Genomic DNA, 57152 nt, shown 5'->3' on the forward strand with positions numbered 1-57152 from the left:
ATCGCGTCCGGGCCCATCGTCGGGTAATAGCGGTTCTACAGCGCCTTCAGTTCCTCGATAACCGAACCGACCGACTTCTTGGCGTCGCCGAATAGCATCGACGTCCCGTCCGCGAAGAACAGCGGATTCTCAATACCCGCGTAGCCCGAACTCATCGACCGCTTGAGCACGATCGTCGAGCGCGCCTGATCCACATTGAGGATCGGCATGCCGTGGATGGGCGAACTCGGATCGTTGCGGGCCGCCGGGTTGGTGACGTCGTTGGCGCCGATGACGATGGCGACGTCGGTGCGGCCGAATTCGCCGTTGATGTCGTCCATCTCTTTCATCGCGTCATACTCCACATCCGCCTCGGCGAGCAGCACGTTCATATGCCCGGGCATCCGACCGGCGACCGGGTGGATCGCGTACTTCACTTCGACACCCTTGGCCTCGAGCAGAGCTGCCATCTCCTTGACCGCATGCTGCGCCTGCGCGACGGCCAGGCCGTAACCCGGCACGACGATGACCTGATTGGCATAGGCCATCTGGATCGCCGCATCGGCAGCCGACGTCGCCTTGACCGTGCCGCCGGTGGCGCCCGGAGCGCCGGCAGCGCCGTCGTCGCCGCCACCGAACGAGCCGAAGATGATTGCCGGGATAGACCGGTTCATCGCCTTGGCCATCAGGTTGGTCAGGATCGAACCGGACGCGCCGACGATCATTCCGGCGACGATCATCGCCTGGTTATTCAACGCCAATCCAGCGGCCGCGGCTGACAAACCAGTCATGGCGTTGAGCAGCGAGATGACCACCGGCATATCCGCGCCGCCGATCGGGAACACCACGAACAGGCCCATCAGACCCGCTGCCACCAGCAGTCCGACGATCCAGAACCACGGGGTCGGGCCATCACCGGCGCCGGCCTTGATGCCGATGTAGATAGCGATGCCGATCGCGACCAGTGCCAGCACGATATTGGCCAGCTGGAATGCTTTAGCGCCCGCGACGAGCTTCTTCTCGAGATTCTTGTTCAGCAGTTCCTGCAGCTTGGCGAATGCGACCAGCGAACCCCAGAAGGACACCGAACCGATGATCGCGGCGAACAGCGACCCGACAATCACATGGACATCCGGAGTGTCCGGAACCGTGGTGAAGCCGCGGTATTCGATATATTCGGCCCACGCGATCAACGCGACGGTTCCACCACCGACACCGTTGAACAATGCCACCAACTGCGGCATCGCGGTCATCTTCGTCTTCAACGCCGGCGGAATACCTAGCACAACACCGACGAGAAGACCCGCGACGATGAGTATCCAGTTGATACCCGGCACACCGGCGTCGCCGGCCGAGTTGTACACACCGAGCAGGGTCGCGACGATTGCAATCCCCATGCCGACCGCTGCGATCCAGTTGCCGCGCACCGCGGTCTTCGGGCCGGTCAAGCCCATCAAGCCGTAGATGAATAGCGAGAAGGCGACGATGTACAGAACTGTCACGCCGTAACCGAGAGCTTCGGAGACCACGGCGCCTTCGCTCGCACTTAGGACAGAGGAGCTCATTTGGCGGCCTCCTTCTTACCCTTGAACATGCCGAGCATGCGGTCGGTGACCGCGAAGCCGCCGACCACGTTCAGAGTGCCGAAGACCAGCGCGACGAAGGCGATGATCCGCACACCCCAGTTGGCGTCGGCGGGCAGTTTGCCCAGCACCACGAGCGCGCCCAGCACGACGATGCCGTGAATGGCGTTGGTACCCGACATCAATGGCGTATGCAGTGTGTTCGGGACCTTGGAGATGACCGCGAAACCTACGAATCCGGCTAGCACCAGAATCGCGATATTCGATAGAAGTTCGGTGTACATCAGACCTTCGCCTCCTCAGAGACATCGCGTGTCACACATGCGGCAGCGATGACTTCGTCATCGAAATCCGGTGCGATCGCGCCGTTGTCGTCGAGCATCAACTCGATCAGGGCCAGTAGATTCTTGGCGTACAGCTCGCTGGAATGCTCAGGCATAGTGGCCGGCAGATTCAGCGGCGAGGTGATCGTGACGTCATGTTTGACGACAGTCTCACCGGGCTCGGTCAGCTCACAGTTACCACCGGTTTCACCGGCCAGATCGACGACTACGCTGCCGGGCTTCATCCCCTCGACAGCGGCGGCGGTAACCAATCTTGGCGCCGGGCGGCCGGGCACCAACGCGGTCGTGATGACCACGTCGAAGCCCTTAATCGCGTCTTCGAGTGCCTGCTGCTGCTTCTCGCGTTCCTCCGCGGTCAGCTCGCGGGCGTAGCCGCCTTCGCCGGCGGCGTCGATGCCGAGATCGAGCCACTGCGCACCGACCGAGAGTACTTGCTCGGCAACTTCGGGCCGCACGTCGTAGCCGGTGGTCCGCGCGCCCAGACGTTTAGCCGTAGCCAGTGCCTGCAGTCCGGCGACGCCGACGCCCAGCACCAGCACCGTGGCCGGTTTGACCGTGCCCGCGGCGGTGGTCAGCATCGGGAAGAACCGGGTCGACAGATCTGCCGCGACGATCACCGACTTGTAGCCCGACACATTGCCCTGCGACGACAACGCGTCCATCACCTGCGCGCGGGAAATACGCGGAATCGCTTCCACCGCATAGGCTTCCACGCCAGCAGCCGACAGGGCACCGATCTTGTTGTCCGCATTACGCGGCGCGAGAAAACCGATCAGTTTCTGCCCGCTGCGCAGCTTGCCGATTTCGTCGTCGGACGGAGCCGCGACCCGTACCACGACGTCGGCTCCATAGGGATCGCCAATCGTGGCACCCGCAGCGGTAAACAACTCGTCGGGGATCAGTGCCCCCAACCCGGCACCCGATTCGACGACGACCGGGACACCCTTCTTGACTAGCGCTTCAACCACCTTCGGTACCAACGCCACACGACGTTCTCCCGATGCGGTCTCGCGCACGACACCGACGCTCATAACCTAATCACCTTTTCGGTGCGCGTCGCGCGAAGATCGTGCTGCACAACAGTACTGGCGCGCAGTACTGCGGTGCGGCCCTCAAGCGACTGCGACACGCGGTAGTGCAACCAGTTGGCTGCCACCTTGATCAAAAATGTGCGATGAACATAGCACGGCCTTATCATCCGGTCGTGGCCGGTGTGGTCACAGTCACAGGGCTACCGGCCATTAACACGCCGCTGGGTCACATCGCCATCACATCTCCCTGCCTCGGTAAACCTCGCCATGTCGACCTGTCGGGGGCAGAATGCTCTCGGTAGCCCAGTTTGGCGCGGTTTTCGCGAGTAGCTGTGGCGGGCCACCGGCTTCACCCGGCGCTGCGCCCCAATCTGGTCCGGATCGGTCACCGGCAACTGCCAACCGAATCGCCGGTACAGCTCTTTCTGCAACATGCGCGGCGTGGGAACCTGCTGCCGGTGACGAGTAGCCGCGACGCCGGGCATCGGCACTCGGACCGCCCGCGACACCGCGTCGTCGAACCGTTTGTCAACGGGAACTCCCATGTCGCGCAACATGATTCCGACCGGATTGCCGCCGTCATAGACGTGATATTCGGTGTCACCGTCGCGCCAGGTCTTCACCTGCCGATAACTCCCGACCTTGGGGTACATAAAGGCATGCACGTAATAGCCCGGCGCGAAGTAGAAGGCGGCAGCGATAGGATCGGCCATCGGGTTGGCAAGCCCGCACATAGAGTCACCGCGGATGCAGTACGAAACCACCCGCACCCCAGTCATATCCGACGGCTCGCGCGGACCATCCGTCGTGACCCCGGGCACCATGCTCGGGGCAAGCGCCTCCACGCCGGTGTTGGGAAAACGCGGATCGGCGCCAAGTACGACGGTGAGGTTTCGCGGTGTGATCGCGCCACTTCGCACCAGACGATGGGCGGCGTTCATCGCGATATTCGCCCCTTGCGAGAACCCATTGATAATCACCGGTCGCCCCGCCGCAGCAGCAGCCTTCGCGACTCGAGTCGCGGCGCGCGTACCGATAGCCTCGGAGTCGTCGAAGGTCCCATTTCCGATAAGACCCAACACAATTGGGCCGACTCGAATTCCGAATGCCGCCGGGTAGGGGACAATCGTCACGCGTTGATGCTCCCACCACGCGTCGGTGCGCCCGACCTGATCGCTGCCGGTCGGATCACCGGTCCCCGGGACGAGTATTACCCGCGCCCGCGAGCCACCGAGTTCGGCGACAAACCCGGGCACCGGCCCCGGCTCAGTTTGTCGGCTACCAGCCTGCGCGGCGCCCGCAAGCGCGCTCGACACCACGATTGCGATAGTCAAAGCGATCCCTGCGAACCGACCCATAGGTCATAACGTTAGGCATCCTCACTACCTCCCCGGGTCGGATCGGCTGAGCCAATCGAACAAATTCACCGGATCGAGCTACAACCGTTAGATCGACGCAACCAGAGCGCCAGCGAACCTACTCGACGTCGGCGCCAACTCGCTCCGACGCCGCGGCCAACCGCGCCGCTTCGCGCCCCGCCCGCCGACCGAAATACGATCCTTCGCCGAGTTGAGTGCCGCTCGCGTACCCTTTGCCGTCCTGCGCCAAGTTGGCGGCGCACGCGCCCGCCGCGAAGAGCCCGACAATCGGCTGCGACTGGGCGTCGAGGACTTCGCCGTCGACCGTCGTAGCCAATCCACCAACGGTGAAGCCTGAGTACATTGCTTTCCCAAGGCTCATGTCGAACGCGGCCCATGGTCCATTCGCTTGCGGCGCAAGGAATTCCGCACTCTTATGGAAGTCCGGGTCCTCTCCGACGGCTGCATGGGTGTTGTAGTCGTCGAGTGTCGTCGCCAGGTTTCCGGCCGGAATCCCGAGGTCGGATTCCATCTCCTCGACGGTCTCCCACCCATCGATGAACGGTGCCAACGGGAAGGCCGGCCGCTCCATGTGTTCTTCGTCGACGATGAGGTACGCCCGTTTGTCCGGCTGATCCATCACAAAGCCGGCCGTGCGGGAGTGATAGCTATCTTCGGCGACGAACCGCCGGCCCTCGCTGTTGACGATGATGCCGGTAAGCAATATCGACGGCGGGTAGACGGGCGCGGTGATGAAAGCCTGATCCATATGTTTAACCGCGGCACCGGCCGACTGCCCTAGCCGGATACCCAGGCCGTCGTCGTATGTGGTGCCGAGCGTGTACGACTGGTTGGCCAACTGCGGGACATACTCGTTGACCATGTCCTCGTTGAGGACATAACCGCCTGCCGCGATAACCACGCCCGAGGCCCGAATGAATCCTTCGGCTCCGGGCCGTCGCCATTTCACGCCGACGACGCTGCCGGAGTTGTCGACGATAAGGTTGCGCGCGCCGGTATCAGTCCGCACTTCGACGCCGAGTCGTTCCAGCTCAGCCATCAAGAGATCGATGACCATCGACGCCCCACCGGTATCGCCGGGCACAGGCACTTTGTGTCCGCGGGGCGCTGGCACAGCCATGTTCTTATAGGGCCACACCTTTTCGTTCCCGGTGTACATCAGCCCCTGGGTGCCTGGCTGGATAACGGCTTTTTCCGGGTAGTAGCTGCGCTCGAAGTTCAGCCCCAGCGCCTCGAGCCAGTTGAAATGCTCGACGCTGTCGGTGCAATACGCGTGAATCTTGGCTGGCTCGGGCTCTAGCGAGACGGCGGTGAGGTACTTCTCCATCTCTTCGGCACTGTCGGGCTGCCCGGCTGCCTCTTGCACCGCGGTTCCGCCCCCGAGGTAGAAGTGACCACCGGCCAGCCGCGTGGTACCGCCTGTCTCGGCGGCGCGCTCGATCAGCAACACCTTTGCTCCAGCCCGGGCTGCTTCGACCGCGGCGCATCCACCCGAAATTCCCGATCCGACGACCAGTACATCCACGTCATCGGTGAACGCGCCGACATCACTCAGGCCGATCAGCGGCGGGAACTCGGTATTACTGCTGGCCACAGGCTGGTCGTCACTGCTCATCGGAACAGCGTATCGCAGCACATAGAACATGTTCTAGTTTTGTCGTGCGAAGTGCTATCGCCACATCCAGAAGTTCACCTGGCGGGCATTGTTCAAGAACCCGTAGCCAATCCAGATACCGTTGGGCAACCGGCGCATTTCGTCGTGTCCAAACCCGAGCCCGCTGCGCGCGTAGTCAATCCGCATCACGGCGCGCCCGTCGAGAATCGACCGCGCGTAGAAGACGCTCGCCGGTAGCAGATCGCCACCGAACAGTTGATTGGTAAGCCACCCACCGTGGAAGTTCTTACCGGTCCAGACCGCATGCATAGCGGCGGTGGCAGCGGCGTTGGGCGGGCCGATCGGACGAGCCATTCCACGCAATGGCACATTCCGCGGCAACGGCGCGACCTTCAGTCGGGCGAACAACGCGTCGAACTGGCCTTGACTACACGAATCACGCAGCGCGACAACCGAAGACGATATCGACATTCGAGTGTCAGGTGTCGGACATCGCGGCGCCGCCGCCGCCGGGTTTGGTACCACCATCGCTCCCAATAGAGCAGCCGCGGCTACGACGATCGTCGTATGTCGCCAATCCCACCGAGGTTTCGCCATCCCACTCATCGCCACTCCTCACCTAGAGTTGCCGACCCACTTCTCGGCTTACTCCACTTGGGGAGCCACGACAAGAGCTTTAACGCACGAGCTGATAGCCCGCCTCGGTGACCGCGTTCGCGACCTCGTCGTCATCGAGGGCCGAGGCGCTGGAAATTTCCACCGCGCCCGTCTGGACGTCGACTTCGACGCCGGTCACGCCGTCGATCTCGGCGATCTCTTCACGCACCGACGACGCGCAGTGGCCGCAAGTCATTCCGGTCACCAGGTAGTTCGAAACGGTCATCTTGCGTTCCTTTCGGTTCGGTTGGTGCTACGACTTCACAAGTCGCGCAATGGCTTCCATCGCCTCGTCGATCTTGTCGCGGCCGGCGTCGTCGCCTTCGCGAGCGGCGTCGATGACGCAGTGATTCATATGGTCTTCAAGGAGCCCGAGACTCACTGCCTGCAACGCCTTCGTCATCGCACTCACCTGGGTGAGAATGTCGATGCAATAGGCCTCTTCTTCGACCATGCGTTGCAGTCCGCGCGCCTGACCTTCGATCCGACGTAGCCGACGCAGGTACGCATCCTTTTCGCCCATGTATCCGTGATGCTGGTGTTCAGCCACGATGTCTCCTTGAGTCCGATATACCCCCTACAGGTATACACGACTCAGCCGAAGATTACTACCCCCTGGGGGTATGCTACCCACGCGCACTGATCACCGTGCTATCAAATTCCCGTGCCACAACTGGTGCAACAGCTTCCTCACAGCCATCACACGCAAACCGGATCGACCACGGATCGCACAGCCAGACCGTCGAAGCTAAACACTCGCGATGAGGGCACGGAGTCTGTGTCCGGGAAATCCACCCGCGAATGACATCCGCGCGACTCTGTCCGTGCCAGAGCAGCTGCCACCACCGCGCGGGCAGTGAGCGTTAACGCGGCGTCTTCGAGGTCACCGACCGAGATCATCGCGCGACTCGGGGCCGCGTCCAGGGCAGCGGCGGCCTCTGCCAGTCCGTCGGCCGAGCGAGCAAGCGCGACCCGACCAGACATCAGGTCTTGCAAGGCTTTTCGATCCATCGCTGGACGCGGAACGATGTGGGGCGGGGCAACGTCGTTGACCGAACGTCCACGTCGTTCGATCGCCGCCGCAGCGGCCTTGCGCCCCATGACAAGTCCTTCGAGGAGGCTGTTCGACGCGAGCCGGTTGGCGCCGTGCAGCCCGGTCCGCGCGACCTCCCCAGCAACGTAAAGGCCCGTCATCGACGTCTGCCCCGACGCCGATGCCAACACCCCGCCGCAGAGATAGTGCGCGCCGGGAACAACTGGAATACGTTGCGGCACAGTCCCATCGGCCAGGCCAGCCGCACGCAGCCCTGCGGTGACTGTCGGGAAGCGCCGCTCAAAATCGTCAACGTCGGAGATGTCGAGATAAACGCAATCGTCACCCGTGCGCGCGAGTGTCGCTTGCACCGCTCGGGATACGACATCGCGCGGTGCGAGGTCGCCCATCGGGTGCACGCCGGCGGTGACCGACTCACCACGCTTATCTACCAAACGTCCGCCCTCGCCGCGCACCGCCTCACTGATCAGCGTCCGCCGCCCGCGGGCGCCCGGCAGGTACAACATCGTCGGGTGGAATTGGATGAACTCTAGGTCGGCGACCTGTGCCCCCGCCCGCAATGCCAGCGCGATTCCATCGGCGGTTGCCCCGGCCGGGTTGGTGGTAGCGGCATATAGATGCCCCGCGCCACCGGTCGCGAGTAGCACGGTCGGCGCGTAAACGGCGCGCACATCGGGACTGTCGGGCGTGCGATACGCCGCACCGACGACCGCACCGTCGTCGATGAGCAGGTCGGTGACCACGGCGTCGTCGACACAGGTCAACCGGGGATTCGAGGTGTTCGTGACCGCTTGCCCCAACGCACGCTGTACTTGTGCGCCGGTCGCGTCGCCGCCGGCGTGAATGATGCGACGCACGCTATGGCCGCCCTCACGAGTGCGGCGGAATGAGCCATCGACGTCACGGTCGAAGTCCGCGCCCCGCGCGACCAACTGGGTGATCGCCGACCAGCCATCGGCAATGATCGGTCGAGTCGCGTGCGCGTCGGTTAGGCCCGCCCCGGCGGCAATCGTGTCGGATACATGCAGGTCAATCGAGTCTTCCGGGTTGTCCGGCTCGACAACCGCGATGCCACCTTGAGCGTAGAACGTAGACGTCGACTGCTCGTCTCGATCGGCACGCCACTTCGGCCCCTTGTTCAATACGACGACGCGCAAACCCTCGGCCGCTGCCGACAACGCCGCCGTCAATCCAGCTATCCCCGCCCCGACCACGACCAGGTCAGCATCCTCACGGTCGTGCATGCTAACCACCTCCCGTAGTTTTCGACTATCAATCGAAAACTATGTCAGAGTCGGTAAGCCCGCATCAACCCCTTGGCGATGATCGTCTTCTGAATCTCACTGGTGCCTTCACCGATCAGCAAGAACGGCGCATCGCGCATCAGTCGCTCGATCTCGTATTCCTTCGAGTACCCGTAGCCGCCGTGGATGCGGAAACTCTCCTGAGTGACCTCCGCGCAATACTCGCTGGCCAAATACTTGGCCATACCCGCGGCAACGTCGTTACGTTCACCGGAATCCTTCTGCCTAGCGGCGTTGACCATCATCAAATGTGCGGCCTCCACCTTGGTCGCCATCTCGGCGAGTTTGAACGCGATGGCCTGGTGCTCCGCGATGGGTTTGCCGAAGGTCGACCGTTGCTGCGCGTAGCGGATCGCCAGCTCGAAAGCACGCTGGGCGATACCGCAGGCACGTGCGGACACGTTCACGCGGCCTACCTCGACGCCGTCCATCATCTGCGCGAAACCGCGCCCGGGGACGCCGCCGAGGATGTCTTCCGCTCGGGCGCTATAGCCGTCGAAGATGAGTTCGGTTGTATCGATGCCCTTGTACCCGAGTTTGTCGATCTTGCCGGGGATCGTCAGACCCGGCTTAACCTCGCCGAAGCCAGCCGGCTTCTCGATGAGAAAGGCAGTGAGATTCTTGTGCGGCTTCTCGGCGCCTTCGTCGGTATGGACAAGTGCCGCAACCAAAGTGGAACTACCGCCGTTGGTCAGCCACATCTTCTGGCCGTCGATTCGGTAGTCACCGTCAGATTCGCGACGAGCGCGCGTGCGGATCGCGGCCACGTCGGAGCCCAGCTCAGGCTCAGACATCGAGAATGCCCCGCGCAGCTCTCCGGTTGCCATGCGCGGCAACAGGTTTGCCTTCTGTTCGGCGGTCCCATGCTGCCGAATCATGTAGGCGACGATGAAGTGCGTGTTGATCACACCGGAAATGCTCATCCAGCCGCGCGCCAATTCTTCGACGCACAGAGCGTAGGTGAGCAGCGACTCCCCCGCGCCGCCGTACTCCTCGGGAATCATCAATCCGAACAGGCCCATCTGCTTCATCTGTTCGACGATCACGGTCGGGTACTCGTCGACGTGCTCGAGTCGTTGTGCGTTCGGGATGATCTGCTTGTCGACGAATCCGCGGACGGCGGCGACGATGTCGGTCTGCACATCGGTCAGACCCGGGGTCTGCGCGAGCCGAAGGTTCGATGAGTTCACGGTAGGTGTCCCTCTCTGAGTTCGCCCTTTGAGTAGTACCACTCGGGCGATGACCTCCCTCACCGAGCGCCCCCGACCACTCGGACGCTCCCACGGCGCCAACGACCCCGCCGTCGGGAATTTCGTCCGAATAGTGCTGGTGTAGGGGCAATATGCCCTTGCATCCGCACTATTCGGACGATTTCCCGGCCCGGCCTACAAACGCGCGCGGCGCAACAACTGTGCGTTTGCGGCGACGATGACCGTCGACGCCGACATCAGGATGGCGCCGACCGCCATCGGTAGCACAAAGCCGATCGGAGCGAGCAATCCGGCCGCGAGCGGCACCGATACGATGTTGTACCCGGCCGCCCACCACAGGTTCTGCTTCATCTTGCGGTACGCCGCCTTCGACAGATTGATCGCCGAGACCACCGCCCGCGGATCATCACCCGCCAGAATTACCCCGGCCGATCCGATGGCGACGTCGGTACCCGCGCCGATCGCCACGCCGACGTCGGCGCGCGCCAACGCGGGTGCGTCGTTGACGCCGTCGCCGACCATGACGACAGTCGCACCTTCAGCCTGGAGTTCGGCGACTTTGGATTCCTTGTCCTCCGGTCGCACCCCGGCGTACACGCGTTCGATGCCAAGCTCGGCGGCGACGCGATATGCCACCGGCGCGGCATCGCCAGTGATCATCACCGGCTCAATTCCGTTGGCCCGCAGCGCATCGACCGCCTCCGCGGACTCCCGCCGAATTTCATCGGCGAGCGCCAGCGCTCCAACGACCTGCCCGTCCACGACGACATGCAGCACGGTGTTTCCGTCGTCAGCCCAACGTCGACTGCCTGGCAGAGCCGAAAGGCCCTCGTGGTCAAGTAGTTTCGGTCCGCCGACCGCGACGTCGCGGCCATCGACCTCGGCACGCACACCAACCGCGGCGCTGGCGACGAATCCAGTCGCCGTCGGTCGGGCCAGCTCTCGGGCATCAGCGGCGCCGACGATGGCACGCGCCAGCGGGTGTTCACTATCCCGTTCGGCCGCCGCCGCGATCGCCAGCACCTCGTCGTCGGTCCAGCCCGCCGCCGGAACCACCGCGACGACGCCGGGCTCTCCCTTAGTCAGGGTGCCGGTCTTATCGAACAACACCGTCGTCGCGTTGCGCAACGTCTCCAGCGCCACCCGATCTTTCACCAGAACACCCATTTTCGCCGCACGTTCGGTCGCTATCGCGACGACCAGCGGAATCGCGAGGCCGAGCGCGTGCGGGCAGGCGATGACGAGGACGGTGATCGTCCGGATGATCGCGTTGTCTGGTTCGGCCAGCGCGGACCAGATGATTGCTGTCAACGCAGCCGAGGCCAGCGCGAACCAGAACAGCCAACCGGCTGCCTTGTCGGCCAGCCGCTGAGCGTGCGACGACGAGTTCTGCGCCTGGGCGACCAAGCGCGCGATGCCGGCGAGCGCGGTATCGTCGCCGACCGCGTTGATCCGTACCCGAATCGCCGTGTCAGCGGTGACAGTACCGGCGACCACCTGATCACCGACGTTGCGCCGCACCAACTTTGACTCGCCGGTGATCATCGACTCGTCGAGATCGGCTGTGCCATCGATGATCTCACCGTCAGCGGGCACCCGCGCACCGGGGCGCACGATGACGAGATCGCCGGTCCGGAGGTCGGTCGGGGCAACCAGCACCACCTGGTCACCCTCGATTCGCTCGGCCTCGTCGGGCAAAAGAGCTGCGAGGGAATCAAGCGCCGACGTGGTCATCGCCAGCGAACGCATCTCGATCCAGTGGCCGGCGAGCATGATCACGATCAGCAGAGCCAGCTCCCACCAGAAGTCGAGATCATGGGCGACGACGTGGAGTGCGGCCAGCCAGGATGCGATGAACGCGACAGTGATCGCCAGCGCGATGAGGGTCATCATCCCGGGCTTACGTCCGCGCAACTCACCGACCGCCCCGGTCAGGAATGGTTTGCCGCCCCAGGCGAACATCACCGTTCCTACCGCTGGCGACACCCATTCGAGCCACGACCAGTCGGGAAGCTGGTAGCCGATGATCGACGCGAACATTCCGCTCGCCAGCACCGTCGGCACGGCGAGCACCGCCATTATCGCGAACAGACGTCCGAATGCAGCCGCGTGGCCCGCATGTCCGCCATGTTCGGCGTGTTCATGCGAAGCTGCCGATCCATGCTGATCATGTGCCATGTGATTGAGTGGTCGAAGTATTCACACCACCGTTGTATACCCCCTAGGGGTATTGGTCAAGTGTCGTCGACCACTGCATCGAGCGAACCGAAGTGAGACCTACCCTCGCGACAGAAATGTCGCGGCCAATTCACCCCAGCGTTCGTGCTCCTGCGGCGTCGATGCCACGACCAACTCCGCGTTGGGAAGCGCGCTAGCCAACGCCTCCGCCGACGACACCGGATGGGACGGATCTCCGGTCCACGACAGAATCAGCGTCGGCTTATCAAGGGATTCAAGCGCTTTCGCCGCCGGCAAATCAGTTTGGGCCGAACCCCGCAGCACTGCCGCGTACTGCGCGGCACGCACCCGAACCGGCGTCACGTAGCGTCGCGCGCCGACGAGCGCGGGCGAAGCCGGTTGATCGGCATTGAGTGCTTGCAATGCCGCGAGTCCCTTGTCTTCCAACAACTTCGCCGATGCGAGGCGTGCCAGATTGGCTCCCGGCCGGGTGTCCCAGATCGTGGGAGGCGTGGTCAGCACGAGTCGTCGGAACCGATCGGGTTGTGCGAGTGCGGCATACACGATCGATGCGGTGCCCATCGAAGTGCCGACGGCGTCGACTTGTCCCGAACCGGCGACGACGTCGAGTAATGCCAGCAAATCCGCGCCCAGCTCGGGCCAGGTGTATTCGGTCGGCGTCAGCCCGCCGGAGGAATGGCCATGCCCACGGGCGTCGTAGCGAATAAGCCTGTGCCGCTTGCTAATCGGCCGCCAGTCAAAATGTCCGGCGGCTTCTTGTGTTGTCGCTGCCGACCCGATGCCGTGGGCCCATACCACCGGCGAGCCACTACCCGTGGAATTCCAGGCCAGCCGGGCACCACGAACGTCGGCGTACTGATATCTGGCGGTCACTACCCGAGGGTCGCGGCATCGATGACGAATCGGTAGCGCACATCGCTCGCGATGACCCGCTCATATGCCTCGTTGATCTGATCGGCGGCGATCACCTCGATCTCCGATCCGACGCCGTGTTCGGCGCAGAAGTCGAGCATTTCCTGCGTTTGCGCGATACCGCCGATCATCGATCCGGCGAAGCTGCGTCGATTGCGAGTCAACGAGCCCGCTTGCACCTCAATAGGCTGCTCGGGCAAGCCCAACTCGACCAGGGTGCCGTCAATCGCAAGCAGTCCAAGGTATTTCGACATATCCAGATTCGCCGACACGGTATTGAGGATCAGATCGAATGAGTTGCGCAGGGTCGTAAAGGTTTCCGGATCACTTGTCGCGTAATAGTGGTCGGCGCCCAGGCGCAGGCCGTCCTCCAGCTTCTTCAGAGACTGCGAGAGGACGGTAACTTCGGCACCCATCGCATGTGCGAGCTTCACGCCCATGTGGCCGAGCCCACCCAACCCGATGACCGCGACCCGCTTGCCCGGTCCGGCGTTCCAGTGCCGCAGTGGGGAGAACAGCGTGATACCCGCGCACAACAACGGCGCCGCGACGTCGAGCCCGATACCCGCCGGAATTGAGCACACGTAGTTCTCATCGACGACGATCCCCGCGGAGTATCCACCGTCGGTTAGCCGACCGTCGCGCCCACGTGCCGCGTAGGTTCCGACCATGCCGCGTTCGCAATACTGTTCCTCGCCAGCACGACACGCGTCGCATTCGCGACAGGAATCGACCATGCAGCCGACGCCGACCCGATCGCCGACGGCGAATTTCGTGACGCCGGGCCCCACCGCTTCCACCACTCCGGCGATCTCGTGGCCGGGCACGACCGGGTAGGGCGTCGGCCCCCATTCACCACGGGCGGTGTGGATGTCGGAGTGGCAGATACCGCAATATGCGATGTCAATGCGAACGTCGTGGTCACCGAGCGCCCGACGCTCGATCGTCGTGGGCCCCAACGGCTGGTCGGCTGCGGGAGCAGCATAGGCGGCGACTGTGCGGGCGGCTGTGTCAGATCGTGTTTTCTGCATATATCCACCCTGCCACGGCAGGGTGGGTGGTGCGCCATATATCTAGCAACACTAACGATCTACTGATGTGTCATAAGACACAGGACAACCCGCACGGTTTTGAATGACGACCGGGTACCGGCACTAGACTCACCCTCGGTGAATACACAGCAGTCCACAACCACTGGGCGTTCGACCCTGCCAGCGGTGTCGCCGACTACCGAGGTGACACGGCTGGCCGCCGCTTTGGCTCATGCCGCCGCCGGTGTCGGCCGGTATGCACTGCACACCGTCGACGACGCGCTGCACCTAAAGCGGCCGTCCCGGAAACGTGCAGCTCATGAGGTGGTCTCGACCTTCGAACACCTCGGCCCCACTTATGTGAAGCTCGGCCAACTCATCGCTTCGAGTCCTGGTGTATTCAGCGAAACCTTGTCGAACGAATTCGAAACCCTTCTGGACCGAGTTACCCCGGCCGATCCCAAGGCCATCGGCACACTCTTCGAGGGTGAACTCGGCAAGCGGCCCGACGAAGTATTCGCCACTTTCGATGTCGAGCCGATCGCCTCGGCGTCGATCGCCCAGGTGCACACCGCAACGCTGCACAGCGGCGAAGAAGTGGTGGTGAAGATCCAGCGGCCTGGCATTTCCCGTCGCCTCGCCCCCGACGTCGCGCTGCTCGAACGTATCGCCGGCCTCGTCGAACTGACCGATGCGGGCAAGATGCTCAGCGCGCGCCACGTTGTCGAAGACTTCGCCGACGGCCTCGACGCCGAACTGAACTTCCTCAATGAGGCATCGACCATGCAAGAGTGGTTCGACTGCCTACAACCCGGCCCGTTCGGCGATCGCGTTCGCGTTCCCAAGGTGTACCAAGAATTCTCGACGCCACGCGTGCTGACGATGGAACGGATCTACGCGACGCGGATCGACGATGCCGCGGCAGTCCGCGCAGCCGGACACAATGGCACTGACCTTTGCCGCAATCTCCTTCTCTCACTTCTCGATTCGGCGTTTCACGGTGGCCTGTTCCACGGCGACCTGCACGCGGGAAATGTGCTCGTCGATGCCGACGGCAAACTCGTGCTCCTCGACTTCGGCATCGTCGGACGGTTCACCCCGCGCACGCGTCGGATCCTGCGCCAGCTCGTCGTCGATCTGATCGTCAAGAAGGATTACGACTCGGCCGGCCGCGGTATCTTTCTGCTCGGGGCGGTGCACAAGCCCGGGTCGACCGTCAAGGGCGGGTCTGATCTGGAGAAGGTGACCGCGCCGCTGTCGGGCACCGCACTCAGCGACATGTCCTATACCGATCTGGGTCGGCAGATGGCCGTTATCGCCAAGGCACACGACGCTCGGTCTCCCGCGAGAGTTGGTGCTCGTCGGCAAACAACTGCTCTACGTCGAGAAGTACATGAAGCTCCTGGCTCCGCGCTGGAAGGCAGTCGCCGATAAGGAAATCTTCGGTTACATGGCAGGAATCTTGAAGGAAGCCGAACGCGACAGGCGTCACGCACCGAGTTAACAATTGGCAACAGTGACCACAGGAGTCACAAATGTCACGTGCCTGCCTATAGGCTGGGACGAACTGTGTGCACGCGCACCAGCAACGACTACAAGGAGAACGATGAAACGAGTGTGGTCAGCATTGCCCGCCTTCTTCGGCGTCGCATGCATCATGGCGGCAATCGCAACGGCGTTCTACCTGGTACCACAGCTACGCGTCGTGCCACTCGATCTCGACATCACCTCTGACGCACAGACCGTGGCCGCCGACGGCACCTCAAACAACCGCTACCCAGCGGTGATCTTCGATCGTTGCTCGGTGACCCAACGCAAAGCTCGCCAACTCGACGCCAACCTCGTGCAGCAGCGTCGCTCGGTCATCGTCGACCCATCGGACAAACGCCAAGCAACGGTCCAGTCGGCGCAATCGGTGGTCATTGAGCGGACTCGCGACGCGTCGGGCAAAGAGGCAACACCTACAGTCGGTGCCGCCAACGCCGAACGAACTTGCGACGACGGTCTACTCACCGCGAGTATCGACCGAGTCTCGGTGAACCGCAAAACGTCGGTGCCCAATGGCACCATCGCATCCATTCAGCTTGAGGCGGTCCCCGAAGGAGCCTCGGTCAAGGATGTTTCGGTCGATGCTCCGCGCCAGGGCTTCCAGTACAAGTTCGGCTTCGACGTCAAGAAGCGCGACTACCTCTACTACGACCTCAATACCCGTTCGGACAATGCTGCGAAATTCGTCGGCGAGAAGGTCATCAAAGGCGTGACCACATACGAGTTCGTCAGCGAAGTTCCCGAGACAGATCTATCGGGCCTGGCGAACGCACAGGGCGAGGCAGCACTGGGCACCATGTTGACGATGCCCGCGAGTTGGTGGGGTATCACCGGCCGCGATGTGAAACCCAAGGACTCGGTCACCCTGCACCGCTACGCGAAGGCAACCCGGCACGTCTTCGTCGAGCCCAAAACCGGCACCATCGTCGATGGCCGGGAAGATCAGCATCAGTACTTCATGTCCCCCGATCAGAGCGAGGACACACCCGAGTCGGTCCGGAACTTTCGACTCGACGCCCTCAAAGGCACCTTCCAATGGGACGACGCCACCGTCGCTCGGCAGACCGACAAGGCGTCGGGTTATGTGAACCAGCTCAAGTGGGGTGGGGTCTTCCTGCCGATCATTCTGGCGGTCGTCGGAGTCCTGCTAATCGGTTTGTGGCTCCTACTGTTCCTGCGCGGTCGCCGTAAAGACCGCGGTGACGACGGTCAGGACCAGCCATATAGTCCGGCCCCGGAGGGCGCCGCCTTCGCGGCCGGCGGGGTGTCACTGGACAAACCTGACGAGCAACCGACAACAGTTCTGCCCACCGATCACGGTAGTTCCCCGTATACGTCGTCGGTGACCGAGAGCGGCCGGCACCAACGCATCGACGATGCCGGGTGGGCGCCGTTCGCCGACCAACAGCCGCCGTCGGGCCCGTACCGGACCGATCCCTACGACCCGTATGCCGGCACTCAGGTCCAGGGAACTGAGCCGTGGGCCCGTGAACCCGCGCCGTATCAAGCGCCCGGCGCTCCCTACCCGGTCGATAACCAAGGGACACAACAGGAGTACGGCTCAGACCCATCACGCACCGAGCCGATTGAGCAGGGCAGTAACGTCGCACCGACGAATCGTCACGCGCGCCCCGACGACGATGACACCGCGGCGATACCACCGGCCGACGGCTACCAGGGTCGCCATTCCGGCGACTACGGTTCAACCACCCCAACGTATTTCGGTTCGGATGACGAGTCGAACGGGCCTGCGGTGCGCCGGCACGTCGATCCCGACGACCAGTCTCACTAGACGGCGGTACCTGTATTCGCGTGCGCGGGGTAAGCGTGCACCAGCGCATACTCAAGGTGCGGCACTCGCCGCGCCAACACCGCCTGCGCATCATGCGCGATCGTATGTGCTTGGGCGAGTGAAAGTTTCGCGTCGACATCCAACTCGACGTCGGCACGCAGGCGATGCCCCACCCAGCGCATCTTGAGCGAATGCGGTTGTCCGAGACCGGCTTCGACGAGCGCGTACTCGGCATCGGCGATGATTTGCGGATCGACGCCGTCGAGCAGCCGGCCGAACACCTCCCGCCCCGCCGTCCACAAGACGCCCAGGATGGCAGCCGAAATCAGCAGGCCGACAATAGGATCAGCGAGCGGGAAGCCGAGCCATACGCCTCCCGCGCCGAGCAATACCGCCAGCGAGGTGAGACCGTCGGTGCGGGCGTGCATGCCATCGGCGACCAAGGCTGCCGAGCCGATCCGGCGCCCGACACGGATCCGATAGAGCGCCACCGCTTCGTTTCCGAGGAAGCCGATCACACCCGCCAGCGCAACCCAGCCAAGATGGTGCAGCGGAGCGGGATTCACGAGTCGACGGATCGCCTCAACGAGGGCCACGACCGCGGATAACGCGATCATCGCCACCACGAACAATCCTGCGAGGTCTTCGACGCGACCGAAACCGTACGTGAAACGCCTTGTCGCACTGCGTGTTCCGACCGCGAATGCGATCCACAACGGGACCGACGTCAACGCGTCGGAGAAGTTGTGAATCGTGTCGGCGGCAAGTGCGACCGATCCGGACACCACGACCACCAGCAACTGGGCCACCGCGGTCAGAACGAGGACAACGAGACTCACCTGCACCGCGCGAATGCCAGCCCGATCGCTGGTTAACGCATCATCGAGCCGATCAACCGAATCGTGGCTGTGCGGTACGACGGCGTGCCGGAGCGTCGCGAGCAGGCCATGCCGATGTTCGTGGGCGTGCTCGGTCACGATGCGCCACCACCCTCGTGCAGAGCCCGCAGACCGGCGTCGGAAATGTGATGCGGCGGCACGCCCGGACTCGCATGCTCGGCGTTATGCACGGCGTCGACGACGAGTTGCCGAATATGCTCATTCTCGATGCTGTAGTAGATCGTCGTACCCTCTCTTCTAGTTCTCACGAGCCGTGCCATCCGCAGTTTGGCCAAGTGCTGCGACACCGATGGCGCCGCCTTGCCGACTTCGGCGGCGAGCTCAGTCACCGACATTTCGCGGTCCCGCAACGCCCACAGCAGCCGCACGCGCGTCCCGTCGGCCAACATTCGGAATACCTCGACGACAAGACCGATCTGATCGTCGTCGAGCCGACGTCGACAAGAACTGCTATCTGCATTCATACGCAGATATTAAGCCTTGTGGCTGTCGTCGCACAACTGTCGGCCCGGGGCCCGCATAGAACGCAAAGGGCCGGTGACCTTTTCGGTCACCGGCCCTTGCTAAAGATCCGCTATCAGCGTCCGAAGAACGCGGGACGGAAGGTGGTGTAGTACGACTGGCGGAAACGCTCGTTCCAGTAGTCCCACCAGTGCGCGCCGTCCGGCGTGATGTTGGTGGTGAGATTGACGCCGAGAGTGCGCAGACGAGCCACATACAGCTGGCTGCTGATCGACGCCGCGGTCTCCAGGGGGATCATCTGCGAGAACTTCACCGGGTTGAAGTTTGCCGACGTCGGGTTGAGCGACGAATCGAACTTGCTGGTGATACCGGTCCCCGCCGATACATACACGCGCTTACCGACCAAGTTGCCGGCGCTGAGGAACGGATCGTTCTGGAACCAGGTTCCCGCGGGGTAGAAGCCCCACATGTTCGTCGGGTTGCCACCCATCTCAGCGACCGAGACCTGGATGCCCTGGGTGAAGCCGGGCATCGTGACGGTCGGGTAACCACTGTAGGAAGCGACCGAGTTGTAGAAGCGTGGGTGACGCGAAGCCAGATTCAGCGCCGCGGTACCCGACATCGACAGACCTGCGATGCCGTTACGACGGTTGTCGCTGTTGTGCTTGCGCTTCATGTAGGCGGGCAGTTCCTTGGTGAGGAAGGTTTCCCACATCGGCTTGCCGAGCTTGGGGTCGCGGCTGAGCCAGTCACTGTAGAAAGTGCCGCCGCCACCGAACGGAAGAACAAGGTTGACACCCTTGCCGACCATGAAATTGTCGATGCCGGTGCGGTTCTGCAGCCAGCCGGTGGTGTTATTCGGTGCGCGCAGGCCGTCGAGGACGTACAGCGTCGGCTTGGGGCCGCTGCCACCTGCGCTAACGATGCGGACCGGGATACTGCGGTGCATCGACGCCGAGTACACATACTCGGTGCTGCCGGCGGCTTGAGCCTGCGGAGCGACAGCCACGGCAACACCGGCGGCCGACGCCAACGCGAGTGCGCCGGCCATGATGCGCTTACGGGCGCTCTTCAACATTAATTAAGTCCTTACGATCTGACCAAAAGGCTTCGTTCATATGGGCATGTGGTGATCCGATTGACCATCACTGGCCCAGGGCTCCCCGTCGTTAGGGAGTGTAACGGCTCGATAACACACGAGCAAAGGCAACTAACCACCCACGCCCGCGAAAGACACTCCTGTAACGCTACTACCTGCCGAAACGCCGGCGGAGAACAATTCTTGATCGAGTTGATCACAAGTTGACCTTCGTGACCGAAAGATCAGGTTCCGCTCAGGTCGCCTAGTCTTTGTGACGTGGACCTCTCCGAATACCAGTCCTTCGACGCCACCGCACTCGCCGGCCTCGTCGCCAGCGGCGAGGTTAGCGCATCTGAACTGCTCGAACTCGCCAGGGCGCGTGCCGACATCGCCAATCCGAAACTCAACGCGATCGTCGCGCAGATCGCCGAGGCCGATGTCCAGGCGGGCGGCGCGGCGAGCGGTCCATTCGCCGGAGTGCCCTTCCTGATCAAAGATCTCGCCCAGGAGTACCGCGGCTACCCGACGTCGTGCGGATCGCGGGCGTTAGCCAAACTCCCCGCGACCGAACACGCGAATATCACCCAGCGATTCCTCGACGCCGGGTTTGTCATCTTCGGCAAGACCAATACTCCTGAGTTCGGCGCCAAGGGTGTCACCGAGTCGGAGTTCTGGGGTCCGGCACGTAATCCGTGGAATACCGACCACACACCCGGCGGATCGTCGGGCGGGTCGGGAGCCGCTGTCGCCGCGGGCATCGTGCCCGCCGCCGGCGCCAACGATGGCGGCGGGTCGATCCGAATTCCGGCAGCGTGTAACGGGCTAGTCGGACTCAAACCGAGCCGCGGCATCGCACCCTTCGGTCCCGCAACTGGCGAGTCAATGTTCGGCATGGCCGTGCAGGGCGCCGTCACCCGAACAGTCCGCGACGCGGCGGCCATTTATGACGCGATCGTGGGACCGACCGCTGGTTCGGTGTACCCCACCGCAACTCCCGGTGTCAGCTACCTCGAGCAGATCAAAAACGTGCCAGCGGGTCTGCGGATCGGGTTCTCCGCACGGTCGGCCATCAACGCTAATCCACATCCGGAAGCTGTTGCCGCGGTGGAGAATACCGCGAAACTGCTCACCGACCTCGGCCATCATGTCGAGCCGGTCGAGCCGCCCTATGACGACGGGGCGCTGGCCCGCGACTTTCTCACCATTTGGTTCGCGGTGCTGGCGACCGAAGTGGCCCAGGCTCGCGAACTCACTGGCGCTAGCGATTCCGACTTCGAGGCGGACACGCTCGCCATCGCCGAATTGGGTCGGTCCGGCGGTGTGGTGGCCGCGTTCACGGCGCTCGACAATGTGAACAAGTACGTACTCTCGCTCGAGCGTTTCCACAGCGACTACGACCTTCTTCTTACCCCGACGTTGGCCACCCCACCGCTCACCGTCGGCGAGACCACGACAGCGCCGTTGCTACAACGCGCATCCCGGGTGATCTCGCGCGTGCACGCCGGAAAACTGTTGTCTCTCAGCGGTATTCTCGACGATCTCATCTCGCAGAGCCTCGGCTGGGTGCCCTACACCCAATTGGCCAACCTCACCGGCCGACCAGCGATCAGTGTTCCGTTGCACTGGACCGAGGCCGGGCTCCCCCTTGGCGTGCAGTTCGTCGGCCGACTCGGCGCCGACGGCGGGCTGCTTTCACTCGCAGCACAACTCGAAACCGCGCAACCGTGGTTCCATCGCTATTCGGAAGTGCAGGTCTGACACGTGGACAATCCCGAAGTAATCGTCGTCGGGTCCGGCCTAGCCGGCCTGGTCGCAACCTACGAACTCACCAAAGCCGGCCGACGAGTGCTAGTCGTCGACCAGGAGAATCGTAAAAACCTTGGCGGGCAGGCATTTTGGTCGCTCGGTGGGCTCTTTCTCGTCGATACCCCCGAACAACGCAGACTCGGTATTCACGACTCCGAGGAGCTGGCGCTGCAGGACTGGATGGGGTCGGCTAGCTTCGATCGCGACGTCGAGGACAACTGGCCTCGACAGTGGGCACGCGCGTACGTCCGATTCGCCGCGACCGAGAAGCGTCAGTATTTACACGACCTCGGTCTACGCATTACCCCGGTCATCGGTTGGGCCGAGCGCGGCGGTGGATTCGCCGACGGCCACGGCAACTCGGTGCCCCGCTTCCACCTCACCTGGGGAACCGGGCCCGAGGTGGTCCGAGTCTTCGCCGAACCGGTACTAGAAGCCGAGCGAAAAGGGCTTGTGCACTTCGCGTTTCGCCATCAGGTCGATGAGCTGATTGTCGATGACGGCGCCGTCGTCGGAGTTCGCGGATCTGTGCTGGAGGACTCGGACACCGAACGCGGCGTAGCCTCGTCGCGAACCGTCGTGTCCGACTTCGAGTTTCGCGCCCCGAAAACAATCGTCACCAGTGGCGGTATTGGCCACAATCACGACCTGGTGCGCAAAAACTGGCCGGTCGAGCGCCTAGGCCCCGCTCCGAAAACCATGATCTCGGGTGTGCCCGCCTATGTCGATGGCCGCATGCTCGGCATCGCCGAAGATGCCGGGGCGCACCTGATCAACCGCGACCGGATGTGGCATTACACCGAGGGTATCCACAACTGGGATCCGATCTGGCCCAACCACGCCATTCGCATCATTCCCGGCCCGTCGTCGCTCTGGCTCGACGCCAACGGCAATAGGCTTGCGCCGCCCAACTTTCCGGGCTTCGACACTAACTCGACGATGCGTGAGATCCTGGCGACCGGCTACGACTATTCGTGGTTCATCCTCACCCAGTCGATTATCGAGAAGGAATTCGCACTCTCGGGGTCCGAGCAGAATCCCGATATCACCGGCAAGGACCTGCGGTTCGCCGCCAAGAGTCGTCTCGCCAAAGGCGCACCCGGACCGGTACAGGCCTTCGTCGACAACGGCGTCGACTTCGTCGTCGGAAACAACCTTGCCGAGCTTGTACCCAAGATGAATGCCATCGCGCGTGGCCCACAACTCGATTTGAGTCACATCGAACAGATCGTCGGCGCGCGAGATGCTCAGTTAGACAACAAATACAGCAAAGATGCGCAGCTGATGGCAGTGACGAACGCCCGACAGTACTTGGGGGACAAGATAGTTCGGGTAGCCAAACCACACCGACTACTCGACCCGGCACATGGCCCGCTCATCGCGGTTCGGCTCAACATCTTGACTCGGAAGACGTTGGGTGGCTTGGAAACCAACCTCGATTCGCAGGTGATGCGTGCTGGCGGAACACCATTGGCCGGCCTGTACGCAGCCGGAGAAGTCGCCGGCTTCGGCGGCGGCGGCGTCCACGGATACAACGCACTGGAAGGAACCTTCCTCGGCGGCTGCATCTTCTCCGGTCGGGCGGCGGGGCGACACGCCGCACGCTGAGACGTACTAGAGTGGTCACAGTGAACTCCGGATCAACGACCGGGCAGACCATTCTCACCCGAAAAACCAAGAGCGCAGTCTTCCTTGTCTTGTGCATCAACGACGACGGCGTCGAAACAGTCCGTGACGTGCTGGGTGGCTTCGCAGGCTTAGTGCGATCGGTGTCCTCTCGGGCACCCGAGTCGGCATTGGCCGGGATCGTCGGCATCGGTTCAGATGCCTGGGATCGGCTGTTCACCGGTCCGCGGCCGGCAGCGCTGCACCCATTCATCGAGCTGGTCGGCGAGACGCACACTGCGCCATCCACACCCGGCGACATTCTGTTGCATATCAAGGCCGACCAGTTCGACCTGTGCTACGAGGTCGCAACGAAAGTTGTTGAACAACTGGGGGATTCGGTAACCGTCGTCGACGAAGTGCATGGCTTTCGCTATTTCGACCTGCGCGACCTCATCGGGTTTGTCGACGGTACCGAGAACCCGGTCGGCGCGGCCGCCGTCACCGCGATCACGGTGGGCGACGAAGATGCTGACTTCGCCGGCGGCAGCCATGTCACCATCCAGCGGTATGTAACTGACACCGCCGCGTGGAATGACCTGAGTACCGCTGACCAGGAAGCGGCGATCGGCCGCACCAAACTGGAGAATATCGAGTTCGACGATGAGGTGAAGCCCACGAACTCACATATCGCGCTCAATGTGATCGAGGACGACGACGGCAATCAACTTCAAATCGTCCGCGACAATATGCCCTACGGCGACGCGTCCGGTGAGCGCGGCACGCTGTTCATCGCCTATTCGGCGTCCCCGACGGTCACCGAACGGATGCTGTCGAACATGTTCATCGGCGATCCGCCGGGCAACCACGATCGGCTACTCGACTTCACCACCGCGGTCACTGGCAGCCAGTACTTCGCGCCCAGCGTCGAATTTCTCGACGATCTGCCAGCGGCACCAGAAGAGGTTGTGGCACAACCAGATTCACCTACCAAGCCGAGTGATGGATCGCTCGGCATCGGCTCTTTGCACTGATCACCTGATACATCCACCACAGGAGGCAGCACATGAATAACCTGCATCGCGAACTCGCGCCGATCTCGAGCGCGGCCTGGGAGGCGATCGAAGAAGAGGCATCGAGGTCGTTCAAACGGAATGTCGCAGGTCGGCGACTCGTCGACGTAAAGGGCCCACTCGGCCTCGACGTCGCCTCGGTGACTATCGGACACCGTTCCAAGATCGATTCACCCGGCACCGGCATCGTCGCGTCATTGCGCCATACCCAGCCGCTCGTCGAGTTGAAGGTGCCGTTCTCGGTGACGCGCGAAGCCATCGACGACGTCGATCGTGGTGCGCAGGACAGCAATTGGGACCCGGTTGTCGATGCCGCGCGCGAACTCGCGCTCGCCGAAGACCGCGCGATCTTCGACGGATACCAGGCCGCGGGCATCACCGGAATCGCCAGCGCCGACGGAGCATCGAGTATCGCCCTGCCCTCCGACGTTCGCGACTATCCGGAAGCGGTGAGTCAGGCGTTGGCCCGGCTGCGCCTGGCGTCGGTCGACGGACCTTACTCACTCGCCCTCTCCGCCGATGTCTACTCGCTGGTCAACGAGACCTCCAACCACGGCTATCCGATTCTGCAGCACCTGCAACGGGTGGTGACCGGCGACATTGTCTGGGCACCGGCCATCACCGGCGCATTCGCGGTGAGCACCCGCGGCGGCGATTTTGAGCTGACGATCGGCCAGGACGTCTCGATCGGCTACGACTCGCACGACGGCGACGTGGTGAACCTGTACTTCACCGAGTCGTTCACCTTCCTGTCCTACACCGGCGAAGCCGCAGTCGCGCTGACCGCGCAATAGGCACGACTGACTGGTACCTGCGTGTCGGCTCGCCGCGAAGGTAGACACCCATCGCCGATGACGACGCCGCAGATTCCAGTCGGCATCGACGTCCTAAACGTCCGGAATCGGCAGATCCAGATTCGGCGTCAGTAATCCGCCGTCGACCTCCAGGACCTTCCCGGTCACGTAGGCACCTGCCGGCGAGGCCAGGTAGAGCGCGGCTGCCGCGATGTCATCGGGGTCGCCCAGTCGGCGCAGCGGAGTCGCCGATTCGATGGCGCCCCGCATCTCGTCGTTGTCGGCGACTACCTGTAGCGCCGACGTCAGGATCGCCCCGGGGGCAATGGCATTCACTCGTACCCGCGGATTGAGATCTGCCGCGGCAAGTCGGGTGTAATGCGCCAGCGCCGCCTTCGCCGTCCCGTAGGCGGCATACGCACGGCCCGGCAGCCGCCCGACGGCGGAGGTGATGTTGATGATGGATCCGCCTTCTGCCGTCGAAATCATCTGCGGCACAGCGGTACGCACCAACGCGTGCGCGGTAGCGACGTTGAAGTTGAAGGCATCGGCGAGGTGCTTCGGTTTGGTGTCGAGTAGCGGTCTCGGTAGCGCGCCGCCGACATTGTTGACGACGGTGTCGAGCCGCCCGAATTGTTCGACGGCGACGTCGGCGAGTGCCGCGACCGCATCGGGATCAGCGAGGTCAGTCGCGACGATATGCGCGCGTCGACCGGCCGCCGAGACTTGAGCGGCAACGTCGTCGAGATCGGACTGTGTGCGGGCGGCAATGACGACGTCGGCACCGGCCTGCGCGAATCCGACGGCAATCGCGGCACCGAGGCCACGCCCTGCGCCGGTCACAATCGCAACGGTGTCATCGATACGGAATTTGTCGAGAATCATGTCCATCACTGTGCCATGAAACTAGAACAGGTTCTAGGCCAATTCTCGGGCAAACGTCGCGTTCCCGACGTCATGCCGAAAATGGTGCGGCACATGTCGGTACTCGTTGCTACCGTCGATCAAGTGAGTGCCCCATGCTGAGCCGACTCCTCCGCTCCTACCTGGACAATTACCGCCGCGAGATCTCGACAGTCATCGCGTTGCAACTAGTTGCCACCGCGGCAATGCTGTATCTGCCAACCCTCAACGCCGACATCATCGACAACGGCGTAGCGACCGGCGACACCGGCTACATTCTCCGCATCGGCGGGATAATGCTGATTGTCACCCTCGCTCAGGTCATCTGTTCGGTTACCTCGCTGTACTTCGGGTCACGCGCCGCACTCGGTGCCGGCCGGGACATTCGCCACGACCTTCTCCATCGCGTCAACAGCTTCTCGGCACGCGAAGTCGGCCGGTTCGGCGCACCCTCGTTGATAACTCGAACCACCAACGATGTTCAGCAGGTCCAGATGCTGGCCTCGATGTCGATGACGATTCTCGTGATGGCCCCGATCATGTGTATCGGCGGCGTCGCGATGGGTATCCATGTGGCGCCGGGGATGTCGTGGATCATGGCTGTCGCCGTGCCAGTGCTCGGTCTGACGATGGCCGTCATTATCGCTCGGATGATTCCCGGCTTTCGGTCGATGCAGTCGCGAATCGACAACATCAATCGCATTCTGCGCGAACAGATTACCGGCATCCGCGTGGTGCGGGCGTTCGTCCGCGAACGCCATGAGAAGGCCCGCTTCGACGCCGCCAATGTCGAACTCACCGACGCGACATTGCGAGTCGGCCGGATGATGGCATTGATGTTCCCCGCGGTCATGCTGATCACCAACGTCACCATCGTCGGAATCATCTGGATCGGCGGGCATCAAGTCTCTGATGGCTCGGTCGAAATAGGCGCGCTGACCGCGATGATGAGCTACGTCATGCAGATCATGATGGCGGTGATGATGGCATCCTTCCTCGCCATGATGGCTCCCCGCGCCGCCGTCTGTGCCGAACGCATCTCCGAGGTCCTGGCCACCGAGACCTCGGTGAGTCCACCGAGCGCACCGATCGGCTTCGCGACCAAGCCGTCAACGGTCAGCTTCGACGCTGCGCAGTTCCGCTATCCAGGCGCTGACGAACCTGTGCTGCAAGGCATTTCCTTCACCGTCGCGCCCGGCACGACCACCGCGATCGTCGGGTCGACCGGCTCTGGCAAGACAACGCTGCTCAATCTGATTCCACGGCTCATCGATACGACGTCGGGCACAGTCAGCGTCGGCGGCACCGACGTCACCGCACTCGATCCGGAGAGTCTTCGTTCGGTCATCGGGTTGGTACCGCAGAAGCCGTACCTGTTCTCGGGAACCATCGCCGCCAATATGAAGCACGGCAAACCCGACGCCACCGACGACGAGATCTGGGCCGCGCTGCGCGTGGCGCAGGCCGATGACTTTGTCGCGGCGATGCCCGACGGACTCGATACCGCCGTCTCGCAAGGCGGTACCACGGTCTCCGGTGGCCAGCGCCAACGCCTCGCGATCGCCCGGGCGGTGATACGCAAACCTTCGGTCTATCTCTTCGACGACTCATTTTCGGCCCTCGATCTGACGACCGACGCCAAACTGCGTGCCGCGCTGCGGCCGGTCACCAGCGATGCCGCGGTTATCGTTGTCGCGCAACGAATCTCAACGATCATCGATGCCGATCAGATCATTGTTCTGGACAACGGCAAGATCACCGGAATCGGGACGCATGATCAGTTACTGGCTGACTGCGCTACCTACGCGGAGATCGCGGAATCTCAACTGGCGGTGACCTCATGACCGGCCCGATGGGCGGTCCGCCGACCGAAAAGGCACGCTCGTTCGGTCCGTCGGTACGCCGGCTCCTCACATTACTCGGCAAGCGACGCGCGGCAGTGAGCACCGTTCTCGCGTCGATTGTCGCGTCGGTCGTCCTAACCGCATACGCCCCGAAGGTTCTCGGCCATGCCACCGACCTGATCTTCAACGGGGTCATCGGCGGCAGACTGCCCGCCGGGATCACCAAAGATCAAGCGGTGCAGGGTCTTCGCGAAGGCGGCCAGAATACCTTCGCCGATATGGTCTCGTCGATGGATCTCACGCCCGGCGTCGGGGTCGACTTCGGTGCGGTTGGTCAGGTCCTGGTCTGGGTGCTAGTTCTCTATGCCGGTTCGTCATTACTCTCGTGGCTGGCCGCGTATCTGCTGAATATCGTTGTCGCACATTCGATCAAAGAGCTGCGCACGGCCGTCGAGAATAAAGTTCACCGACTGCCGCTGCGCTACTACGACGCCACGGCGCGGGGCGATCTGCTCTCGCGCGTGACCAACGACCTCGACAACCTGTCCCAAACGTTGCAGCAGACCATCAGCCAGTTCCTCAACTCCGTTCTCACCGTCATCGCGATTCTGGTGATGATGCTCTGGATCTCGCCGCTACTATCGGTGATCGCAATACTCACGGTTCCATTGGCTTTCGTGGCGACCGCTCAGATCGCCAAACGCTCCAAGCCGCATTTCATGGCTCAGTGGGCATCGACCGGACAACTCAACGCCCAGGTGGAGGAGGCGTTTACCGGGCACGAACTCGTGAAAGCCTTTGGGCGGCAAGCGCATGTGGAAGCCACCTTCGATGACCGGAACGAGAAACTCTACGAGTCGAGCTGGCGAGCCCAGTTCATCTCCGGCATCATCATGCCGACCATCATGTTTCTCGGGAACGTCAACTACGTGGTGGTCGCCGTCGTCGGCGGGCTGCGAGTCGCATCAGGATCGCTCAGCCTCGGCGAGGTGCAAGCATTCATTCAGTACTCTCGTCAGTTCACCCAGCCACTCACTCAGATCGGTTCGATGTTCAACCTGATGCAGAGTGGCGTGGCGTCGGCCGAGCGGATCTTCGACATCCTCGACGCCGCCGAAGAGAGTCCAGATCCGGCTAAACCTGTTGTCCCCGAGGATGATCGCGGTCTCATCGAGTTCAACGACGTGTCATTCCGCTACGTAGCCGACAAACCGCTCATCGAAAACTTGTCGCTGGTTGCCAAGCCCGGACATATGGTCGCCATTGTCGGGCCAACTGGAGCGGGCAAAACCACCCTGGTCAACCTGATCATGCGGTTCTACGACGTCGACTCCGGGACCATCAAGGTTGACGGCACCGACTCCCGGAGCATGACGCGGGACGATCTGCGCGAGCGAACCGGCATGGTCCTACAAGACTCGTGGTTGTTCGGCGGCAGCATTTTCGACAACATCGCCTACGGTGACCCGAGCGCTTCCTACGAAGAAGTGATCGAAGCCGCCAAGGTCAGCCATGTCGACCACTTCGTGCGTGTGCTGCCCGAGGGCTACGACACCGTCATCGACGACGAGGGCGGCGGCGTCAGTGCCGGCGAGAAGCAACTCATCACGATTGCCCGGGCTTTCCTCGCTAAACCGACGATCCTGATCCTCGATGAGGCGACCAGTTCAGTCGACACACGCACCGAACTGTTGATACAGAAGGCGATGGCCCGTCTGAGGAGAGGTGAGCAAGCCAACGGCGAATCCGGCGGGCGGACCAGTTTTGTTATCGCACACCGCCTTTCGACGATCCGGGATGCGGACACCATCCTGGTGATGGAAGGTGGTCGCATCGTCGAGCAGGGCAACCACGAGGAACTGCTGGCGATGCGGGGCGCGTACTTCCGGCTCTACAACAGTCAGTTCGTGGGTGCGGTGGCCGAGTAGGACGCCTACGCTTGTCACATGAGCAGGCCGGAACTGCCGAGAATCACTCCGCAGAGTAGTGCCGAGTGGCGCGATTGGCTGGCAGCCAACCACGATTCCTCACCTGGAGCGTGGGTTGTATTGGCACGCAATCGTTCTGAACCGGTGTCCTACGAGGATCTAGTATGCGAAGCGCTCTGCTGGGGATGGGTCGACGGCTTGGCGAATCCGCTCGACGACACGCACACCATGCTGCGGTTCACGCCGCGGCGTCCCGGCAGTGCTTGGGCGGCAACCAATAAGCGCCGCGTCGGGCAGTTGCAGGCCGACGGCCGGATGCAACCTGCCGGTCAAGCGCTGGTCGACGGGGCACAGGCGTCGGGAGCATGGACCCTGCTCGATGACGCCGAAGCCCTCATCGAGTCGACCGAACTTGCCGCTGCCCTCGACGCCGTTCCCACCGCCCGCAGGAACTGGGATGCCTTCCCGCCATCGACACGAAAGTTCGCGCTCTCTCAGATCGCTTTCGCGAAGCGGCCGGAAACCAAGACGCGACGAATCACGAAGATCGTCGAGCAAGCATCGCAGAACGTCCGCCCGGGATAGCCGGGTCAGCCAACGGGAACTTTGTCCAGGAAGCCGAGAACCGTTGCGATCCGGCCGACGTCGTCGGTTACGATGACATCGAATCCGATCACTAGTGGCTCACCGCCCGCCGGACCGAGACCCCACCGAAAGCGCGTCTGATTGTGATGCGAATCCGCGTCGCCAATCGGCGAGAACTCAAGGCCGGCAAACTGTTGCCGGACCGCGTCGATGGTCGCCGCTATCTCTGAACGCCCGGCAGCGGCACCGAGTGGATCGGTGTAGGTGGCCGCGGCCGACCAATGCTGTGCGAGATGGCGTTCGCGTTCGGCGGGTTCGGCGTTCCACGTGTTCAGATAGTTGTCGACGGTCGAATGGGACATGGCTGAAATCCTCTCGGGTGCTTACGTTTTCGCATCTCGAAGCGCGTAAACCCATACTCGCGGCACAATCAGCCGACGTCGATTACCTGGCAGGTAATCGACGTCGGCAGAAAATCGCGCGACAAGTTCGATCCTCTCGTGTCACTATGTCTCGGTTAATGCCGAGCCCCGATAAGCAGCGAAGGAGATGATCGACGTGTCCGCCCACCCGCACCGTGGAATGTGGCCGCGACCGCAGCGCGAACGACTGGCCGACACATCGTCGGTCTATCTGCTGCGCCGCAATACTTTTGGCGATATCGCCCCTTGCCGCACCACATGAGCTAACTCTCGACGGGTGCGCTCGGCCGCTAACACCCACGAGAACAGAGAGCTCACCACAATGATCATCTTCATCACCAACCCCGGATTGCAGGTGCTTGCCACCGTGCCGTGGCAACGCGCGGCAACGCTGTTGGTCGCCGGTGACGCGGTTAATCTGCCTAGCGCGCCGATCGCGAAGGTCGTGCACTCGCCGAGTACCACGCTGGCTATTCACCAGGTGATTGCCGTGCGACGCAACGCCTTCCGCCCCTGGACCAACGCGACACCGGAAACCCACGCACCCAATGCCGCGATTCTCGCCCGTGACGCACGCACGTGCGGATACTGCGGCAAGCCGGCGGCAACTGTCGACCACGTCCAACCCTCGAGTCGGGGCGGCGGCTCAACCTGGCGGAACTTGGTCGCATGCTGCTCAAAATGCAACGCGTACAAGGCAGCTCGTACACCACGTGAAGCGGGCATGACCCTGCAGATCGACCCACAGGTATACGACCCGTGGCAGCACCACCAACGTCAGGTGTACGCACTCGTTACCTGAGTCGACAACTATCGAAGGAGGAATAATGGGTCGGCGCCCACGGGACACTCAACTGCTGCGAGCGCTGACGCAGCTGCTCGTTCCGTCCACCGAAATCGAGTGGGACCAGGCACGGTGCAGCGGACATGCGCAGCCCGAGCTGTGGTTCCCGTTTCCGAGCGAAAGTTATGACACCGCTGCGCAGTTGTGCGAAAACTGCCCATTGCGCCAGGACTGCCTCGAGTTCGGCATCGACAATCACCTGGACGGCGTATGGGGCGGAGTCGACCTGGTCTACGGCCGTGCGGTTGCCCGCACGGCCTAGACGCGGCGTGTCAGTAGTCGCGCTCCGCGCTCACTCGCGAGATCAATTCGTCGCCCGCCGCGAACCGTCGCAGGTTTTCGGCGAGCCACGGCGCCATCTCCTCGGTCAGGCGCGACGCCGGATTGGCCACATGCGGCGTGATGATCACATTGGGTAGGTCGAACAGCGGATTATCTGCTGCCGGCGGCTCGGGGTCGGTGACATCGATTGCGGCACCGGCGATTTCACCGGCGATCAAAGCCCGATACAAGGCCGCCTCGTTAACCAGTGGGCCTCGTGCCACGTTGACCACCCACGCATGGGATGGCAACGCGGCCAAGGAGACGTCGTTGATCAGGTGATGGGTCGACGGTGTCGACGGCGCGGCCAACACCACGTGGTCGACGCGACCCCACACCTGTTCCAAACGACTGGCGGGCACCGTTTCGTCCGCTCCCGCCACCTCCCTGCCGGAGTTGTTCACCGCGACAACCGTTGCACCACAAGCTTTCAGTCGCGGAGTCAACTCGCGGCCAATCCCGCCTGCCCCAATAATGCCGACGGTCGCGCCGCGCAATGTGCGCACCGCGGGATCTATCCGATCCTTATCCCAGCCGTAGCGGACAGCGGTGTTAATCTGGCGTAGCCCGGCTAGCAACAGTCCCAGTGCGTGTTCCGCACATCCGGCGGCGTAGAAACCCGAAGCATTGGTCCACAGCCGGCGATCGTCGATCACTCCGGCAGTCACGAACTCTTCGATACCCGCCGTCTTGAGCGCTACCCACTCGATGCTATCGGCTAGTTCTGGAAAACCATCGGCGCCACCGGTCCACACCAGAACCCGCGCCTCGCTGAGTGGAACGATTTGTGCCCCAACCTCTTTGATCGCGCCGGCGAGATGGTCATCGCCATGTGGTGCCAAGGCCACCCGTACCGCGCTCACTCCTGTTCCTCCCGGAGGGCGCGGGCCGCCGACGTCGCCAACGTATCGGCGATCTCGTTATAGTGATCTCCCGCATGGCCTTTCACCCATTTCCAGGTGACTTGATGGCGCTTCTCTTCCTCAACGAGCCGGCGCCACAGATCGGCATTCTTGACCGGCTGCTTGGCCGCGGTCTTCCACCCATTCGCCTGCCACCCGCTGACCCATTTGGTGATGCCGTTGCGAACGTAGGTCGAGTCGGTGTAGATAACGACAGTCGACGGTTTGGTCAGCGCTGCCAAACCTTCGATTGCCGCGGTTAGCTCCATCTTGTTGTTGGTGCTGTCCTCCTCGGCGCCGGAGATCTGCTTCTCATGGCCGCGATACCGCAGTACCGCTCCCCACCCGCCGGGCCCGGGGTTGCCCAGACACGCGCCATCAGTCGAGATCTCCACAATGTCGTCGCTCACGGCAGTCACGGTACCCGGGTCACTCGGTCGACGTAGCGAGCCCGCACGCCCCGCCCGTACCGTGGACTCATGGCATCGTGGGACCCCGCCCAGTACTTACGATTCGGCGACGAACGCACCCGCCCCTTCCTCGATCTGATCGGGCAAATTCCCGAATCCGGTAGTTCCGTCACGTCGATCGCCGATATCGGTTGCGGCCCCGGGCATTTGACGCGGTACCTGCGCCTACGCTGGCCGAGTGCCGCGATTGTCGGTGTCGATTCGTCGGCACCGATGGTCGAGCGCGCGAGAGCGGAGAACACCGACGAGGGAGTCCGGTACGAGCTGGCCGACGCATCATCGTGGCTGCCGACCGACCCCGTGGACATCATGGTCTCCAACGCCACGTTCCAATGGCTGCCGGACCAGTTCGCCACGATCGAGCGTCTACTCACCCGGCTATCGCCAGACGGCACCATCGCCATCGGCGTACCCGACAACGCGGACCGGCCAACGCATCGGCTGCTCGATGAGCTAGCCGCGGAGCCCAGGTTCGCCGGACGCTTCGACGAGATTCGCTCATTCGATCCGATGCCGCCGACCGACTACGCCGACTTCTTCGCACCACGCGGATTCGCGGTCAACGCGTGGTCGACGACCTATCTGCATATTCTGCGGGGCGAGGACCCGGTATACGAGTGGGTTAGCGGCACCCGGCTACGGCCATATCTCGCCGCCCTGGCTGACGCCCCTCAACTACGCGATGAGTTCATCGCCGACTATCGGGCGGCTCTTCGCACTGCCTTCCCACCCCGCGACTGGGGCACGCCGCTGCCGTTCCGGCGCACCTTCGTCGTCGCAACTCGTGACTGAGGCGCACGTTCAATCAGCTCGATATCGCCATTTCCGGCCGATCGGACCGCCGCGGATTGTACGACAATGACATTCGTGGCAGGGTCACACATGTGTGACGATCCGAGCAGAACCATTGACGCCTCACCAGCCTCTGGAGTCTCATCGTTCACAGAAGTTTCTCGACTCGCGCGATCCGAAGCGCACCGTTATTGAGGGGAATGCCGATGCGCATCACGCGTACCGCCGCCGCGGGCCTGGCCACCATAGGGCTCGTTTTGACCACGGCAACCGTCGTGGCGCCGCAGGCAGCCGCCTCACCGTGTAATGCCACCGGGATCGTCGGCAGCGACATCGGAAATACCGGTAGCTCGGGCTCCAGCGAGATCGGGCTGGGCAGTCTTGATTTCGGTAGCTATCGAGCGGGCGGCAAGAAGCCACAGCAACCGCTATTGAAATTGACGTCCGGCCCATCACAGACGGTCTCCTGGGTGACCGGACCGCGCAGCACCGCCAAGACGGACAAACGTTTCTCCATCACCTCGACCGACGTCGGTGTGCCGTGGGATAACGGCTCGGGCCAGGTACTGATGGCCTTCGGCGATACCTGGGGCAAATGCGCGGGTCAGATGGTTTGGCGGCACAACACGATGCTGCGTTCCAACGGCAACAGCGACCTGTCGAAAGGCATCACCTTCAACAACGCTCAGGTCGGGAACATCTTCTCCGGCGCATCGGTGACGTCGGCGCATCCGACCTTCGCCCAGCCGATGGTGAACGCGGTTGGTGTGAAGAATATCGAGATCGGCATGATCCCGACCGCCGGCATCTCGGTTAACGGCGTCCAGTATGTGAGCTTCATGTCGATTCACAACTGGGGTCCGCCCGGACGATGGGTGACCAACTACTCCGCACTAGCCGTCTCCCGAGACAACGGACAGCACTGGGCGATCGACTGGAATACGGCACGTTCCAATTACGAACTCAATATCCCCGGTAATCCGCATTTCCGAACCGGCCAAGGACGCTTCCAAGTGAGCGCGTTCCTACGAGTCGGACCGTGGGTCTACCAATATGGGACGCCCAACGGCCGGTACGGCGCGATGTTCCTCTCGCGCGTCCCGGCGTCGCAACTCACCAATATCAATGCCTACGAGTACTACAGTGGTGGAACCAACGGGCGCTGGTCCCGGGATTCTGCCACGGCCGGACGAGTGATACACGAACCGGTGAGCGAGTTATCGATCGCCTATAACAACTACCTGAAGAAATACGTCATGCTCGCGGCTCGCGGCGGTAGCGTCGTTATCCGCACCTCCCCCAAGCCGACCGGGCCATGGAGCAATCCGCGAGTCATCGTGCCGGCCAGCCAAACTCAGGGGCTATACGCGCCTTATATTCACCCCCGCTCTACCGGCCAGAATCTCTACTTCGTGGCCTCCCGGTGGGAAGACTACAACGTAATGTTGATCAAGACGGATCTATCGAAGATCTGAGTTTCTCGGCATATTGAGGGGGAGTCGATGCCCAATACAACAGTGCACGAAGATGTTTGGCCTGCCGGAGCGTTTACGTTGGATCAGGCCGCAGAAGTCTTACACGATGCTGGCTGGGAAGTAGCCGCACACGATGAGTCGCACCTGGTGGCAACGCGCGGATCTCGGCTGAATCTGCGATTGAAAGGGATCCTGTTCAAATCGGTCCGCGCGAATATGCCGGTGAAATTGGTGGTCAGACGATCCAGCACGGCAATTACAGTGACTGCCAGCGGCGATCCAGGCCGCTATCTATTCACGCTGGACATGAGCGATCTCTATCAAGCCAGCGCTCGATCCGGGATCGACGCACTTGCGGAGCTTGCGCGGGCCAGCAAGCCGTAATGCCCCCGCGCCGGAACGACGACGACGTCGGGAAAATCGTCCGAATAACACCTTACCGAGGGCATATTGCCCTCAGCCGCAATCTATTCGGACGATTTTCGCGGGCGCGACGTTACGGGCGCGAACGCATCCAGTCGAGTAGCGCCGCCACATCGGCCGTTTCCAGTTCGATGCCGAATGTGTCGGTGAGTAACGCCGGAATATCGGCAACATCAACGGTGCGCTCGACCGTCGAACCATCGGGATCTGTTGTTGCCCAATTGGTTCCATCGAGAGTGTACTGCGCCGAAGACGTAAATCGCTGCACGAATGGACGGGTGACAAAGGGCGAGCGTGGGGACGTCGATACAAAGTGGTTGCCGACCGCGTAGTCGATCGGATACTGCGGGTTGAGGGTGAAGACATGCCGGTCAAGCCACCCGACCTCACCATCGACGGTCGAACGCTGCCAGAGGGTCCACTGCGTAGGATGAAATACTTCCGCGTCCCCACCCAGCGGCGTCGACGACAGTTTCAGGCGCCAACCATCCTGATCAACCTCATACCCCTCGATCAACTCGACCGGTTCCAGGGGACCACGCCCAAAGCCGACGTCGCATAACCATTGGCGGCCATCGTCGAATTCCGCGACGATCAGAGCGTGGGTCGCCGGCCGCACCGTGTCCGCGCCCAGCGTGACCCGACCGCTCAGCGCGGTGAAGCGGAATCCGAGCCGCTCAAGAACCGCCGCGAACAACGTCACGTGCTCATAGCAGTAGCCGCCGCGAGCACGCCGAATCATCTTGTCCTGCAATGTTTCTAGGTCCAACGCGATTGGTCGGCCCAGCATTATCTCGAGGTTCTCGAATGGGATCGACGTCGTGTGGGCGCGATGTAATGCCGCAAGCGTCGCCTGCGTCGGCGCCCTACTGCCGTCAAAGCCAGTCCGCGCGAAGTACGCATCGAGATCCAGTTCGTCGCCATGCCAGGTAGTCACACTCCGAGCCTACTAATGTTCCGAAGGCGCATGGCCGCGCTCGATGTCCGTCAAACAGTCGACACATTTGTGTGCCGTCGACCGTTCGGTCGTAACCTCGCCTAAAGAAATAGTTCGCGACCGGGGAGGTTCTGATGCGACACAGCGGTGGAACTGTTCTGTCGCCGACGACGAATGCCAACGACGTCGGGTCACCCCGTACGTTGACTTTGCGACCGATGCGCCTATCGTCCCGACCACTGCTGTGTGCCGTGGGAATTGTCGCGGCGATGATCGCCGGCGCGCTGACGATGATGCCGTGGATCGATTTGTCCGCAGCCGACGGCACCTTCGCCTGGACCGGCCTCGGACGTATGCGTGGGCCGGAAGCTTCGCACTCCAGCGCGATATTGGATGTCAATCCTTTCGGCTGGACGATAGTGGTCGCCGCGGCGCTGACAATCGTCGCCGCGATGGCCGCGATCGCCCCTACTCCCCGAACAACGATCAGCCTGATGAACACCGTCGCGACAGTCTCGTCGATCGTCGCGCTGATAGTCGTCGCCACGATCGTGTGTATCCCCCAGTTGTTCTATACCGACTTCGTCCAACAACTGGGCGTTGAATCATTCACGCCGTTTACGCGCTCAATGCTGTCGATACCTGGGCTCGTCGCGGTCGGTGGCGCACTGATCGTGATGATCGTCTGCTCCGGCAGACTGGCCGTTATCCGCAGGCCGCCACGGGCGAATACGGCAGGCCGCTCGTAAACAAGGTTCCGACGACATAGAATTCAACTCCATGTCCGAGCGCATCGCACTCATTCGCGCAGTCAACGTTGGCGGCGCCAAACTACCGATGGCCCAATTACGGGAAATCGCAAGCGAACTCGGCGCCTCCGAAGTATCTACCTACATCGCCTCGGGGAACCTGCTGTACACCCCGCCGGGCGATTTCGACGACTTCGACCGCAAGCTGGAGAAGGCGATCGAAACCCAATTCGGCTACTTCCGCGAAGTCATCAGCCGCACCCCAACGCAACTCAGTCAAGCGTTAACCGCCCATCCTTTCAAGGTGATCGAGGCCAAGTTCTCCTACCTCTACGCACTGGCTGGAACGCCAGAAGCCAAGGCGGTCAAGGAATTTGAGGCGCGCGAGTTCCCGACGGAAGTGGTGCGTGTCATCGGCGACAATCTTCATATCCGCTACGCCGACGGCGCCGGACAATCGAAACTCACCGCGAGTGTCATCGCGCGCGGCCTCGGTGTCCAGGGAACCGGCCGCAACCTCAACACGGTGGCCAAGCTCATCGAGCTTGCCGAATAACCTGCTGGTAGACATCACTCGCCCGCATGGCCGCCGTAGGTCGCGATCTTGTACTCGGTGGCGACCAATGAGAGCGTCAGCTCTCGAATCTGCCTGCGCAAGGTGTCCCTATGTTCGATCAGCATATCCAGCCGCTCGGGTACTGTTTCGGCCCCCGCGTCGACCAACGCGACGTAATGCTGCAGATCGCGCATCGGCATGCCCGACAACCGCATTCGAGTTAAGAACACCAACCGCCGGACCGCTTCCGGTGAATAGATCCGATGTCCGCGCGAATCACGCTCGACGTCAACCAGATTCGCACGTTCGTAATAGCGCAAGGTATGCGCCGACACCGTCAACAGTTCCGATACTTCCGCGATGGTCATCGGTTCCGCGGAGTCGCCGGTCTCGGTGAGCCGATGAATCGCCTCGACCGAAGCCGGGGCAAGCGAAGCGACCGGAAATGTCACCGGGCCGCCAAGCTCACCAAGCGCCGCCAATGCCCGATTCATCAAGTCAGTGGATGACGACACAGTCCGTTCCGATGCCATATGCGAATCCACCATCTCTTCAGCCTAGGCCGTTCAGAACGGCCGCACAGAGGCCGGAACCCCCGGAAAGTCCGCCGCCACGGCTGTCTCGGCCCAGCGTTCCACATTTGCCAGACCGGCTCGATGGGACCCGTCAATCCGGCGTACCGCTTCGGCTCCCAGCGGTAGTCGCAGTGGAACGTCGGGACCATGCACCACATCGGCGATTATCCGGGCGGCGCGCGCTGGATCACCTTCCTGCACACCGTCTCCCGCAGCCATATTTGCCCGAACGTCATCGAGGAGATCGCCGTAGACCGAGCTCCGCTCGACGACTCGTAATACATCGGGCTCGTTGAATGCCGTGCGAAATCGGCTGGGCTCCACCAGCATCACGCGGATTCCAAACGGCGCGACTTCACCCGCAAGAGCTTCTGACCACCCTTCGAGAGCGAATTTTCCTGCCGAGTAGGCCCCGATACCTGGAAAGGATAGTCGGCCACCCTGGCTGCTCATCTGGACAATAGTGCCCGATCCCTGCGCTCGCATCGTCGGCAACACCGCGCGCACGAGCGCTGCCGGAACATGCAGATGGAGATCCATACCGGCGCGCAGTTCGGCTTCGCTGACTTCCTCTGCCGCGCCGACGATTCCCTGGCCAGCGTTGTTGACCAGCACGTCGACATTTCCGAACCGTTCGCGAGCGATATCAACGACGGTGTCGACACCGTCGGTGGACGCGGCGTCGAATTCACAAACGGCCACGCGCCCTGGCCACTCCGCCACGATTTCGTCAAGTGCTGTCGGACGCCGGACCGCGGCCACCACGTTGTCGCCGCGTCGCAAGGCCTCGAGGGTGAGTGCATAGCCGAAACCGCGAGTCGCGCCGGTGATGATCCAGGTCTGCTGTTGTGTAGTCATACCGCGAACGCTATGTGTTCGAGCGCGCTCAAACACAAGGCCGAGACGAAACTACTTACCCCGCAAGACCTTTGCCACTGAATTGAGGTCCGCGACCGCGGCGTCAGGCCGCGCGTCCCAGATCTTCTTGGGCAGCGCCTCCAACACCAAGATGGTCTGCTCGATGGCACGCAGTTTCCGTGCCTTGGGGCTGTCGATCCCCTCTGCCGCCTTCGCCGCTTGCTCGACACGGTCGGGCTCGTGGTCCTCGTCGTCATCGTCCTTCTCGACGACGCGGGAGTCGATGACGCCGATTGCCCCCTCATCGGCCATCTCGCCGACAGCGATGAGCTGATCGTCGAGTTCGAATACGGCCTTGTCGAGATCATCGCGTGCCGCGATTACCTCCGGCGTCGAATGGGCTCCCGGCGCCTGGTGAACGTCGGCGATAGCGTATCGGATGCGTTGGTGCAGTTGGGCTTCCGCCGCTGTGGAGGTGGCCCATTCGGCTGGCGCGCGACCCGGCTGTCCGGGAATCAGATCGGTCGACCTGGCGAACCGCCGGACTCGGTTGTTGGAATCCATCACAAACCACACAACGCCGGCCAGAACCAGCACGGCGAGGACCAACGCGATGACGACAATGACCAAGGCGCTCATCGTGCACCTCCCGATGGGACGATGCCGGTACGCCGCTGTTCGATGATGAGGCAGCGATCTTCGACGTAGCGCAGTCCAGCCGATTGCGCTATCTCCCGAGCTTGCGCCGAGCGAATGCCCAACTGCAGCCACAGGGCACTCGCGCCGACGGCCACCGCTTGACGTGCGATCTCGACCGCGTCGTCGGACGGCCGGAACACATCCACCAGACCCACTTGTTCGGGAATATCGGCCAGCGTCCGATACACGGGTTCACCGACGATCTCGTCAGCATGTGGGTTGACCGGGATGATCCGCCAACCGCGGTCCTTCATATAGGCGGGAATCTCGTTGGCCGCCTTGGCGGGATTGGCACTCGCTCCGACCACGGTGATCGTGTCGTAGTCGCGCAGGATCGATTCGATGACGTCGTCGGCGCTCACAGTTAGGAGTCTACGTCCGCAAATCCGATGGAACCGAGTTGGCTCCGTGCGCGTCTGTATAGGACGAGGCGACGCACGCCCGCGCGTCGAGGGAGGGACCCAATGACCTTTGCCGATCACGGGAGCGCGGTTGCGCTGGAAACCGAACGCGTCGAATCGTTCGGGAAGATCGCGACGATAGCCGGATCGATTGTCGGCGAACTCGACTTCACCGGCCTGCGCCCGACCTCGACGTCGGGAGACACGTTCACTTCACTAGCAGCATGTATCGCACCGGCGACCACCACAACTGCGGGCGTCGGAATACGGTTCGACGAGTGCGGCCGCTCCGCCGTCGCCGCTGCCGCCCAGTTGAAGCACGTCGACCGGCACGGTGCGGGTGTATTCAGTGCGATTTTCTAGGCGGTGACAATGCGCCCCACAATCTCCGCGCTACGTGGCTGGCGTCTCGATGAACTCATTGCCGCAGCGGCGATCGCGACCGCGAACGCTCAGGCGATCACCAATGCGGCCGGCATGATCGACCGCGCGCTGCTGTCGACGAGCACCTGGTCGGGCCGCGGCCAACAGGCCGCGAAGCGAACCATCGCAGCCAATGCCGATCATGCCGCCGAGGTCTGCGCGGTGCTGCACGCGCTCGCATCCACCGCGGCCAACGCCAATCGCGAACTAGTGCCCGCTCGCGACCTCGTGTTGTCCGAGGTCTCGCGCATCCTCGCCGATGGTTTCGATGTATCCGACACCGGTGAGGTTGGCGTGCCCAACGGTGACGACGCAGACGACGAGACGTGTGCCGACCGCGAAGCTTCCGCGGCTATCTGGCAGAACCGGATATCAACCGCATTGAGCGCGATAGCGACGCTCGATGACACTTATGGGCGAGCGTTCACCGCATACGCGAAGGACCTGGCCGATATGGTCGACGGGCAGCGACCGATCACCTTGCCCGACGGCACCCGCGCCGACCCCGACGCCGTCGTCGCCTCACTCGCGGCGATGACACCTGCTCAACGTCGAGCCTTCCTGGCGACCCTCACGGCTGACGATATCCGGCAGTTGATAATCGCCGATCCGCACACGATGGGCAACCTCGACGGCATTCCGTTCAGCACTCGGATCAGCGCCAATGACGTGAACATCCGGAACGCACTCGCCCAGGAGATCACTGCCGGTCGCGGTGACGGTGCCCGCGCCCGGAAGCTCACCGAGATGCTGACCCCGGTGCAGCGAATCGGTCCGACATTCGGTGACACCACGCCAGTTCGGCGACAATTCGTCGCATTCGCCAACACAAAGGTGGGGCACACCATCGAAATGGTCGGCGACCTCGATAATTCGACGCGCAACGCCGTCGTCTATGTGCCTGGGACCAACTCCAATCTCAACGGAAGTCGCTCCAACTACGAGAGCGCCCTTAATCTCTCCGCGCGAACCGGTGGGCCGGTGTTCATGTATCTCGACGAGCGACTGCCGCAGAAAATGGGACACGAAGGTGTGCTCGCCGGAGCACCGCTGGCGGCCGTACCCGCCGCAGCCCCCATCGGCGCCGTCCGGGCTGTGCTCGGATTGACCGACTCCGCGGCCGACACCGGGCCGGCAAAGGACATAGCGCCTGGCCTGGTGTCATTCGGTCGCGAACTCGACACTGAACTTAACCGCATCGCACCAACTGCCAAGACCACATTCATCGGCCACTCCTACGGCGGGGCGGTCGTTGGAACCGCCGAACAACTGGGTTTGCGGGCCGATCGCGTGATCTACGCGTCGTCGGCGGGTACGGGTGCGTTGAACACGGGCTGGCATAACGCGAACCCGAATGTTGAACGCTATTCGCTTACGGCGCCGGGCGATTGGATTCACACCGCGCAGCAGACCGGGCGATTGGGCACCGATCCTGACACAGCGCCGGGCGTAGCCCGCCTAGACACCGGCTACTACAGTCCTGGCGGGACTCATCACGGCCAACTCATCACCGGACAGAACGGCGGTCACGGCGGATATTGGGATGATCCCGACTCCACCGGGTTTCAGAACATGGTCTCGGTGATCGTTGGCGACACACCAACCGAGTACGTGGCACGAATACCTGACACTCCAGAGGCGCAGACCGCGAGTTTCGACGCTGCACGAATTGCCGCGACGACGGCCGGGTTTGTCCCGCTCCTGGGCGTCGAAACATTACGCCGATGGCTGTCGAGTGATTGATCCGCAGCCCTACATTCCTGTGCCGATTCGCCTTCCCCTCCCGGCCATTCGCGATATGAACGACATATGTCAGCACAACAACACGGTTCTCATCTCCGATTCGCCGGTCGCACCGCGATCGTGACCGGCGCCAGCCGCGGCATCGGTCTTGCCATCGCGCATCGCCTCGTCGATGACGGTGCACGTGTCGTCATCACCGGCCGCAAACCCGAAGCGCTCGACATCGCCGTCGACGAACTCGGTGGCCCCGACGTCGCCCTCGGCGTCGCCGGACATGCCGATGATGCGGCACATCAGCGCGAAACCGTCGGTCGGGCGGTCGACACATTCGGGTCCGTTGACCTTCTGGTCAACAACACCGGAATCAACCCGGTCTTCGGGCCACTGATCGACCTAGACCTCGACGCCGCGCGAAAGATTGTGGAAGTCAACGCCTTTGCCGCACTGTCGTGGACGCAGGAGGCATATCGCAACGGATTGGGTGCGGGTGGCGGCGCGGTTGTGAATGTGTCGTCGCTGGCTGGCATCCGGCCCGCGCCCGGCATCGCCATGTACGGCGCGAGCAAGGCAATGCTGATACATCTCACCGAAGAACTCGCACTGGAACTGGGCCCGGCAATCCGTGTCAACGCGGTGGCCCCAGCAGTGGTGAAGACCAAATTCGCGCGGGCGCTGTACGAGGGAAACGAGGAGCGAGTCGCCGCCGCCTACCCACTCAAGCGACTCGGGGTACCCGACGATGTCGGCAGTGCGGTTGCCTTCCTGCTGTCCGACGACGCCGCGTGGATCACCGGGCAACTCATCGTGATCGACGGCGGGGCAACTTTGGGTATGGCCAGCGGCTAACGTTCACTTGATGGTCGGCTGTCACGAGTGGACAAGCCGGTACCCGAGCAGCTATCGAATAGGTATGCGCCTACCGCGAACGTCAATCGCACGCCTTGCCGTCTGCGCCGCGCTCGCCGCGGTGTCGCTAACCGCGCCGCCGCTTGCCGAAGCCGCCCCGATCAGCGATCGTTGCTCTAATTCTGTTGAAGCCGTTGGCTATTCAGATTCACTCGACAAGGTTAGCGGCGTCGGCGGGCTATCCGCGCTCGCCTATGACCGACACTCGGGCCACTACTTAACCCTTCCTGACCACGGACGCAACGGCGCGGTGGTGTTCACTATCGCCGATCCCGACAATCCGCGGATTCTCGGCAGCCCACTCATCCTCAAAGACTTATCCGGTCGAGCGCTCGGCACGGCGCCCGACAACGAAGGCCTGGCCCTCGGGCGCGACGGCTCCCTGATCATCAGTTCGGAGAACACGCCGTCGATCCAAGTCTTCGGACGTGACGGCCGGCAACGCTTCGAATTGCCAGTGCCGCCGACATTCCGCGTCGCGCCACTGGGTAGAGCCAAGCCCAACGCCACCTTGGAAGGACTCACGGTGACGCCGTCGGGCAATCGACTCATCGCCGCGATGGAGGACGCGCTGCTCGGCGAAAATGATTCGCGCACACATCGATTCCTCGACTACCGGCGATCAGCTTCGGGTCGATATGAGTTGGTTCGTGAACTCGTCTACCACGCAGGGGCGGGCATGCGGATCGCCGATATCGCGGCATACGGTGAGGATCGAATCGTCGTACTCGAGTCGGCGTTTTCGCCGAGCAGCGGCAATACAGTACGGCTGAAAACATCGACGATCGGACCGCTAGCCGGAACTGCCGCTTCGCGCGTCATCGGAAACCGCCTACTGGCCGACCTTACGCACTGCCCGACGTTGGGCGCAAAATCCAAAGAGCCCCAGCGTAATCCACTGATGGACAACTATGAGGGCCTGGTCGTAACACCGAACGGCGACGGGCGGTTCACGCTACGCCTCATTTCCGACGACAACTTCTCGGCGAAGCAGATAACTCGATTGCTGACCCTGACCGCGACGTTGCCGTAAAACCGAGCATCAGAAAATCGGCGACGCACCCCATTGGTGCTCGAACACCAGTGACGTCGTAGTACCCGCAACCTCCGGTCGGCCATTGATGGCCTCGACGAGTTTGCGAAGGCCGTCAGTATCTTGTGAGGCCACGTGCATCAGGAAATCGTCATCACCGGCAAGAAAGAAGACGTCGGAAACCCCCGCCACCGTGCGGATCTCACCGACGAACGACCGAATCTTGCCGCGCGCCTCCGATTGGAGTCGAACGGCGATCAACGCCCGAAGTGGATAGCCGACCGCGGCCGGATCGATATCGGTCATAAAGCCGCGAATCACCCCGATGTCCACGAGCCGGCGGACACGACCATGACACGTGGATGGCGCGATCCCAACCGCCGACGCCAGCGCGTTGTTTGGGATACGCGCATCCGATTGCAAGAACTCCAAGATGCGGCGATCAGTGTCATCCAGCATCGGCCGAACATCCTTCGACGCGGTAGTCATCGCCCTGCTCCTATCCGAATAACCTGTCGCACCAACACCCTCGATAAGAATAGTCTGCGCATCAATTGCGCACATCTCGATGTTACTTCAGGCTTTTAGTACCAGGCCAGAACAAGATGCGGAGAGTCAGATGATCATCGGCGTACCCAAAGAAGTGAAGAACAATGAGTACCGCGTCGCCCTCACACCAGCTGGCGCAACCGAACTGGTTCACCGCGGACACGAGGTAATCGTCGAACACGGCGCAGGTATCGGCTCGGCTATCGACGACACCGACTATAAGGCGGCCGGCGCGCAGATCCTCGGCGGCGCGGCGCAGGTATGGGAACAGGCTGACCTGATCCTAAAGGTCAAAGAGCCGATCGAGCAGGAATTCGAACTTCTGAATCTCGGTGCGCGCGGCACCGACGACCGCAAAGCGGGACAGGTTCTATTCACCTATCTGCACCTCGCGGCCAGCCGTGCGTGTACCGAAGCGTTACTCGCCGCCGGCACGACGTCGATCGCCTACGAGACCGTCCAGAAGGCCGATGGGTCGCTGCCACTACTCGCTCCCATGAGTGAAGTCGCAGGGCGACTCGCTCCGCAGGTCGGCGCGGTGGCACTGATGAAGAGCGCTGGCGGGCGCGGAGTTCTGATGGGCGGTGTACCTGGTACCGCACCGGCCGAGGTCGTCGTAATCGGCGGCGGAGTCAGCGGCGTCAACGCTGCGACTATCGCGCAGGGCATGGGCGCACAAGTCACAGTCTTCGACCTCGATACCGACAAGTTGCGCGCCATCGACGCACGATTCGGTGGGCGCGTCGCCACTCGGTACAGCACGACCCTTGATCTGCACGAGGCAGTGAAAGCCGCCGACCTGGTGATCGGCGCCGTCCTGATACCGGGCGCCAAAGCACCGATGCTGGTGCCCAATTCTCTTGTGGCCCAGATGAAACCGGGGTCGGTGCTCGTCGACATCGCGATCGACCAAGGCGGTTGTTTCGAAGATTCACGCCCGACGACGCACGACGACCCGACATACACCGTGCACGACTCGATCTTCTACTGTGTCGCTAATATGCCTGGTTCGGTTGCCCGGACGTCGACGATGGCCTTGACCAACGCGACCCTGCCGTACGCTCTCAAACTCGCCGAGGGTTGGGAGTCGGCATTGCAATCCGATCCCGCGCTGGCCAAGGGACTGAGCACCCACGCGGGAGCACTCCTGTCGCCAAATGTGTCCCGCGCGTTGGGGATTGAGCTGGGCGGTGCTAGCTGAATCACTGTAAATGTCCCCGTGAGCGACGCAGGCGCTATATCGCCGGCCGCACCGGCCACGGGGACAGTTCCAGCGCCGCCGACTTACGCAACCGTCCCAGCGTCGTGCAACCGCCCCAATTCCGCGTCGGATAACCCAAGCACTTCGGCCAACACTTCGTCGGTGTGCTGACCTAACTCCGCAGCCGGCACCGATCCGCTGTAGTGCGAATCGAATCGGATCGGCGAACTCGACGAGATGACCGTCCCGACATTCGGCTGCTCGACGTCGACGAGAACGGCTTCGTCGGCTCTACCGGCACGGTGATCAGCCACCACCCCTGCCATCGTCCGATATGGTCCCCATAACGCACCCGCATCGGTGAGCGCGGCGCCCGCTTGGTCATAGGTGTGAGCAGCAAACCAGGGACGCAACACCGCCGCGATCACCTCGCGGTGCGCATAGCGTCCCTCATCGGTCGTGAAGTCGGCGGACAGTGAATTCTCCAGTGCTACAAATACATCCGATGTTTCAGTAGCGATGCCGATCGCACTCCACTGGCGCGGCGTCAACGCCACCAGCATCAGTCGGCGACTATCAGCGGTCGCGAAGTCGACACCGAAAGTCCCGTACATGTAGTTACCGTGCCGAGCGCGATCACCGTACTGGGCCGCCTCGGAGAGCCAGCCGAGATTCGCGACCGCCGCGAGCGCCACATCGGCCAGCGCGATCCGCATATACGATCCGACACCGCTCCGGTCTCGTCGACGCACCGCGGCGAGCAAAGCGGTCGTCGCCGTCTGCCCCGCTATCAGATCCCACGCGGGCAGAACATGATTCACCGGCAGCGGACTATCCGCCGGACCGGTCATGTCGGCGATACCCACGGCGGTGTTCACGGTGTAGTCCACCGCTGCTCCACCGCTGGCCGTGCCTTCGACATGGACTCGGATGACGTCGGCCCGCCGTTGCGCGAGTGCCTGATAGGAGAACCATGGCCGCCCGACATTGTTGTCGACGACGATCCCCGCGTCGGGACCGGGGGCAGTTGCCAAGGCCAACAACAACTCTCGCCCGCTCGCACTGCGAACGTCGATCGATACCGAGCGCTTCCCGCGGTTGAGTGAGGTCCAATACAAACTCTCGCCCGACGGCGCCAACGGCCAACGTCGGTAATCGACGTTACCGCCGATCGGGTCAACACGGATTACATCGGCGCCCAACTGCGCCAACGACATTCCGCCCGACGGTCCCGCGACAAAGCTCGCGAACTCGACGATGCGCAGTCCAGACAGAGGCATCACCATCGGGTCATCGACGTCGCTCACGGCATCTCCTTATGCGACTCGTTCGAAGATGGCGGCCAATCCCTGCCCACCGCCGATGCACATCGTCTCCAGTCCGAAACGTACCTGTCGACGGTCCATCTCGCGAGCCAGCGTGGCCAGAATGCGTACGCCGGTCGCACCGACGGGGTGGCCCAGTGAGATGCCGGAACCGTTCACATTGATGCGGTCGAAGTCCTTGTCCCCCAGCCCCATCGCGGTCGTACATGCGAGAACCTGCGCCGCGAATGCTTCGTTCAGTTCGATGAGGTCGATATCAGCGATACTCAGGCCGGCCCGCTCGAGTGCCGTGCGGGTGGCCGGTACCGGACCAATTCCCATCCGCGACGGCTCCACCCCGGCGGCAGCCCAGGTCACCAGTCGGATCAGCGGGCGGAGGCCAAGCTCGTCGGCGCGTTCGCGCGTGGTCACCAAACATGCTGCCGCACCATCATTCTGGCCGCTCGCATTGCCAGCGGTGACGGTGGAGTCAGGATCTATCTTGAGCCGAACCGGTCGCAGCGATGCCAACTTTTCCATCGACACGTCCGGTCGAGGATGTTCGTCGCTATCCACCACCACGTCGCCCTTACGGGTCGATGCCGTGATCGGCACGATCTCGTCGTCGAATAGCCCATTCTGTTGTGCCGCAACGGCACGCTGATGAGATGCGAACGCTAATCGGTCCTGGGCGTCGCGGCTAATCGCATACTCGGCGCGCAGATTCTCCGCGGTTTCCAGCATCCCGCCGGGTACCGGATAGTCGCGGCCACCGGCGGTGATCCGGCCCCGGGCAATCCGATCGCTCAGCGGCGTCTGCTCACCCGGGAAACCAAAACGGAGGCCGAGGGCATAGTGCTCGGCTTGACTCATACTGTCGGCGCCACCGGCAATCACCACGTCGCAGATACCTGTCTGGATTCGCATAGCGGCGTCGAGCACCGCCTGCAAGCCCGAGCCACAGCGCCGGTCAAGTTGCTGCCCGGGAACCGTTACGGGCAACCCGGCGTCGAGGGCAGCGATGCGGCCGAGCGCCGGCGCCTCCCCGTTGGAATAGCACTGACCGAAGAGCACATCGTCGATAGCCGCTCCGTCTATTCCCGTGCGCGACACCAATTCTCGTACGACATGCGATGCCAAATCAGCGGTCGGCACATCCTTGAGACTTCCGCCGTAGCGGCCAACCGGTGTACGCAGCGGCTCACAGATTACGACTTCTCGCATTACGGTCCTCTCGTCAACTGCCGGTCGCGGCAGGCGCGGTAACGCCTCGATAATATATTATGCGTAATGGTCGGCACCGAGTGCCGTGGCAGTCGCTCGATGCGCTAGAGAACTTTTGAGGAATATGAACAACTGGACCGCTCGCCCGATCACCACCCACGAATTGATCGACCCGGGACCCGTAGCCGCGCTGGCTTCGTTATTCGACGACGGCCTGCCGACGCCAGCGGTGGGCAATATCCTTCCGCCACTGTGGCATTGGGTCGCGCTGCCGCGGTGGAGTCCGTCATCGCAACTAGCCGCCGACGGCCACCCATTCCGCGGTAGCTTCTTACCGCCGGTCGAGCTACCTCGACGGATGTTCGCCGGCGGTGAAGTGTCGTTCATGGCCGACCTACGCGTCGGCGACACGGTGCGGCGTGAGTCGATAGTCGAATCAGTGACCGAAAAGAACGGTCGCAGTGGCCAATTGGTGATCGTCGTGGTGTCGACGACACTGTTCACCGCCGCCGATGAGCCTGCCGTCACCGAAAAGCAGAATCTGATCTATCGGGAAGCCGAGGTGCCAGCAGCGGTGGAACAGTATGTTGGTCCGGCCCTGCCGCCTGCCCGTGGCCCCGTCGGGCCACCTTTGGTCGCCGCTGGCGCGGGCAGATGGGATTTTCGCACCGACCCCACCTTGCTCATGCGATTCTCCGCAGCAACCGCCAACGCTCACCGAATTCACTATGACTGGCCGTACGCAACCGGGGTGGAAGGATATCCCGACCTGGTGGTGCACGGACCACTGATGACTCTCGCTCTAGCCGAAGCACATCGGCTCGCCGGATCGGCGAGCCGGATTACAACGCTTACACATCGCAACCGGGCGCCATTGTTCTGTGGGCAATCGGCACACCTGCGCTCGACCGTGACTTCGGCGGGGCATAACGTCGAACTGTTCGGCCCTGACGCCGGCACCCGAACCGCAATCGAACTGACCCTGAGCAAAGGAGCCCAGCCATGACCCGCGCCTTCACCTCGCTCGACGAGATCCGTGACGCTATCGGCGAAGAGATCGGCCCGAGCGAGCCCCTCACGATCACGCAGGACCGAATCAACGCCTTCGCCGACGCCACCGGCGATCACCAGTGGATTCACATCGACGCCGAACGTGCCGCGGCCGGCCCGTTCGGGACCACCATCGCGCACGGCTACCTGACGCTGTCGTTGATTCCGCTCCTTGGCGCCGGTTTGTTCTCCCTCGGCTTCGGCGGCGCCAAGATCAACTACGGCTCCAACAAGGTCCGCTTCCCCTCGCCGGTCCCGGTCGACAGCGTTCTGCGCGCTACCGCGACATTCACCGATCTGACCGAAAGCTCAGCCGGTGCGGTGCTGACCGTGAAATACGTAGTCACCGCCGACGGTGCCACCAAACCCGCCTGCGTTGCCGAAACACTCGTCGTACTTACTCCCTAGGCTCTTACTCCCTGGGCCCTTCTGCCTGGCCTCTCACTCCCTAGGCGCTTTCGTCCCAGATTCCCTGCTTGCGCAACATCGCGATCACCTCTTGTGCGCCGGACATGATGTGGTCCCGCATCAGCTCGCCGGCGCGCGGTGCGTCGTGTTCCCGCAGTGCGGCAAGGATTTTCGGATGCGCGTCGCAGATGTCTTCGACATGGCCTTCGATGTCGTTGTAGAAGCGATTCGGCAATTGCTTGACGATCATGCCGAGCATCTGCGCGAGGCGACGCGAGTTGCCGGCCAGATTGATGGTCCGGTGAAACTCGTGACCTAACGAGATCGCGGCATCCGACGACGCGTCAACCTCCATCGCCGCGAGGTGACGTGCGTAAAGTTCAGTCAGCTGCGTCAGCTGTTCGTCGGTGATGTTTCGCGCTGCGCGAGAAGCTAATTCGGCGCCAAGTGCGGCCTGTGCCCAGAACAGGTCGTGCACATCCTGTGGGCTGAAGTCAGCGACGACGAAACCCCGGCGGGGCACCAGCTCGACGAACCCCTCCCCCGACAGCAGTAAAAGCCCTTCTCGCACAGGAGTATTACTGACACCGACAGCCGATGCGATTGGCTCTGTGCGCAGAAAATCGCCCGGCCGGACTTGGCCGGAGATGATGAGTTCGCGCACATAGGCCGCGACATCTTCGGATAACTGCGCCCTCATCGGCGACTCTCCTTCCCCACGTTGATCAGATCTTGTTTCGCGCGATCAGTTGTGCCGCAATGACATTGCGCTGGATCTCGTTGGTTCCCTCACCGACGATCATCAGTGGCGCATCCCGGAAGTAGCGCTCGACGTCGTATTCCTTCGAGTAGCCGTATCCGCCGTGGACGCGGATCGAGTCCAACGCGATCTGCATCGCCGTCTCCGAGGCGAACAGCTTTGCCATTCCGGCCTCCAGGTCGGCGCGCTCGCCGCGATCCAGTTTCTGCGCGGCGTCGAGAGTCAGCAGTCGGGCGGCCTGTTGTTTAGTACCCATATCGGCGATCAGATTGCCGACCGATTGATGTTTCCAGATCGGTTTGCCGAATGACTCCCGTTCCTGCGCGTATCGGATCGCGGCGTCGAGCGCGGCCTGTCCGACGCCCAAAGCCCGTGCGGCAACCTGGATTCGGCCGACTTCCAAGCCGCGCATCATCTGACCCCAGCCCAGATGTGGCACACCACCCAACACCGCGGTGCCGGGCACCTCGCGCCCGTCGAAGACGAGTTCGCATGCCTCGACGCCACGGTAGCCGAGCTTCGGTAGCTTCTTAGAGATCGTCAGCCCCTCGCCCGGCTCGACCAGGATTACGCTCATCCCGTTGTGCGCGGGTGAGGCTTCGCGGTCGGTGATACACAGCAGGCCGATAAGCCCGGAATGAGCAGCATTGGAAATCCAGGTCTTTGAGCCGGTGATCGAGTAACCCTCCGACGAGGGAGTCGCGTAGGTCCGCATCGCTTGGAGGTCGCTACCGCCGCTGGGTTCGGTCAGCGCCATGGTGGCCCGAATCGACCCATCCGCCATCTTCGGTAGGTAGTTGTTCTTCTGCTCTTGTGTGCCAAAGGTTTTGATGAGATAGGTGATAACCGAATGGCCTCCGATTGCCCCGGCCAGGCTCATCCAGCCACGCGCCAGCTCTTCGGTGACCCTGGCGAAAGCGGCAGTGCTGATGTCGACGCCGCCGTACTCCGCGGGTGCCAGCAATCCGAAGAAGCCGAGCCGTTTCATTTCGTCGATGAACTCTTCGGGGTAGATGTCGTTCTCGTCGAACTCGCGGACATTTCCCCGAACTCGCTGGTCGACGAAATCGGCGACCAGCGCAACCATGTCCTGCTCGTCAGAGGTCAAACTCATGAAAATCCAATCGCTCGCCGCCACGAACTGTCCGGGCGCGTCGATTAAATATAATATGTAATTCTTCGGAGCCGGCTACACGCAGGGCGACCGGGTCGACCTACTTCGCGAGATTGGTCTTTTCGTGCTCGCCTGTCGACCGATTCGCCCACCGCTGTGTCGTCTTGTAGAGAGCGCCCACTAGCAAGACGAATACAGCGACACCCAATGCCTCGGCCCAGTGGGTGAACCCCTCGCCGATGAACGGCAAGGCCAGCGGCTCGTCATCGCTGGTAGCAGCCACAATGCCCGCGAACACCACGCCAAAGAGACTCTCGCCGACAATCAGGCCGGTCGCCAACAGCACGCCGATCCGCTTCTTCCGCTCGACGTTGTCGCCGGTCCGCTCAGCCCAACGATCGTAGAAGCGGCCGATGATCGCACCGAGCGGAATGATCAGCGTCAATGACATCGGCAGGTACATACCCATGCCGACGGCGAGCGGCGGTAGTCGGAGCTTCTTCGTCGTTTGCCCTAACACCTCGTCGACGAGAATGACGACAACGCCGATCGCGCCGCCGAGGCCGATGAGCCCCCAATCCAGGTCGTCGCCGAGAACTCCTTGTGCCAACGTCGAGATAAGCGCCGCCTGCGGAGCCGCGAGAGCGTTGTCGTCGGCCCCGGGCGCGCCTTGGAAGCCGAATGCCGTCTGCATGAGTTGCAGGATCGGTGGAATGATCGCCGACCCGAACACAACACCAATCACCAACGCCACCTGCTGCTTCCACGGTGTCGCCCCGACGAGCTGGCCGGTCTTCAGATCTTGCAGATTGTCGTTAGATATGGTCGCCACGCCGAACACGATCGCCGATGTGAACAGGGTGAATGCGATGAGCGCGGTGGTTTGGCTGTCCGTCGTTTCACCAAAGGTGAATTTGATGAGAATCGCGGCGATCAGGACCACGAGAATTCCGACGCCGGAGATCGGGCTGTTCGATGAACCGATCAGACCAGCCATATAGCCGCAGACCGATGCGACGAGCAGTCCGATCACCAGCACGAAGCAAATGCTGGTCGCGATAATTCCGACCGCTCCGCCTTCCAGCGGGCTGCCTATTGTGAAGTCCCACAAGAGAAGTCCGATCGGAATCATCGAAACGAGGACGACTCCCACCACGTACTGAATCGGGATGTCCTGCTCGGTGAGCGCTACCAGAGAACCTTGCCGGCGAGCACGCGATGACGCTATCGCCGCTTTGATGCCACGGGCAATGGGTCCGATGATCTTCAGCAGCGTCCAGATCGCGGCCACGGCGATCGCCCCGGCGCCGATCAGCCGAACCTCGTGAGTAAAGATGCCGCTGACCGTATCGGCGAACTCGCTGCTAAGCAGCGGATTGTGCGCACTGCGGATAGGCAGCAGTACAAAGAACGAAATGACAAGTCCCACAAGCATTGCGATGCCGACAGCTAAGCCAACGAGATGCCCGACACCAATCAACGCGAACGACAGACTCGCACCGAACATCGAGCCACCCGCACCGACGCGGAAGGTCGCCGACAGTGAACTCGCGACCACCTTAAGGGCCGCCAACAGCGAAAAGCCAGCCGCGGCAACGCCTCCCAGCGTGATCACCCGCAGACCCAGCCGGTTCTCCTCGACGCCCTGAGTCGTATCGCCCACCTTCAGAACTTCCGCGGCCGCTACCCCTTCCGGATATGGGAGATCCGATCCAGTCACCAGTGCGCGACGTAGCGGGATGGAATACATGACGCCGAGAATCCCGCCGATCGCACAGACCGCGACGGTGATCCAGTAGGGGAAGCCAGCCCACCAGCCGATCATCACCAGGCCGGGTAGGACGAAGATGATCGCCGAAAGAGTGCCCGCGGCCGATGCGATGGTCTGCACGATGTTGTTCTCGATCACGGTGTGATTCGCGAAGTATCGCAGAATGCTCATCGAAATCACCGCCGCGGGGATGGCGGTGGCGAAGGTCAGGCCGACTTTGAGTCCGAGATATACGTTGGCCGCCGTGAAGACCAACGTGATCAAGCCACCAAGGACTATGCCCCGTAGCGTGAGTTCTCGCATGGTCGGTGCGCTCACAGGTTTAGTGGACACGTCGGCTCCTCGGTCTCGGCGTCGATGACAACAGCCAACCTTAGGACTCGACGCCCGCGGCCACATGATGAACACGCACGATCAGTCCGACCAGGCACGCCTTACGTCGGCTATGTGCGTTATGTCGGGACATCGGCGGTCCTGGAAATGTCCCCCTGACGCGCGCAGACGCTATATCGCCGCCTGCTCCCACCACGGGGGCAGTTCCAGTAGGGACAAACAAAACACCCCCGACCCAGTGTGGGTCGGGGGTGTTTTCTAATCCCCGGGGTTCTGTCTTACATCAGTAGCGCGGACGAGTGGTGCACGCCCACACGATGGTGCGTGAGCCGCGGCCGGCCGCGTTCCGCGCCGCGTTGACCGCGCGGTTGCGAGTGGGCCCATATGCCCAGCCCCAGCGGCGGGTGTATGGCTGCTGCGCGGCGGCGCCACAGTTGTTGTGCATCAAGACAACCCACTGGCAGTCACGGGCGCCGCATTTGCGGATAGCGGCGCGCTTCGCCGACGCGGGCGACGGGAAGTCGATCGCGTATGACGCATTCCCGGTACGGACGGAAATAGCGATCGAGCCATAGTAGTTTGGCGCGGCGGACGCCTGCGAAGGCACACTGACCAGGCCGACGATAGCTATAAGTGAAAGCAACGCACCGGTCACAACTCGGCGGATTGACTTCGTCATGGGTGTCCCCTTTATCGGTAGTTGGTAACGGACTTATTGAACTCGACGGCCACTCTTATGCCAATGGGGAGAACTACCCATGTAACTCTCAGGAAGTACACGCAGGCCACTTCACGCAGCCGAACTGTTGCGAACCGATACCCCATAGGGGTATACAAGATGGCACGAGGTATACCCTAGAGGGGTATCCATTGAGGAGTGCGATCACAATGAACACGGCTGGCCGACTCGGGCTATACGGCGCAGGACTGCTGGCGATCTTCGGAATATCATTCGCGGTGGCTAGGCCACTGGTTTCCGACGATGCGGTCTCCCGGTGGACCGCGCCGAGTAATGAACACAGCGATCACGAGTCGATGCCCTCAACCGACATGATGGGGCTGTCGACCGCGAATGGTGGCTACGTCCTGACCACGTTGACCGCTCCACGAGTCACCGACGTCGGCGGAACGCTGTCATTTCGTATCGACGACCCCACCGGAGCACCGTTGACGAAATACGCCACCGCCCACGGCAAACAACTGCATCTGATAGCCGTGCGCACCGACGGTAGCGAATACCGTCATGTGCACCCACACCTCGACACCGCGACCGGCGTCTGGTCGATGCCGTGGACCTGGACCGAAGCCGGTACCTACCGCACATATGTCGACTTCACGCCCGCGACTGGCACCGACTCGGTCACTCTGAGCCGTACCGTCGACGTGGCCGGCGATCTGCGGCCCACCCCGCGCGCCGCCACGGTCACCTCGAGCACGGTCGGCGGCTACACCGCGACGCTATCGGGCAACCTACGAGCCGGGACGTCGAGTGAACTGGCAGTTGACATCTCCCACGACGGTGAGCCGGTCACCTCCTTGCAGCCCTATCTGGGCGCATTCGGTCATTTGGTCGCACTTCGGCAGGGCGATCTCGCCTACCTTCACGTCCACGCGATGGGTAACGCGCCGGCGGCGGCCGACCGATCGGGACCGCGCATCGACTTCATGGCGACGGCGCCCAGTGTCGGACGCTATCTGCTGTACCTCGATTTTCAGGTCGACGGCGTCGTTCGTACCGCATCGTTCGTGCTCGACGCCGACGCCGCGGGCTCACCCGCACCTGAGCAAGATCACGGAGCACATCGATGACCATAGAACTCGAAATCGGCGGCATGACCTGCGCGTCCTGCGCCAATCGCATCGAACGCAAACTCAACAAACTCGACGGCGTAAGCGCATCGGTCAACTACGCAACCGAAAAGGCAAGTGTCGACGCACCTGCCGGTTACGACCCGGCGCTTCTCGTTGACGAAGTGGAGAAAGCCGGCTACTCCGCTGCGCTGCCGGCAGCCACCGACGACACCGAACCGGGTCTCGATGCCGCGGCGCGAGAATTACTTTCGTTGCGGCAGAGGCTCATTGGGGCGGTGGTGTTATCGCTTCCGGTGATCGCACTCGCCATGATTCCCGCTTGGCAGTTCACCAACTGGCAATGGGCGTCGCTGACGTTGGCCGCGCCGGTTGTGCTGTGGGCGGCATGGCCCTTCCATCGGGCGGCGTGGACAAACCTGCGACACGGCGCCGCGACGATGGACACACTCATCTCCTTGGGCACTCTGTCGGCATTCGG

57 protein-coding genes and 1 pseudogene (1 of these 58 running past the window's edge) are annotated in these 57152 nt (G+C 62.5%); 26 read left to right on the plus strand and 32 right to left on the minus strand.

Annotated features, from left to right (window positions below):
• Positions 1 to 35: 35 nt before the first annotated feature.
• The 13 genes from GOEFS_RS15675 to GOEFS_RS15735 all read right to left on the minus strand — a co-directional run bounded on the left by GOEFS_RS15675 (position 36) and on the right by GOEFS_RS15735 (position 14299).
• On the minus strand, positions 36 to 1544 hold the full coding sequence (locus GOEFS_RS15675) for an NAD(P)(+) transhydrogenase (Re/Si-specific) subunit beta (RefSeq protein ID WP_007318911.1): 1509 nt from the start codon (positions 1542 to 1544) through the stop codon (positions 36 to 38).
• Positions 1541 to 1846: an NAD(P) transhydrogenase subunit alpha part 2 gene (locus GOEFS_RS15680; RefSeq protein ID WP_007318912.1), complete on the minus strand. Its 306-nt coding sequence runs from the start codon at positions 1844 to 1846 to the stop codon at positions 1541 to 1543. Before GOEFS_RS15680 ends, GOEFS_RS15675 begins: the two co-directional genes overlap by 4 nt.
• On the minus strand, positions 1846 to 2937 hold the full coding sequence (locus GOEFS_RS15685) for a Re/Si-specific NAD(P)(+) transhydrogenase subunit alpha (RefSeq protein WP_007318913.1): 1092 nt from the start codon (positions 2935 to 2937) through the stop codon (positions 1846 to 1848). The genes GOEFS_RS15680 and GOEFS_RS15685 overlap by 1 nt, the downstream gene beginning before the upstream one ends.
• Before the next feature lie 200 nt (positions 2938 to 3137).
• Entirely contained in the window at positions 3138 to 4295 is a 1158-nt protein-coding gene (locus tag GOEFS_RS15690; RefSeq protein ID WP_007318914.1) for a PE-PPE domain-containing protein, read from the minus strand.
• Between the two features lie 118 nt (positions 4296 to 4413).
• Complete coding sequence (locus GOEFS_RS15695; protein ID WP_040525277.1) at positions 4414 to 5931, minus strand: FAD-binding protein; 1518 nt, start codon at positions 5929 to 5931, stop codon at positions 4414 to 4416.
• A 54-nt stretch (positions 5932 to 5985) separates the two neighbouring features.
• Positions 5986 to 6537: a hypothetical protein gene (locus GOEFS_RS15700; protein WP_007318916.1), complete on the minus strand. Its 552-nt coding sequence runs from the start codon at positions 6535 to 6537 to the stop codon at positions 5986 to 5988.
• 70 nt (positions 6538 to 6607) lie between these two features.
• Entirely contained in the window at positions 6608 to 6814 is a 207-nt protein-coding gene (locus GOEFS_RS15705; protein ID WP_007318917.1) for a heavy-metal-associated domain-containing protein, read from the minus strand.
• Between the two features lie 27 nt (positions 6815 to 6841).
• Complete coding sequence (locus GOEFS_RS15710) at positions 6842 to 7138, minus strand: metal-sensitive transcriptional regulator (protein WP_007318918.1); 297 nt, start codon at positions 7136 to 7138, stop codon at positions 6842 to 6844.
• Between the two features lie 149 nt (positions 7139 to 7287).
• Positions 7288 to 8886 (minus strand): L-aspartate oxidase, encoded by a 1599-nt coding sequence (gene nadB, locus GOEFS_RS15715; RefSeq protein WP_007318919.1) that lies wholly within the window; start codon positions 8884 to 8886, stop codon positions 7288 to 7290.
• 44 nt (positions 8887 to 8930) lie between these two features.
• On the minus strand, positions 8931 to 10136 hold the full coding sequence (locus GOEFS_RS15720; RefSeq protein WP_007318920.1) for an acyl-CoA dehydrogenase family protein: 1206 nt from the start codon (positions 10134 to 10136) through the stop codon (positions 8931 to 8933).
• Positions 10137 to 10331: 195 nt separating this feature from the next.
• Entirely contained in the window at positions 10332 to 12335 is a 2004-nt protein-coding gene (locus tag GOEFS_RS15725; protein WP_007318921.1) for a heavy metal translocating P-type ATPase, read from the minus strand.
• 99 nt (positions 12336 to 12434) lie between these two features.
• Positions 12435 to 13229, minus strand: coding sequence for an alpha/beta fold hydrolase (locus GOEFS_RS15730; RefSeq protein ID WP_007318922.1), 795 nt, complete (start codon positions 13227 to 13229; stop codon positions 12435 to 12437).
• On the minus strand, positions 13229 to 14299 hold the full coding sequence (locus GOEFS_RS15735) for an NAD(P)-dependent alcohol dehydrogenase (protein ID WP_007318923.1): 1071 nt from the start codon (positions 14297 to 14299) through the stop codon (positions 13229 to 13231). Before GOEFS_RS15735 ends, GOEFS_RS15730 begins: the two co-directional genes overlap by 1 nt.
• A 138-nt stretch (positions 14300 to 14437) precedes the next feature.
• Between GOEFS_RS15735 and GOEFS_RS15740 the strand changes: the two are divergent.
• Together GOEFS_RS15740 and pgfA are read left to right on the plus strand one after the other, a co-directional pair.
• A pseudogene (locus GOEFS_RS15740) lies at positions 14438 to 15803 on the plus strand (ABC1 kinase family protein).
• A 102-nt stretch (positions 15804 to 15905) separates the two neighbouring features.
• On the plus strand, positions 15906 to 17639 hold the full coding sequence (gene pgfA / locus GOEFS_RS15745; protein ID WP_007318925.1) for a cell envelope lipid trafficking protein PgfA: 1734 nt from the start codon (positions 15906 to 15908) through the stop codon (positions 17637 to 17639).
• On the opposite strand, the gene GOEFS_RS15750 is transcribed toward pgfA, so the two are convergent.
• The 3 genes from GOEFS_RS15750 to GOEFS_RS15760 all read right to left on the minus strand — a co-directional run bounded on the left by GOEFS_RS15750 (position 17636) and on the right by GOEFS_RS15760 (position 20078).
• Entirely contained in the window at positions 17636 to 18616 is a 981-nt protein-coding gene (locus GOEFS_RS15750) for a cation diffusion facilitator family transporter (protein ID WP_007318926.1), read from the minus strand. The genes pgfA and GOEFS_RS15750 overlap by 4 nt on opposite strands.
• Positions 18613 to 19002 (minus strand): ArsR/SmtB family transcription factor, encoded by a 390-nt coding sequence (locus GOEFS_RS15755; protein WP_040525271.1) that lies wholly within the window; start codon positions 19000 to 19002, stop codon positions 18613 to 18615. Before GOEFS_RS15755 ends, GOEFS_RS15750 begins: the two co-directional genes overlap by 4 nt.
• Positions 19003 to 19115: 113 nt before the next feature.
• On the minus strand, positions 19116 to 20078 hold the full coding sequence (locus GOEFS_RS15760) for an alpha/beta hydrolase (RefSeq protein WP_007318928.1): 963 nt from the start codon (positions 20076 to 20078) through the stop codon (positions 19116 to 19118).
• Between the two features lie 279 nt (positions 20079 to 20357).
• Here GOEFS_RS15760 and GOEFS_RS15765 point away from each other — a divergent pair, with 279 nt between their 5' ends.
• The 4 genes from GOEFS_RS15765 to GOEFS_RS15780 are packed head-to-tail and all read left to right on the plus strand — an operon-like array spanning position 20358 to position 25359.
• Positions 20358 to 21839, plus strand: coding sequence for an amidase (locus GOEFS_RS15765; RefSeq protein ID WP_007318929.1), 1482 nt, complete (start codon positions 20358 to 20360; stop codon positions 21837 to 21839).
• A gap of 3 nt (positions 21840 to 21842) precedes the next feature.
• Positions 21843 to 23495, plus strand: a complete 1653-nt coding sequence (locus GOEFS_RS15770) for an FAD-binding dehydrogenase (protein ID WP_007318930.1) — start codon at positions 21843 to 21845, stop codon at positions 23493 to 23495.
• Positions 23496 to 23506: 11 nt separating this feature from the next.
• Positions 23507 to 24526, plus strand: a complete 1020-nt coding sequence (locus tag GOEFS_RS15775) for a Dyp-type peroxidase (protein WP_007318931.1) — start codon at positions 23507 to 23509, stop codon at positions 24524 to 24526.
• 32 nt (positions 24527 to 24558) lie between these two features.
• Entirely contained in the window at positions 24559 to 25359 is an 801-nt protein-coding gene (locus tag GOEFS_RS15780; RefSeq protein WP_007318932.1) for a family 1 encapsulin nanocompartment shell protein, read from the plus strand.
• A 93-nt stretch (positions 25360 to 25452) separates the two neighbouring features.
• Here the strand turns inward: GOEFS_RS15780 and GOEFS_RS15785 are convergent, their stop codons facing one another.
• Positions 25453 to 26244, minus strand: coding sequence for an SDR family oxidoreductase (locus tag GOEFS_RS15785; protein ID WP_040525280.1), 792 nt, complete (start codon positions 26242 to 26244; stop codon positions 25453 to 25455).
• Between the two features lie 134 nt (positions 26245 to 26378).
• Between GOEFS_RS15785 and GOEFS_RS15790 the strand changes: the two genes are divergently transcribed.
• From GOEFS_RS15790 to GOEFS_RS15800, 3 genes are read left to right on the plus strand one after another with little or no spacing between them, the layout of a single operon-like run.
• Positions 26379 to 28106 (plus strand): ABC transporter ATP-binding protein, encoded by a 1728-nt coding sequence (locus tag GOEFS_RS15790; protein ID WP_007318934.1) that lies wholly within the window; start codon positions 26379 to 26381, stop codon positions 28104 to 28106.
• Positions 28103 to 30034 (plus strand): ABC transporter ATP-binding protein, encoded by a 1932-nt coding sequence (locus GOEFS_RS15795; RefSeq protein ID WP_007318935.1) that lies wholly within the window; start codon positions 28103 to 28105, stop codon positions 30032 to 30034. The genes GOEFS_RS15790 and GOEFS_RS15795 overlap by 4 nt, the downstream gene beginning before the upstream one ends.
• Before the next feature lie 18 nt (positions 30035 to 30052).
• Entirely contained in the window at positions 30053 to 30619 is a 567-nt protein-coding gene (locus tag GOEFS_RS15800) for a YdeI/OmpD-associated family protein (protein ID WP_040525272.1), read from the plus strand.
• Between the two features lie 5 nt (positions 30620 to 30624).
• On the opposite strand, the gene GOEFS_RS15805 is transcribed toward GOEFS_RS15800, so the two are convergent.
• Positions 30625 to 30981, minus strand: coding sequence for a nuclear transport factor 2 family protein (locus GOEFS_RS15805; RefSeq protein ID WP_007318937.1), 357 nt, complete (start codon positions 30979 to 30981; stop codon positions 30625 to 30627).
• Positions 30982 to 31168: 187 nt separating this feature from the next.
• Here GOEFS_RS15805 and GOEFS_RS23900 point away from each other — a divergent pair, with 187 nt between their 5' ends.
• Genes GOEFS_RS23900 through GOEFS_RS15815 form a run of 3 tightly spaced genes read left to right on the plus strand, consistent with a single transcriptional unit; the run spans position 31169 to position 32147 of the window.
• A complete protein-coding gene (locus GOEFS_RS23900; protein ID WP_280985278.1) occupies positions 31169 to 31303 on the plus strand; it encodes a hypothetical protein in 135 nt (44 codons plus the stop codon).
• Positions 31304 to 31363: 60 nt separating this feature from the next.
• Positions 31364 to 31843, plus strand: coding sequence for an HNH endonuclease (locus GOEFS_RS15810; RefSeq protein ID WP_040525281.1), 480 nt, complete (start codon positions 31364 to 31366; stop codon positions 31841 to 31843).
• A gap of 25 nt (positions 31844 to 31868) precedes the next feature.
• On the plus strand, positions 31869 to 32147 hold the full coding sequence (locus tag GOEFS_RS15815) for a WhiB family transcriptional regulator (protein ID WP_007318939.1): 279 nt from the start codon (positions 31869 to 31871) through the stop codon (positions 32145 to 32147).
• A 10-nt stretch (positions 32148 to 32157) separates the two neighbouring features.
• Here GOEFS_RS15815 and GOEFS_RS15820 read toward each other — a convergent pair whose 3' ends face one another.
• Together GOEFS_RS15820 and rnhA are read right to left on the minus strand one after the other, a co-directional pair.
• A complete protein-coding gene (locus GOEFS_RS15820) occupies positions 32158 to 33069 on the minus strand; it encodes an NAD(P)-dependent oxidoreductase (protein WP_007318940.1) in 912 nt (303 codons plus the stop codon).
• Positions 33066 to 33527 carry a ribonuclease HI gene (gene rnhA / locus GOEFS_RS15825; protein ID WP_007318941.1) on the minus strand — a complete coding sequence of 154 codons (462 nt, stop codon included), beginning with the start codon at positions 33525 to 33527 and terminating at the stop codon, positions 33066 to 33068. The genes GOEFS_RS15820 and rnhA overlap by 4 nt, the downstream gene beginning before the upstream one ends.
• A gap of 60 nt (positions 33528 to 33587) precedes the next feature.
• On the opposite strand from rnhA, the gene GOEFS_RS15830 reads away from it, so the two are divergent.
• The 3 genes from GOEFS_RS15830 to GOEFS_RS15840 all read left to right on the plus strand — a co-directional run bounded on the left by GOEFS_RS15830 (position 33588) and on the right by GOEFS_RS15840 (position 36229).
• Positions 33588 to 34370 carry a methyltransferase domain-containing protein gene (locus GOEFS_RS15830; protein WP_007318942.1) on the plus strand — a complete coding sequence of 261 codons (783 nt, stop codon included), beginning with the start codon at positions 33588 to 33590 and terminating at the stop codon, positions 34368 to 34370.
• A gap of 206 nt (positions 34371 to 34576) precedes the next feature.
• Complete coding sequence (locus tag GOEFS_RS15835; RefSeq protein WP_007318943.1) at positions 34577 to 35845, plus strand: glycoside hydrolase family 183 protein; 1269 nt, start codon at positions 34577 to 34579, stop codon at positions 35843 to 35845.
• A 27-nt stretch (positions 35846 to 35872) separates the two neighbouring features.
• Positions 35873 to 36229 carry a hypothetical protein gene (locus GOEFS_RS15840; protein WP_007318944.1) on the plus strand — a complete coding sequence of 119 codons (357 nt, stop codon included), beginning with the start codon at positions 35873 to 35875 and terminating at the stop codon, positions 36227 to 36229.
• A gap of 112 nt (positions 36230 to 36341) precedes the next feature.
• Here the strand turns inward: GOEFS_RS15840 and GOEFS_RS15845 are convergent, their stop codons facing one another.
• Positions 36342 to 37205: an arylamine N-acetyltransferase family protein gene (locus GOEFS_RS15845; protein ID WP_007318945.1), complete on the minus strand. Its 864-nt coding sequence runs from the start codon at positions 37203 to 37205 to the stop codon at positions 36342 to 36344.
• Between the two features lie 134 nt (positions 37206 to 37339).
• Between GOEFS_RS15845 and GOEFS_RS22575 the strand changes: the two genes are divergently transcribed.
• The gene (locus GOEFS_RS22575) at positions 37340 to 37954 is read left to right on the plus strand and encodes a hypothetical protein (protein ID WP_007318946.1); all 615 of its coding nucleotides are present in this window, start codon (positions 37340 to 37342) and stop codon (positions 37952 to 37954) included.
• A gap of 31 nt (positions 37955 to 37985) precedes the next feature.
• On the plus strand, positions 37986 to 38510 hold the full coding sequence (locus tag GOEFS_RS15855; protein ID WP_007318947.1) for a DUF1697 domain-containing protein: 525 nt from the start codon (positions 37986 to 37988) through the stop codon (positions 38508 to 38510).
• 14 nt (positions 38511 to 38524) lie between these two features.
• Here the strand turns inward: GOEFS_RS15855 and GOEFS_RS15860 are convergent, their stop codons facing one another.
• The 4 genes from GOEFS_RS15860 to GOEFS_RS15875 are packed head-to-tail and all read right to left on the minus strand — an operon-like array spanning position 38525 to position 41004.
• On the minus strand, positions 38525 to 39058 hold the full coding sequence (locus GOEFS_RS15860; protein ID WP_007318948.1) for a MerR family transcriptional regulator: 534 nt from the start codon (positions 39056 to 39058) through the stop codon (positions 38525 to 38527).
• An 18-nt stretch (positions 39059 to 39076) separates the two neighbouring features.
• Positions 39077 to 39943, minus strand: coding sequence for an SDR family oxidoreductase (locus tag GOEFS_RS15865; protein ID WP_007318949.1), 867 nt, complete (start codon positions 39941 to 39943; stop codon positions 39077 to 39079).
• 51 nt (positions 39944 to 39994) lie between these two features.
• Positions 39995 to 40582 carry a hypothetical protein gene (locus tag GOEFS_RS15870; protein WP_007318950.1) on the minus strand — a complete coding sequence of 196 codons (588 nt, stop codon included), beginning with the start codon at positions 40580 to 40582 and terminating at the stop codon, positions 39995 to 39997.
• The gene (locus GOEFS_RS15875; protein ID WP_007318951.1) at positions 40579 to 41004 is read right to left on the minus strand and encodes a CoA-binding protein; all 426 of its coding nucleotides are present in this window, start codon (positions 41002 to 41004) and stop codon (positions 40579 to 40581) included. The genes GOEFS_RS15870 and GOEFS_RS15875 overlap by 4 nt, the downstream gene beginning before the upstream one ends.
• A gap of 102 nt (positions 41005 to 41106) precedes the next feature.
• Here GOEFS_RS15875 and GOEFS_RS15880 point away from each other — a divergent pair, with 102 nt between their 5' ends.
• The 4 genes from GOEFS_RS15880 to GOEFS_RS15895 all read left to right on the plus strand — a co-directional run bounded on the left by GOEFS_RS15880 (position 41107) and on the right by GOEFS_RS15895 (position 45148).
• Positions 41107 to 41406 (plus strand): hypothetical protein, encoded by a 300-nt coding sequence (locus GOEFS_RS15880; protein WP_007318952.1) that lies wholly within the window; start codon positions 41107 to 41109, stop codon positions 41404 to 41406.
• Positions 41407 to 41415: 9 nt separating this feature from the next.
• Entirely contained in the window at positions 41416 to 43209 is a 1794-nt protein-coding gene (locus GOEFS_RS15885) for an alpha/beta hydrolase (protein WP_007318953.1), read from the plus strand.
• 66 nt (positions 43210 to 43275) lie between these two features.
• Complete coding sequence (locus tag GOEFS_RS15890) at positions 43276 to 44055, plus strand: SDR family oxidoreductase (protein ID WP_007318954.1); 780 nt, start codon at positions 43276 to 43278, stop codon at positions 44053 to 44055.
• A 64-nt stretch (positions 44056 to 44119) separates the two neighbouring features.
• Entirely contained in the window at positions 44120 to 45148 is a 1029-nt protein-coding gene (locus tag GOEFS_RS15895) for an esterase-like activity of phytase family protein (protein ID WP_007318955.1), read from the plus strand.
• Positions 45149 to 45157: 9 nt separating this feature from the next.
• Here the strand turns inward: GOEFS_RS15895 and GOEFS_RS15900 are convergent, their stop codons facing one another.
• Positions 45158 to 45637, minus strand: coding sequence for an Lrp/AsnC family transcriptional regulator (locus GOEFS_RS15900; protein ID WP_040525274.1), 480 nt, complete (start codon positions 45635 to 45637; stop codon positions 45158 to 45160).
• 130 nt (positions 45638 to 45767) lie between these two features.
• On the opposite strand from GOEFS_RS15900, the gene ald reads away from it, so the two are divergent.
• Positions 45768 to 46898: an alanine dehydrogenase gene (gene ald / locus GOEFS_RS15905; protein ID WP_007318957.1), complete on the plus strand. Its 1131-nt coding sequence runs from the start codon at positions 45768 to 45770 to the stop codon at positions 46896 to 46898.
• Between the two features lie 83 nt (positions 46899 to 46981).
• Here the strand turns inward: ald and GOEFS_RS15910 are convergent, their stop codons facing one another.
• Positions 46982 to 48184, minus strand: a complete 1203-nt coding sequence (locus GOEFS_RS15910) for a CoA transferase (RefSeq protein WP_040525286.1) — start codon at positions 48182 to 48184, stop codon at positions 46982 to 46984.
• Between the two features lie 30 nt (positions 48185 to 48214).
• On the minus strand, positions 48215 to 49426 hold the full coding sequence (locus GOEFS_RS15915) for an acetyl-CoA C-acetyltransferase (RefSeq protein WP_007318959.1): 1212 nt from the start codon (positions 49424 to 49426) through the stop codon (positions 48215 to 48217).
• Between the two features lie 124 nt (positions 49427 to 49550).
• Between GOEFS_RS15915 and GOEFS_RS15920 the strand changes: the two genes are divergently transcribed.
• Together GOEFS_RS15920 and GOEFS_RS15925 are read left to right on the plus strand one after the other, a co-directional pair.
• Positions 49551 to 50432: an HTD2 family dehydratase gene (locus GOEFS_RS15920; RefSeq protein WP_007318960.1), complete on the plus strand. Its 882-nt coding sequence runs from the start codon at positions 49551 to 49553 to the stop codon at positions 50430 to 50432.
• Positions 50429 to 50884, plus strand: a complete 456-nt coding sequence (locus tag GOEFS_RS15925; protein ID WP_007318961.1) for a MaoC family dehydratase — start codon at positions 50429 to 50431, stop codon at positions 50882 to 50884. The genes GOEFS_RS15920 and GOEFS_RS15925 overlap by 4 nt, the downstream gene beginning before the upstream one ends.
• A gap of 40 nt (positions 50885 to 50924) precedes the next feature.
• Here GOEFS_RS15925 and GOEFS_RS15930 read toward each other — a convergent pair whose 3' ends face one another.
• The 4 genes from GOEFS_RS15930 to GOEFS_RS15945 form a co-directional block, all read right to left on the minus strand.
• Positions 50925 to 51584, minus strand: a complete 660-nt coding sequence (locus GOEFS_RS15930; RefSeq protein ID WP_007318962.1) for a GntR family transcriptional regulator — start codon at positions 51582 to 51584, stop codon at positions 50925 to 50927.
• Between the two features lie 25 nt (positions 51585 to 51609).
• Complete coding sequence (locus GOEFS_RS15935; protein WP_007318963.1) at positions 51610 to 52758, minus strand: acyl-CoA dehydrogenase family protein; 1149 nt, start codon at positions 52756 to 52758, stop codon at positions 51610 to 51612.
• Positions 52759 to 52858: 100 nt separating this feature from the next.
• Positions 52859 to 54862 carry an OPT family oligopeptide transporter gene (locus tag GOEFS_RS15940; RefSeq protein WP_007318964.1) on the minus strand — a complete coding sequence of 668 codons (2004 nt, stop codon included), beginning with the start codon at positions 54860 to 54862 and terminating at the stop codon, positions 52859 to 52861.
• Between the two features lie 283 nt (positions 54863 to 55145).
• Complete coding sequence (locus tag GOEFS_RS15945) at positions 55146 to 55541, minus strand: DUF4189 domain-containing protein (RefSeq protein WP_007318965.1); 396 nt, start codon at positions 55539 to 55541, stop codon at positions 55146 to 55148.
• 209 nt (positions 55542 to 55750) lie between these two features.
• Between GOEFS_RS15945 and GOEFS_RS15950 the strand changes: the two genes are divergently transcribed.
• Together GOEFS_RS15950 and GOEFS_RS15955 are read left to right on the plus strand one after the other, a co-directional pair.
• Positions 55751 to 56671 (plus strand): DUF8832 domain-containing protein, encoded by a 921-nt coding sequence (locus tag GOEFS_RS15950; protein ID WP_007318966.1) that lies wholly within the window; start codon positions 55751 to 55753, stop codon positions 56669 to 56671.
• Positions 56668 to 57152 carry the 5' end (the start) of a heavy metal translocating P-type ATPase gene (locus tag GOEFS_RS15955; protein WP_007318967.1) on the plus strand. Its footprint extends 1735 nt past the window's final position, so the window shows 485 of its 2220 coding nt (coding positions 1-485); the start codon lies at positions 56668 to 56670; its stop codon lies off the right edge, out of view. The genes GOEFS_RS15950 and GOEFS_RS15955 overlap by 4 nt, the downstream gene beginning before the upstream one ends.

Origin of the sequence: Gordonia effusa NBRC 100432 (genome assembly GCF_000241305.1) — a bacterium.
Classification (GTDB): Bacteria; Actinomycetota; Actinomycetes; order Mycobacteriales; family Mycobacteriaceae; genus Gordonia; species Gordonia effusa.

Coding starts and splice junctions, on each gene's coding strand:
- GOEFS_RS15675 (WP_007318911.1), bottom strand. CDS start 1,544: ATGAGCTCCTCTGTCCTAAGTGCGAGCGAAGGCGCCGTGGTCTCCGAA.
- GOEFS_RS15680 (WP_007318912.1), bottom strand. CDS start 1,846: ATGTACACCGAACTTCTATCGAATATCGCGATTCTGGTGCTAGCCGGA.
- GOEFS_RS15685 (WP_007318913.1), bottom strand. CDS start 2,937: ATGAGCGTCGGTGTCGTGCGCGAGACCGCATCGGGAGAACGTCGTGTG.
- GOEFS_RS15690 (WP_007318914.1), bottom strand. CDS start 4,295: ATGGGTCGGTTCGCAGGGATCGCTTTGACTATCGCAATCGTGGTGTCG.
- GOEFS_RS15695 (WP_040525277.1), bottom strand. CDS start 5,931: ATGAGCAGTGACGACCAGCCTGTGGCCAGCAGTAATACCGAGTTCCCG.
- GOEFS_RS15700 (WP_007318916.1), bottom strand. CDS start 6,537: ATGAGTGGGATGGCGAAACCTCGGTGGGATTGGCGACATACGACGATC.
- GOEFS_RS15705 (WP_007318917.1), bottom strand. CDS start 6,814: ATGACCGTTTCGAACTACCTGGTGACCGGAATGACTTGCGGCCACTGC.
- nadB (WP_007318919.1), bottom strand. CDS start 8,886: ATGCACGACCGTGAGGATGCTGACCTGGTCGTGGTCGGGGCGGGGATA.
- GOEFS_RS15725 (WP_007318921.1), bottom strand. CDS start 12,335: ATGGCACATGATCAGCATGGATCGGCAGCTTCGCATGAACACGCCGAA.
- GOEFS_RS15735 (WP_007318923.1), bottom strand. CDS start 14,299: ATGCAGAAAACACGATCTGACACAGCCGCCCGCACAGTCGCCGCCTAT.
- pgfA (WP_007318925.1), top strand. CDS start 15,906: ATGAAACGAGTGTGGTCAGCATTGCCCGCCTTCTTCGGCGTCGCATGC.
- GOEFS_RS15755 (WP_040525271.1), bottom strand. CDS start 19,002: ATGAATGCAGATAGCAGTTCTTGTCGACGTCGGCTCGACGACGATCAG.
- GOEFS_RS15760 (WP_007318928.1), bottom strand. CDS start 20,078: ATGTTGAAGAGCGCCCGTAAGCGCATCATGGCCGGCGCACTCGCGTTG.
- GOEFS_RS15780 (WP_007318932.1), top strand. CDS start 24,559: ATGAATAACCTGCATCGCGAACTCGCGCCGATCTCGAGCGCGGCCTGG.
- GOEFS_RS15785 (WP_040525280.1), bottom strand. CDS start 26,244: ATGATTCTCGACAAATTCCGTATCGATGACACCGTTGCGATTGTGACC.
- GOEFS_RS15790 (WP_007318934.1), top strand. CDS start 26,379: ATGCTGAGCCGACTCCTCCGCTCCTACCTGGACAATTACCGCCGCGAG.
- GOEFS_RS15795 (WP_007318935.1), top strand. CDS start 28,103: ATGACCGGCCCGATGGGCGGTCCGCCGACCGAAAAGGCACGCTCGTTC.
- GOEFS_RS15800 (WP_040525272.1), top strand. CDS start 30,053: ATGAGCAGGCCGGAACTGCCGAGAATCACTCCGCAGAGTAGTGCCGAG.
- GOEFS_RS15805 (WP_007318937.1), bottom strand. CDS start 30,981: ATGTCCCATTCGACCGTCGACAACTATCTGAACACGTGGAACGCCGAA.
- GOEFS_RS23900 (WP_280985278.1), top strand. CDS start 31,169: ATGATCGACGTGTCCGCCCACCCGCACCGTGGAATGTGGCCGCGACCG.
- GOEFS_RS15810 (WP_040525281.1), top strand. CDS start 31,364: ATGATCATCTTCATCACCAACCCCGGATTGCAGGTGCTTGCCACCGTG.
- GOEFS_RS15815 (WP_007318939.1), top strand. CDS start 31,869: ATGGGTCGGCGCCCACGGGACACTCAACTGCTGCGAGCGCTGACGCAG.
- GOEFS_RS15830 (WP_007318942.1), top strand. CDS start 33,588: ATGGCATCGTGGGACCCCGCCCAGTACTTACGATTCGGCGACGAACGC.
- GOEFS_RS15835 (WP_007318943.1), top strand. CDS start 34,577: ATGCGCATCACGCGTACCGCCGCCGCGGGCCTGGCCACCATAGGGCTC.
- GOEFS_RS15840 (WP_007318944.1), top strand. CDS start 35,873: ATGCCCAATACAACAGTGCACGAAGATGTTTGGCCTGCCGGAGCGTTT.
- GOEFS_RS22575 (WP_007318946.1), top strand. CDS start 37,340: ATGCGACACAGCGGTGGAACTGTTCTGTCGCCGACGACGAATGCCAAC.
- GOEFS_RS15855 (WP_007318947.1), top strand. CDS start 37,986: ATGTCCGAGCGCATCGCACTCATTCGCGCAGTCAACGTTGGCGGCGCC.
- GOEFS_RS15860 (WP_007318948.1), bottom strand. CDS start 39,058: ATGGTGGATTCGCATATGGCATCGGAACGGACTGTGTCGTCATCCACT.
- GOEFS_RS15865 (WP_007318949.1), bottom strand. CDS start 39,943: ATGACTACACAACAGCAGACCTGGATCATCACCGGCGCGACTCGCGGT.
- GOEFS_RS15870 (WP_007318950.1), bottom strand. CDS start 40,582: ATGAGCGCCTTGGTCATTGTCGTCATCGCGTTGGTCCTCGCCGTGCTG.
- GOEFS_RS15880 (WP_007318952.1), top strand. CDS start 41,107: ATGACCTTTGCCGATCACGGGAGCGCGGTTGCGCTGGAAACCGAACGC.
- GOEFS_RS15885 (WP_007318953.1), top strand. CDS start 41,416: ATGCGCCCCACAATCTCCGCGCTACGTGGCTGGCGTCTCGATGAACTC.
- GOEFS_RS15890 (WP_007318954.1), top strand. CDS start 43,276: ATGTCAGCACAACAACACGGTTCTCATCTCCGATTCGCCGGTCGCACC.
- GOEFS_RS15895 (WP_007318955.1), top strand. CDS start 44,120: ATGCGCCTACCGCGAACGTCAATCGCACGCCTTGCCGTCTGCGCCGCG.
- GOEFS_RS15900 (WP_040525274.1), bottom strand. CDS start 45,637: ATGACTACCGCGTCGAAGGATGTTCGGCCGATGCTGGATGACACTGAT.
- ald (WP_007318957.1), top strand. CDS start 45,768: ATGATCATCGGCGTACCCAAAGAAGTGAAGAACAATGAGTACCGCGTC.
- GOEFS_RS15910 (WP_040525286.1), bottom strand. CDS start 48,184: ATGGTGATGCCTCTGTCTGGACTGCGCATCGTCGAGTTCGCGAGCTTT.
- GOEFS_RS15915 (WP_007318959.1), bottom strand. CDS start 49,426: ATGCGAGAAGTCGTAATCTGTGAGCCGCTGCGTACACCGGTTGGCCGC.
- GOEFS_RS15920 (WP_007318960.1), top strand. CDS start 49,551: ATGAACAACTGGACCGCTCGCCCGATCACCACCCACGAATTGATCGAC.
- GOEFS_RS15925 (WP_007318961.1), top strand. CDS start 50,429: ATGACCCGCGCCTTCACCTCGCTCGACGAGATCCGTGACGCTATCGGC.
- GOEFS_RS15930 (WP_007318962.1), bottom strand. CDS start 51,584: ATGAGGGCGCAGTTATCCGAAGATGTCGCGGCCTATGTGCGCGAACTC.
- GOEFS_RS15935 (WP_007318963.1), bottom strand. CDS start 52,758: ATGAGTTTGACCTCTGACGAGCAGGACATGGTTGCGCTGGTCGCCGAT.
- GOEFS_RS15945 (WP_007318965.1), bottom strand. CDS start 55,541: ATGACGAAGTCAATCCGCCGAGTTGTGACCGGTGCGTTGCTTTCACTT.
- GOEFS_RS15950 (WP_007318966.1), top strand. CDS start 55,751: ATGAACACGGCTGGCCGACTCGGGCTATACGGCGCAGGACTGCTGGCG.